Here is a 56,490-nt window from a genome sequence, read left to right on the forward strand (position 1 = left end):
GGAGCGGCCACGTTCGCCGCCTTCCCCGAGTGGTACGCCTCGCTCTTCAGCGCGTTCTACCTGCCGCTCCTGGTGATCCTGGTGGCGCTGATCGTGCGCGGGGTGGCCTTCGAGTACCGCGGCAAGCGCGACTCCCTGACCTGGCGGCGGCGCTGGGACGCGGGCATCGTGGTGGGCTCGTTCGTGCCCGCGCTGCTGTGGGGGGTGGCCTTCGCGAACATCGTGCGGGGCATCCGGCTCGACTCCCGCCACGAGTACGTGGGCACGCTGCCGGACCTGCTCAACCCGTACGCGCTGCTCGGCGGGCTGACGACGCTGACGCTGTTCGCCACGCACGGCGCCGTGTTCCTGGCGCTGAAGAGCGCCGGGGAGCTCAGCCGGCGCGCGGTCGCGGTGGCGGTGCGGACGGGCGTCGTCGCGGCGGTGCTGGCGGTGGTCTTCCTGGCCTGGACGCAGCTCCGGGGCGGGAGCACCGCCACGGTCGTCCTGTCGGCCCTCGCCGTCCTCGCCTTCGTCTCCGCGCTGGTCGTCGTGGGCCGGGGCCGCCAGGGCTGGGCGTTCCTCCTGTCGGCGGTCGCCATCGGCCTGACCGTGATCAGCCTGTTCGCGCTCCTCTATCCCGATGTCCTGCCGTCGACGATCGACCCGGCCTACAGCCTGACCGTCGTCAACGCGGCCGCGACCCCGAAGACGCTCGGCCTCATGACCTGGGTCGCGGTGATCTTCCTGCCGCTGGTGCTGCTCTACCAGGGCTGGACGTACTGGGTCTTCCGCCACCGGATCAGCGTCGGCTGACGTACATCACCTGGGGGGCGTCCCACTCCACGAAGCCGCCGACCAGGCTCATGCCGATCGCCTCCAGCAGCCGCCGCGAGCGGCTGTTGGCCTCCTGGGTGACCGCGACGACGGACGGGTCGGGGGAGGGCACGTGGTCGAAGGCCCAGCCGACCGCGGCCGCCACGGCCTCGCGGGCGTATCCCCGCCCCCAGTGCTCCGGCAGGAAGGAATAGGACACCTCCCGGCGGCCCTCGAACCTGGAGGCCGGATCGATCGCCACGGTGCCCAGCACGGTCGCCTCGCCCTGCGCGACCACGGCGAAAACGCCGGGGAGGCCCGCGAAGTGCCGCTGGTAAGTGGCCAGCCGCTCCTCGGCGACCGGGCCGCCGAGGAAGCGCCGCACGTCGGGGTCGGCCCACAGCCGGGTGAATGCGGACACGTCGTCGGGCTCGGCGAGACGCAGGAGCAGCCTGGGCGTGCTGATGACCGGTGACTCCGGGGCGGGCGACGGCATGAGGCCGATCATCGCACGGCCGCCGCCGGCCCCGGCATCGCCCGCTGCGGCAGCGGGTGCACGGGGTCGGCGAGGGTCACCCGGAGCCCTGGGCGCGGTCACATCATGGGTGCTTCCGGGGGTCGCGTGACCTTCGAGCCCAGCCAGGACACGAATCTGGGCGGCGCCGAGATCGCCTGGCTGACGGCGTAGTACAGCCGCGGCGGCAGGTGCGGGAGCAGCGCCGAATGCCGCTGGCCGAGCAGCTCGAACATCTGCCGCGGCGGCAGGTCGATGTAGCGCTCCAGGTTCTCGTACCACTGGGCGCTGAGGCGGGCCGACTTCTGGGTGGTCACGATCGCGACTTTGCGGTCGCGGTCGTAGCGGGCCAGGGCGGCCGCGAGCTCCTTCTCCTCGTACAGCGCGTTGACCAGGCCCGCGGCGTCGCCGAGCGCGAGGGCGGTGCCCGCGCCGACGGAGTAGTGCGTGGTGTGCGCGGCGTCCCCCATCAGGGCGACGTTGCCGCGGTGCCACGTCCGGTTGGTCAGGGTGCGGAAGTTCAGCCAGTGTGAGCTGCCGTCGGCGTGGGCCCGGCCGATCAGCGGGTGCCCGCCCAGGATCTCGGAGAAGAGCTTCTCCAGGAGGGCCAGGCTGTCGGCCTCGTCGGCCTCGTGGAGCCCGAGCCCCCGCCAGGTCGCGGGGGCGCACTCGACGACGCAGGTGCTGTGGGTCTCGCCGAATCCGTAGCCGTAGCACCAGATCCAGCCGTGCGGGGTCTGCGAGAAGGCGAAGGTGAAGGACTTGAAGATCTGGGTGGTGCCGAGCCAGGTGTAGTAGTTGTCGCCGACCGCGAACTCGGGGCCGTAGTGGTCGGCGTGGCGCTGGCGCAGCACGCTGTTGACGCCGTCGCCGGCGACGATGAGATCGGCGTCGGACAGCTCGTCCTCGCTCGCGATCTCGTGCTCGAACTCGATGCGTACGCCGAGCGCGCGGGCCCGTTCGACGAGGATGTCGAGCAGCAGGTGCCGGCCGATGCCGAAGCCCTCCTCCCCGTGGTCCACCGTCACCGTCGCGCGGTTGTGGACGTAGGCGACCCAGCTTTCCCAGCGCACCGAGTTCGCGCGGATGGCGCGCGCGGACTCGGGGTCGGCGGCGTGGAGGTAGCCGAGCAGCTCGTCCCAGTACGTCACGCCCCAGCCGTACGTCGATCCGGCCGGGTTCCGCTCGTAGACGGTGAGGTCGTGGGACGGGTCCACCCGCTTCATCAGGATGGAGAAGTACAGGCTGGCGGGTCCGCCGCCGACGCAGGCGACCTTCACAAGAGCCCCCGAATGACACAAGGTAATCGTTATGTTGCATAGAGTAACAGATGTGATGTGAACGGCAGGTCAGGGGCCCTTGTCCCGCCGGTCACCGGACGGCGCCCGCAGCGGACGGGTCAGCGCAGGATCAGCTCGTACTCGAGCTGCTCGACCGGGTTGCCGTCGCCGAAGTCGTGGCCGCGGACCGCGCCGGACTCCGTGAAGCCGCTCTTGGTGTAGAAGCGGCGGGACTGCGGCGTGTCACGCAGCGTCCACAGATGGACCCGCCCGAAGCCCTCCTCGCGGATCCGCTCCAGGGACGCGGTCATCAGGGCACCCGCGATGCCGGTGCCCCAGCCGTCCGGGTGGCCGTAGAAGCCGAACAGCTCCGCCGACCCCTGGTGCTCCGGCGAGGAGCCGAAGTAGGAGAAGGCCAGCGGCCGCCCGTCCAGCGCGGCGAGCATGAGGGTGTCCTTGCCCTCTGCGAGCACGCCGTGCCACTTGCCACGCCGATGGCTCACCGCCCCGTCGAAGAACTCCGGGGAGAAGAAACCGGCGTAGGCGGCCTTCCAGGACTCCGCGTGGATCTCGCCCACCGCGTCCCCGTCGTCGGGAGAGGCATGGAAAACCGTGAAGATTCCAGTCATGGGAAGAAACGGTAGGTCATGACCGGATGGCGGCGGCTCAGGGGGCGATGAGCCGCTCGCCGCGGGCGATCCTGCGGATGGCGTCGATTACCGACACGATTCCCTGCTATTCGGACAACCGGCCGGTGTCCGCTTGCCCGGATTCCCGCCGCCGGGCTGAACTGGCACTGGTCAGCCAGCGCGCCACACCCCCCCGCCACGACCTTGAGGAGTCCGGCAATGACTGTTCACGAGCCACGGACCGGCAGGGCGCGCCTGGCCGGGCGATTCATCTGGCACTACATCGAGATGGTCGTCGCGATGAGCCTGGGGATGCTGCTGCTCGGCCTGGTGTGGGACGCGGTCCTGCCGGGGAGCACCCGGTTCGACGTCAGCACGCTGATCATGGCCGCCGACATGACCGTCGGCATGGCCGTCTGGATGCGGGTGCGCCGCCATGGCTGGGCCGCCGTCGGCGAGATGAGCCTGGCGATGTTCGCGCCGTTCCTGGTGCTGCTCGTCCCGTACTGGCTCGGCATGTTGCCCGGGCACCTGGTGATGTCGATCGGGCACCCGCTCATGTTCGTCCTCATGGCCGTGGCCATGCTGCGGCGGCGCGAGGAGTACCTGCACCACCACCATCGCCTGAACCTCCCGTGGAAGTGGGTCAGGCGGGCGGCCGTCGTGCTGGCCGTGCTGCTGATCCCCGCCGGGGTCTCCGCGGTGAACACCGTCGGCAAGTTCGGCGACCAGTACCGGGCGCGCCCGGACGCCGTGTCGGTCCGGCCGGTGGCCAAGGCCCACGATCCGGCCAAGCCCACGGTCGCCTTCCTGGTCGGCGGCAAGGGCGCCAACGCGGCCGACCTGCTGGGGCCGTACGAGGTGCTGGCGGGCACCGGCCGGGTGAACACCTACGTCGTGTCGGCCGGACCCCGGCTGGTGCCCCTGACCGGGGGCCTGGACATCGTTCCGGACCTGACGTTCGACGAGCTGACGCGGCTGATGGCCGACCGGCACGACACCCTCGACGCCGTGGTGGTCCCGGCCCTGCAGCCGCCCGACCCGGCCGAGTCCGGCTCGATCGGCGCCTGGCTGCGGCAGCAGTCGGCGGCCGGCGCGCTGACCGTCAGCGTCTGCGTGGGGGCGCGCACGCTCGCCGCGAGCGGGCTGCTGGACGGCAGGCCCGCGACCTCCCACTGGTTGCGGCTGTCCGGGCTGCGCAAGGACTTCGGCGACGTCAGGTGGACGAACGGCACGCGGTACGTCGACGACGGGAACGTGATCACCGCCGCCGGCGTGCTGTCCGGAATCGACGGCGCCCTCCGGATCATCGAGCGGCTGTTCGACCCGGCCACCGCGCGCGAGGCGGCACAGCGGGTCCACTGGCGCCACTACCTGCCCGGCGCCTCCGCGCAGATCCCCAAGTCCGCCCTGGAGCCGTCGGACGTGGTCGTCGCGCTCAACGCCTCCTACCAGACCGGGCCGTCGACCATCGGCATCCAGCTCACCGAGGGTGTGGGGGAGCTGGAGCTCGCCTCCGCGTTCGTCTCCTACACCGAGTACTCCATGGTCGGGCGCACCGTCGCGGTCGGCGACGGCGCGGTCCGCTCCAAGCACGGCCTGACGTTCGTCCCGCGCTCGACGGTGGCGGCGGCCGGCCTCGACCGCCTCCTCGTGCCCGGGGTGGACGCCGCCCGGCGCCGGGTGGCGTCCACCGCGGGGCTGCGGCCCGAGTACCTGCACGTCAACCCGGAGTTCGCGTTCGACCCGGTGCTGCGCGACATCGCCCACACTTATGACGTGCAGACCGCCCGGTTCGCCGCCAAGACGCTGGAGTACCCGGTGCTCGACGTCAAGCTGACCGGCGACGCCTGGCCGTGGTCCGCCACCCTCGTCCCGGTGCTGCTCGGCCTGCTGGGCGGCGCCGCCGCCGCGGGGATCGGCCTGGCGGCCCGCCGACTCCGCCCCGGCCGCCGTCGCTCGGAAGCCCAGGAAGCTCCGGCCGCTCCGGCTTCCGCCGGGCAACCTGCCATGATGGCTCCGACCGCACCCGAGCACTGACCTTCGTCCGCCCTGGCCGCCTCCGGCCCTCGCCCGGCGGCGGCCGGGGTGACGCGCTCAAGGGCATGATCAGCGCCGCCCTGGCAACCTAGGAAACATGATCTCCAAGCACGCGCAGTTGCCGCCGGACGTCGCGGCCTTCTACGCCACCCACAGCGCCTTCTCGGCACCGGGCGCCCACGCCGCGCTCTACGCGGGTCTGCCGGCCGATCCGGCCCGGCTCGCCCGCGTCGCCCGTGACCTGATGATCCATCGATGGGAGGGCGGCGACTTCGGCTACGACCTCCCGCGCGAGCGGCTCCACAACGACGCCGAGACCCGCTACGTCGACGACATCCTGGCCATCGTCGCCGAACGCGACGACGCCCCGTTGACGCGGCCCCGCGCCCTCGACGACCGCTTCGTCGGCACGTGCCGCGACTTCGCGCTGCTGCTCTGCTCCTTCCTGCGCCACCAGGGGGTCCCCGCCCGGGTCCGGTACGGGTACGCCGACTATTTCGGCCGGGACGGCTTCCACTACGACCACATGATCACCGAGTACTGGGACGAGCGGCGCGGCTGGCTCCTCGCCGACGCCCAGCTCACCGATCCGGTCATCGCCGGCCCGCTGGAGCTGGACTTCGACCCCGTCGACATCCCCCGCGACCGCTTCCTGGTCGCCGGCACGGCCTGGCGGCTGGTCCGTACGGGTGCCGCGGATCCGGGCACGTTCGGGCTCAAGCTGCCCGACGGGATCGCCTCCGGGGAGAACTTCGTGGCCGGAAACCTGCTCTTCGACCTCGCCACCCTGAACAAGGCGGAGCCGCTCGTGTGGGACGTCTGGGGCGCGATAGCCGACATCGACCACGGGATCACCGAGGCCGGCCGCGAGCTCTACGACCGCGTCGCGAAGGTGACGGCCGGGGTGGGGGACTTCGAGGCGGCCCGGACGATGTACCTGCGGGACGCCCGGCTGCGGATGCCGCGAACGGTGCTATCACTGGCCCCGTACAACGGCCCTCGCGAAGTGACCCTCCGCCAACCGTGACGCTCGCCGCCAGGTCACCGGCGAGACGCCCCTGGAAACGGGGTCGGTGGCGGCGGGCGCGTTCGGCGGAAGCGGAGGTCAGGTCGTGACGATGGCGACCGACACGCGCGAGGTATGCGCCGACTTCGAGGTCGAACTGCGCGAGTTCAACGGCGAGCACGACCACGTCCACCTGCTGGTCCACTACCCGCCCAAGGTCGCCCTGTCCAGACTCGTCAACTCGCTGAAGGGGGTCTCGGCTCGGATGCTTCGGAAGGAATACAGCGCACACGTCCGCAAATACCTCTGGGGCGGACGTTTCTGGTCTGGTTCCTACTTCGCCGGGTCGGTCGGCGGGGCACCGCTCACCGTGCTCAAGCACTACATCGAGCAGCAGAAACGACCTGTGTGAGTGAAGCCGCCGACAAATCCGAAAGGTCAGGGCATGCTCGCGCCCTAGCGGGCACTCCCACGTGGGCCTTCACCCCCGGCGTGAACGCCGGAGCACTGGCCCACATTCTGGTAGACCCGGCTGTCGCTGCAGGTCCGGTTCGCCGGGGACGGGTATTCGTGCCAGATCCCCGCCTGCGCGGGGAGCGCGGGGGAGATGACGACCGCGAGCGCCGCACCCGCCAGGACCGCGACCAGGGCTCTGATCATTCTTCGCACGGGCATGCTTCCTTCGAAAATATCGGTTCAGGCCGAAATAGGATCAGGGGCGGGGAACGGCGAGCCGGAACAACCGCTCGTTGATCTTGTAATAGAGGTTGCCGAAGTCGTCGGCGGTCAGCCCCTCCATCCCCGGGACCGTCAGCAGCACGGTCAGGGCCTTCGTCGACCTGTCGATCGCGAAGATCTGGTCGCCGGCCGTGCCGTACACCCGCAGGGGATCCTGGGGCACGGTCAGCAGCACCCCGTCACGCCAGGCCAGGCTGGGCTTGGCCGGGTAGTCGGGGTCGGCGAACAGCCGCTTGACGGCGATCGCGTCGGGCCGCGCCGGATCGAGGGTGAACAGCGAGCCGCCCGCCAGCCCCCAGAGCTCGCCGTCCACCGCCGTCAGGGCCGTGACGGCCTTCGGCGCCGTCAGCGGGAGCGGGTGCGGGCGCACGGCGCCGGTGGCGGGGTCGTAGGAGAACAGCGTGGCCGAGGCCCCCGGCGCGTAGACGGGGTCGACGCCCAGCGCGCCGCGCGTGGAGGTGCCGCCGAACAGCTTGCCGCCCGCGTAGGCCAGCGAGACGACGGACTGGTCGGGCACCACGCACAGGGTCCGCCCGGCCGTGCCCGGCTTCCAGACGGTGAGGGCGCCGCTGCGCTTGCCGTATTTCGGCACCGTGCCCATGTAGACGGTGCCGTCCGGCCCGCCGGCCAGCGCGTACGGCCGGTCCTGCGGCGGCGGGCCCGCACCGGGCTCGCAGTCGTCGGCCTTGTCGCCCGCCTCGCCGCCGGTGTACCTGAGCGTGGGCGGCCATGGGGCCCCGGGCTCGTAGCTGTAGAGCCGGGCCGAGGGGTAGACGCCGATGTAGAGCAGGCCGTCGTGGGCCAGCAGGCTGTCGGTCTGGTTGAGCCCGTTGAGGGTCGGCCGGTCCGGCCGGCTGTCGTCGGCGTCGCTCCGCAGCGGGTCGTGGACGCCGGTGCCGCCGGTCAGGTAGCCGCCGGTGTAGACGCGGCCGTCGGGTCCCGTGCCGAGCGCGTTGATCGCGGCGGGCAGGACGGGGGTGCCGGTCACGAGGGTGCTGCTCCAGCCGCCGCCGGCGGGCTCGTACCTGAAGATCCTGGTGCCGTCCGTGGCCGCGCCCAGGCCGACCAGTGTGCTGCCGGACCAGGTGTAGCCGGTGACGTCGAGTCCGGGCCGGACGGAGGTCGCCCGCACGGTCCTGGTGTCGATGTCGTAGGAGTGCAGCAGGCCGTCCTTGACGAACCAGATCGCGCCGTCGCGGGCGGGGGAGTGCTGCAGGTCCACGTCGGTGATCGCGGCGTCGGTGGCGGCCGCGTACGAGCCGTCGGCGTTGCGCGTGACGCGCAGGACGAGCAGAGTACGGTCGATCCAGGCGAACAGCCGGTCGCCCGTCCAGGTGAGCCCGCCCACCATGGAGTTGTGGGCGTAGGCCGCGGGAAGCAGGCTGTCCACCCGCCCCGTGACGTTGTCGTACCTGACCAGGGCGGCGTTCGTGCCGGTGCCGAGGTAGGTGGCGTTGGCGGCCGGGTCGTGGGCGAGGCTGCGCACGTATTGGGCGCCGGCCACGATGGGCACGGTGCCGATCGTGGTGAAGGCGCCGTTGTCGTACTTGAAGTAGCGGCCGTCGTTGTAGGTGCCGCCGTACACCTTCCCGCCCGCGCCCGGCTCCAGGTCCCAGATGAAGGAGTAGCCGCCCTCCGCCCGGCCCAGGTCGGTGACCGTGGACTGGCCGGGGACGTGCCGGTAGAGCTTGGAGTTGGGATAGGTGCCGAGGTAGACGCTGCCGTCGGTGGAGGTGGCCGCCGCCCAGCCGCCGACGGTGGGCGTGGCCGCGCTGTCGGGGATGGTGATCTTCTTGGTCACCTTCCCGGTGGTCAGGTCGATCACGGCCAGCTGCGGGTTGACGTCCGCGGTGCCGGTGTAGACGGCGTACGCGCTGCCGCCCGAGAAGGTGGTGGCGTTGGGCACGCTGCTGTCGATCTGCACGCCCAGATCGGTCACGTCCCTGGTGATCAGCACCTCGTCCCAGTAGGTGGTGGCCACGTCGGCCACGCCCGAGTAGATGAGGGCCGAGACGGTGGCCGTGCCGGCGGGTGCGACGCCCGAGGCCGAGACGCGGTTCCAGCGCCTGCCCGTCGCCGGGGCGCTCGCGCCGCCGGTCAGCAGGTTGCCGGAGGCGTCCCGGAAGCGTAGGTACAGGTACGCGGTGCCGGTTTCCGCCCAGACCTGGGCGTACAGGGTGTAGCGCGTGCCCGCCGTGGCGGGCAGGCCCGGCATGCTCTCCCTGCCGTAGGCGGCGCCCGGGTCGGCGTCGGTGACGCGCGCCGTGGTGCGCCCCTCCCAGGACACGGCCTCGACGCCGCCCTGGCTGTGCGAGCCGCTCCACCCGGCCAGCCCGTCGTCGAAACTCTCGTTGGCGAACCGCAGGTCGGCCGCGGTCGCCGCGGTGGACGGCACGGTGAGCAGCGCCGCCAGGAACGCGGTCGCCACCGCCCCGCGAAGTGCCCGCCTACGCGTGAACCAGGGCCGTGTTAAGGGGCCCTCCAGAGGAATCCGCACGTGCCACCTCCGGGGGGTCGTGTTCGTTTGCGCTCGATTCCGGTCCCGACCGTAACCATATGAGCGGGGTCCGTCAATGGCGTCCGGGCATCCCCCGTGAGAGCTACCTGAATCGTCCGCTCACTGGTGATTCGCCGGGCATCGCCGCGCTCGTAGCGTCTTCCCCAGGTCGCCGATCGCGCGACCGACGTCAACGGAGGTCACCATGAGCACACCAGCCACACTCCCCGGCGACGGCCGGATGCGCAGGATCGCCCGATTCCCCCTCACCTGGATGGTGATCGGGCTGCTCGGCATCGGCGTGGTGTCGGCGCTGACCGGGGCAGGATCGCCGGTGCTCGCCCTGGTGGGCGCGGCCGCCGCGGTGGTCGTCTACCGGCTGGTCATGCGCTTCGTCGCGGGGCGGAGCGCGCCGGAGATCGCCCGGGCCCGGGCCGGGAGGGAGGCGCTGTCCGGAGCCGGGATCGGCCTGGGGTTCGTGCTCGGCTCCGCGCTCCTGATCGCGCTGTTCGGCGGCTATTCGTTCACCTGGTCGTCCGGGGCCGGGCTGTCGGTCGTCCTGGCGGTGGCCGCGACGGCGGTCGGCGCGGCGGTCACCGAGGAGCTGATGTTCCGCGGCCTGGCGTTGCAGGCCCTGGAGCGGCTCTGGGGCAGCCGGGCGGCCCTGGCGATCACCGCGCTGCTGTTCGGCGGCATGCACCTGGCCAACCCGGGGGCCACCGTGTGGAGCTCGCTGGCGATCGCGATCGAGGCGGGCGTCCTGCTCGGCGCCGCCTATCTCTGGCGGCGCAGCATCTGGTTCGTCGCCGGGCTCCACTTCGCCTGGAACGCCGCCGAGGGGCTGCTGGGCATCCCGGTCTCCGGCCACGTGTCTCCCGGGCTGCTGACCGCCGAGGTCTCGGGGCCGGCGCTGCTGACCGGGGGCGAGTTCGGGCTGGAGGCCTCGATCGTGCCCGTCACCGTGAGCCTGCTGATCGCCGTCCCGATGCTCGTCCGCGCGCACCGGAGCGGCGGATTGCTCCCGGCGCGCGGTGGGGATCGTTAAGCTTGGCCGGTGTTCGCGAACGTCGCCCGTTCCGTCCGTTCCTGGCCAGACCGGTGGCGAGCCCGCCCCACGCCCGCGAAGGACGGCGCGCTCGCGGCGGCACTCACGCTGATGGGATTCGTGCCGACGCTGAACGACATCGGGGCGCAGCTCGGCAACCTGCCCCAGCGCCCGCCGGACGCGCTGACCGTGGTGCTGGCCGCCGTGCTGACCGTGGCCCAGTCCGCGCCGCTGGCGATCCGCAGCCGATGGCCGGCGGCCTGCCTCGCGATCATCGGCGCCGCCTTCGCCCTTCATCAGGCGCTGGGCTGTCCGCCGACGTTCGCCAGCATCGGGCTCTACCTGTCCCTCTACGCCGCCGGAGCCCATCAGGCCCGGTTCCGCCGGGGCCTCGCGGCGGTGTCGACCGCGGGCTACACCCTGCTGGTCGTCGTGCTGCACGGCCTGGGTTCGCCCAACGGGGTCCAGGTGTTCCTCGCGTTCTATCTGACGTTGGCGGTGATCTGGTTGGCTGGTGCCGGAGTGCGCCGGTGGCGGGCGGACGCGGCCGAGCGACGGCGCCTGAGCGCGCAGGCGGCCAAGGGCGCCGAACGGGCACGGATCGCCCGCGAACTTCATGACGTGGTCACCCATCATGTGACCGCCATGGTGATCCAGGCCGACGCGGCGCAGTTCCTGGTCGGCAGCGCCCCGGAGCGTGCGGGGGACGGGCTGGCCGCCATCAGCGACACCGGCCGGCGGGCGCTGACGGAGTTACGGCACCTGCTCGGAGTGCTGGAGGCGACCGGCGATTCGGCCGCCGCGGACCGCGCGCCGGCCCTCGGCAAGGTCGGCGACCTGGTCGAACAGGCCCGGTTGTCGGGCCAGCCCATCGAGCTGACCGAGCACGGCGACCAGCGTCCGCAGGCCGTCGACGTGGAGCTGGCCGCCTACCGGGTCGTGCAGGAGGCGCTCACCAACGCGCTCAAGTACGCGCAGGGACGGCCCACCGCGGTCACGGTCCACCACCGCGACGATCGCCTCGAGATCGAGGTGACGAACGAGGCTCCCACCGGCGCCGCACCCGCCGTGCCGTCGGGCGGACGAGGTCTGGACGGGCTGCGGGAGCGAGTGCACATGCTCGACGGCGAACTGGTGGCCGGCCCTCGCCCCGGTGGCGGGTTCGGCGTCCGAGCCCTCATCCCGTACAGGAGCGAGCCATGACCGACCCGCCGATCCGAGTGCTCATCTGCGAGGACCAGGCACTGGTGCGCGCCGGATACATCACCATCTTCTCCGCCCAGCCCGACATGGAGGTCGTCGGGGAGGCCGCGGACGGCCGCGAGGCCGTCGAGGCCGCCCGGCGGCTGCGCCCGGACGTCATCGTGATGGACATCCGGATGCCCATCGTGGACGGCATCGAGGCCACCCGGCAGCTGGCCGGCCCCTCCGCCGAGGCCGCCGCGAAAGTGCTGGTCGTCACCACCTTCAACGTCGACGAGTACGTCTACGAAGCGCTCAGGGCCGGAGCCAGCGGCTTCCTGCTCAAAGACGCGCCACCGGCGGAGCTGGTCAACGGCGTGCGGACCATCGCCCGCGGCGAATCCCTGCTGGCGCCCGCCGTCACCCGCACGCTCATCGGCCACTTCGCCGAACGGCTCCGCCCCGCCGGCACCTCCCGTCCGGCCAGGGACGAGATCGTGCGCACGCTGACCCCCCGCGAGCTCGAAGTCCTCGAACAGATCGCGGGCGGCCTGTCGAACGCGGAGATCGCCGAGGAGCTGTTCATCACCGCCGAGACCGTGAAGACCTACGTGTCACGGATCCTGGCCAAACTCGGTCTGCGCGACCGCGTGCAGGCGGTCGTCCTCAGCTACCGGGTCGGGCTGGTGTCCGGCACGGACTGAGCCGCGGTCTCAGCAAGCCTTAACCGGAGCGCGCCGCAGTCTCAGTGAGGCTTAATGGCCGCCTCAGCCCCATCCCATGGCGGCCCTCGATCGTCTCTGTCATGAGCATGATGACGGTGACGGCGCCTCGGGTTGAGGCGGCAACGGGGACCCGCCTGGTCGAGGTCGTGGTCCCCGTCCACAACGAGCAGCGGGTCCTGGCGGAGAGCGTGCGCCGGCTGCACTCCTACCTGGCCCGCACCTTTCCCTACGGTTTCCGGATCACGATCGCGGACAACGCCAGCACCGACGGCACCTGGGGGATCGCCGCCGAGCTGGAGCGGGAGCTGCCCTGCGTGCGGGCGGTGCGCCTCGACAGGAAGGGGCGGGGCAGGGCACTGCGGAAGGTCTGGTCGGAGAGCGACGCCGACGTCGTCAGCTACATGGACGTCGACCTGTCCACCGACCTGGACGCGTTCTTCCCGCTGGTGGCGCCGCTGCTGTCCGGGCACAGCGACCTGGCCATCGGCAGCCGGCTGTCCAGGAGCTCGAACGTAACCCGCGGGCCCAAGCGGGAGCTGATCTCCCGCGCCTACAACCTGCTGCTCCGCTCCCTCATGGGTGCCCGGTTCTCCGACGCCCAGTGCGGGTTCAAGGCGGCGCGGACGCAGGTCGCGCAGGCGCTGCTGCCCGTCGTGGAGGACCAGGAGTGGTTCTTCGACACCGAGCTGCTCCTGCTGGCCGAGAGCCGCGGGCTGCGGATCCACGAGGTCCCCGTGGACTGGGTGGATACCGGTGGCTGGTCGTTCGTGGTGCTCAGCCGTACCGACTTCGTGCCGTGGCTGCCCTGGGTGGTCCTGGGCCTGACCGCGGTGGCGGTGCCGGGGCTGCTGGCGGGCGCGTCCGGCCGCAAGCCCGGTGGTGGGCAGGTGGGCACCGGGATGATCGAGTACCTGAAGTCCCACCAGGGCGGCGCGACGTGGCTGGTGGCCGTCGACAGCGCGCAGAGCGCGTCCTCGATCATCCTCTCCACGGGTGAGGCGGTCATCGCCATGGGCGGCTTCACCGGGAGCGACCCCGCCATGACCGTCGCCGAACTGGAGGAGTACGTCTCCGGCGGTCAGCTGAAGTACATCCTGATCGGCGGCGGCGACGGCCCGAGAGGCACCGACTCCTCGGTGACGGAGTGGGTGAAGGCCAACGGCACTCTCGTGGACGCCTCGGACTACGGTGGCACCGACAGCGGCGGCCAATCCCTCTACCGGCTCGGCTGATCGCTTTCTGTACCGAAATGATTGCGGAGAGTTATTTTCGCAGCTCGGGCGGGCACAACGTCAGGAGTGCCCGCCTGGAGGAGCCCAATGCCGACCCTCGACCGGATCACCGCCGCCGCTCTGCTGGTCGTTCTCGCCGCCGCCTGCGCCGACTCGCGTACCACGTCGTCGACGCCGCTGTCGGCGGTGACGGACCCGGGGCCGCCCACGCCGACCGCCTCCGCCAGGCCCTCGCCCGCCCTGCCGCAGGCGGCTGACGGGAGCAGGCTGGCGTCCTGCAGGGACGCCGACTGCGAGGTCGAGGTCCGGGTGGGCGACCGGCTCCGGATCAACGAGCGGTTCGGGGTGCAGCGGCTCACCATCAGCGAGCTCCAGCCGGACGAGGTCACGATCGCGCTCCTGGGCTTCACCGGCGGGATGCGGGTCGAGGGGACGAACGTCAGCATCAGCGACACCTGCGTCAACGGGAGCTGCCGCGACGAGGGCAAGCTGTCCCTGACGCCCGGCAGGCCCGCCCGCATCAACAACCTGCGGCTGGAGGTGCCCTTCCTCTCCGGCGACCACGCCATCCTGCGCCTCAGCCCCAGGTGAGCGGGCTTTTACTCTTTTCTCCTTCCCGGCTTTAAGCGGCGAAGCGCCTAATGGGAGGCGTAGGCCTTTCGAAGGCGCGCCCGCGCCGGGAAAGGACGGGAAACGATGATGGACATTCTGCGGAAGGCTCGCCTGGGCGCAGTGCTCGCGGCAGTGGCAGTCGCCGCCGTCACCAGCGCCACCACCGGCGAAATCGCCAAGGCCCCGATGTCCTGGCATTCGGGCTGGTTCGTCAAGAACATGTGTTACAAAGACGCGCGCTCGTTCGCCAAGACCGCGCTGAGCCGCAACGGCTACAACACCGTTTTCACGCCGCCCAACGCCGTCCTGGGGAGCAATGGCAGCACCATTGTGGAGGTTTCCTACGCGCCGGCGCAGACCAGTTACAACCCGGGCCAGTTCGCCAAGGTCCACTTCACCGTGACCGCCACGTCCAATGATTCGAAGTCGGCCGAGAACGCCCGCAACCGCGTCCGCGAGAACATCGTCAGGGCGCAGTACATCGACACCTGCTGACCGTCAGCCCAGGGCGCGATTGACGGCGGCGACGTAGTTGTAGAACGCCTTCGTGCGGTTGGCCGGGTTCTCGATCCAGGCGCGGTTCAGCTTTCCTTCGTCGTAGAACCGCTCCCGCTGACCCCGGCTGATCTCCAGCTGCACTCCCATGCCTCTGCGGTTCTTGTTCGCGATGTTCTGGGGGCTGTCGCCGCCGATCTCGTCCGGCACGGACGTCGCCACCGGGAACCCGGCGGCGCGCAGCTCGGCGGTCACCTTCTTGATCAATGTCGTGTCGCGCCCGCCGACGTAGGTGGTGGCGGCGTCGCCCGCCGCGGCGTGCCAGGAGACGGTGTAGTCGACCGCCGCCACCACCGCAAGCGCCTTGGGCTCGTCGAAGTGCGTGGAAGTGATGTGCAGTGCGCTGTTGCCGGAGGCCTTGATGCCCTCGAACGCGTAGTAGGCGTGCGTGCGTCCCGCGGCCTCGTCGGCGAGCTGGGAGGTCGGCGCCTCGATCGCGCCGCCGTGGATGGCGATGTGCGCCACCTTCGCCCCGCCGGGGGCGCGTACGACGCGGCGGTAGTCCTCGCCTTCGACCTCATGGGCGGAGAGCTCCGCATAGTCGGCGTAGACGTCGCTCGCGGTCCGTGCGGCGTGAGCGGCCGGCGCGAGGCCGACCACGAGCAGCGACCCGGTGACGACGGACACGATTTTCTCCACGTGACACCTTTCGACGATCTTCTTGACTGCCATCATGCCGTCTCGCGGCGTCCCAGCGGGCTCGACCTGTCGGTGCTGGTGCAGTGCTACAAGCTCGGCGGCACCCCCGTGTCCGTGACGTTCCCGGGCGTGGGGAACGGCACCGCCTTCGTGAAACAGCGCACGTTCGTCACCTACACCTCGACCACCTGAGACCTCGTCACGAGCCTGCGGCGCCCGCGTCGGGGCCGCGGGCGAGGTCGCGTTCCAGCGTGCGGGCGTAGGACTCGACGCCGGCCACGATGTCGATCGTGCCGGGGTCGAGCAGCCACTGGGTCTGCAGGCCGTCGAGGGTCGCGATGATCTCGGCCGCCTTGGCCGCCGGGTCGATGTCCTGGCGGGCCAGGCCGGCGGCCTGGGCGGAGCGGATGCTGTCGGCGACGATGGCGCGCATCGCGCGGTAGCGCTCGACGAAGTGCCGGTGGCCGGGCGCGTCGGGTTCGAGGCTCTCGGCGACCAGGACGGTGAACAGCTTGGCCAGCCCCGCCCGCTCCTTGTTGCGGCGCGCGAACTCCGGCATGGCCCGCAGCCGCCCCGAGGGCTCCATGCCCAGGAGCTCCATCGCGAACGCCTCGCTGTCGAGGTCACGCCGTTCGATCACGGCCAGGAGCAGGTTGGCCTTGTTGCCGAAGTGGTGCAGGAGGCCGGGCTCGCTGATGCCGGCCCGGGCCGCGACCTCCGAGAGGGCGGTGCCGCGGTAGCCGTCGCGGGCGAACATCTCCGCGGCCGCGGCGATGATCTCCTCCCGCCGGCGCTGAACGAGTTCCTGTCTGCTGGGGCCTTGTCTACGCCGGGGCACGGTGCTAAATCTAGCGCATCACTTACCGAGTGTTCTGTAAGTGAATGTACCTAGGGATAGCGAGGTGTGACTCATGTCATCGAGGCGCCGCCGCATCGGAGGACTCGTCGTCGCGGGAACCCTGCTGGCCGGGCTGGGAGCCGGCCAGCAGGTGCAGGCCGCGCAGCCAGAGCCGGTCATCCTGATCCACGGCTGGAACGGGTCGCCCACCGAGTTCGCTCAGATGGAGGCGGCACTGGAGCAGGCCGGCCATCCCGCGTACACGATCGACCTGCCAGGAGAGGAGAACGTCGCCAACGCCGGAGCCATCAGGGACCTGGTGGCGCAGGTGCGGCAGGAGAACGGGGGAGGGAAGGTCAGCCTCGTCGGGCACAGCATGGGAGGGCTGTCGGCGCGCTACTACCTGAAGTCTCTCGGCGGCGCCGACGCGACGCTGAGCTACGTCTCGATGGGCACCGGCCAGCGCGGCTACTGGCCGGCCTGCCTCCTGGCGCAGGACCAGGGCGGGCAGATGTGCCCCACCAGCAGCTTCATGAGCCAGCTCAACAGCGGCGACCCGACGCCCGGCGCCGTCCGGTACACGCTGCTGGTGAGCTCCCTCGACGAGACGCGCAACGACGTCATCGACGGGGTGTGGTGCAAGAAGGAGTTCCCGGGGGTGGCGCACGCCGACGAACCGAAGTCGCAGGTGTTCATCAACGGGGTCATCAGCGCTCTGGCCGGGACCTGCCCGTCCTGACCATCCGCTACGGCGAGCGGCCGCGGACGCCTTCAGGTACAGCTGGCTGTACCTGAAGGCTCCAGCGCATGGGATCGATCAAGGATGCCCTTCGCCGACATTCTTGGTGATGTCCGGAACGGACGACCCCCACCAAGAATTCAGGAGCGTTTCCCATGTCGCGTACCCCTTCCGAGTCCAAGTCCTCCCGGCGCGTGCGGGTCCTCGCGGCGGCCGCGCTGACGGCGCTGTCGGGGCTGGTCGTGGCAGGTACGCCGGCCGCCGCGGCCACCGGGCTCGACCGCACCGCGAGCGTCGTCCGGCAGAGCCCGGACGAGGGTCTGTCCGCCGAGCTGGCCGAGGTGCGCGACGAGCTGAAGCGCAATCACCGGCCCGACGCTGTGCAGAGGAAGCTCGACGAGCTGGTGAAGAAGGACAGGTTCCCGGCGGCGCTGGCCGCGGTGCAGGACAGGAAGGGCCGGACCCGCCACTACACCGCCGGCGTCGCGGACCTGACGACCAAGGCGGAGGTGCCGGTCGACGGCCGGGTGCGGATCGCGAGCAACACCAAGATGTTCACCGCGGTGGCGGTGCTGCAGCTGGTCGGCGAGGGCAAGGTCGACCTGGACGAGCCGATCGAGACGTATCTGCCGAAGGTGGTGCGCGGCAAGGGCATCGACGGCCGGAAGATCACCGTGCGGCAGTTGCTGCAGCACACCAGCGGCCTGCCGAACTACACCCGCTGGCTGCCGAGCATGTTCGAGACCCGTGACGTCTACCGCTCGCCCCAGGGCCTCCTGGACATGGCCTTCGCGCACAAGGCGTCGTTCGCGCCGGGCAAGAGCTGGGAGTACAGCAACACCAACTACGTCCTGCTCGGCCTGCTGATCGAGAAGGTCACCGGGCGTCCGGTGGCCAAGGAGATCACGGACCGGATCATCAAGCCGATCGGGCTGCGTGACACGTACTGGCCGGCTCAGGGGGACAAGACGATCCGGGGGCGCCACCCGCACGGGTACGGGTCCGAGAAGCCCGGTGGCAAGCTGAAGGACATCACGAACCTGGACCCGTCGTGGGGCTGGGCGGCCGGGCAGCTGATCGGCACGCCGAGCGACCTCAACCGCTTCATGAGCGCCCTCATGGACGGCAGGCTGCTCAAGCCGGAGCAGCTCGCGGCCATGAAGCACACGATCAAGGCGCCCGGCTTCCCGGCAGGCTGGGAGTACGGGCTGGGCCTGGTGAAGATGCCGCTGAGCTGCGGCGGTGTCACCTGGGGCCACGGCGGTGACATCGACGGTTACGAGACCCGCAACGGGGTGACCGAGGACGGCCGGGCCGCCACCGTCGCCGTCACGTCGCTGCCCGCCGACGAGGACGCCCACCAGAACGTGATCGAGGCCATGGACACCGCGCTGTGCGCCAAGAGGTAACCGATCCTCGCGAAAGCCGCCCGGAGCCCGCTCCGGGCGGCTTTCGTATGCCGGGATTTACCGTGGCCCAGCCATTCGTGTCAAGTTTCGCGCCGAGTTTTGCCGGAAGACCCCGCGCGCTGATGAAAATTTCACGAATGCGAAACTTTATGGACGGGACGTCCGGGCAGTTTGTCGCCTATGCAGCGCATTTTGGACCGATCTTGTAAGTGGTGCGGCATTGACAGGCGCGGCCGATCTCAAGAATCTGTTTGGGAGCGCTCCCATACTTTTCAACAGCAAGAAAGGGCATTTGCCGTGGACCTGTTGAACAAGAATAAGGATCTGTTCCTGGCCCTGTACCGGTTCGTGCTGGGCCTGCTGTTCGCCTGCCACGGCGCGGCGACACTCTTCGACGTGCTGGGCGGGTCGCAGGGCCCGGCGCCCGGCTTCGGACAATGGCCCGGATGGTGGGCCGCCGTCATCGAGCTGATCGGCGGCGCCCTCGTCCTGCTCGGGCTGGGTGCCCGAGCCGCCGCCGTCCTCTGCTCGGGCACCATGGCCTACGCCTACTTCATCGTCCACCAGCCGCAGGCGTTGTTCCCGATCGAGAACGGCGGCGAGAAGGCCGCGCTCTTCTGCTGGGGCTTCCTGCTCATCGCCGTCCTCGGCCCCGGCCGCTGGGCGCTGTCCACGCTGCTGACGCCGTCGCGAGCCCTCGCGGACGACAGGGTCAGCTGAGGAACAGCTCGACCACGGGTACGGCGACGTCGGGACGTTGCACGGGCAGGTCGAGGGTCAGGACGTCGGGAGCCTGCGCGCCCATCGTCGTGAGGCCGGCCTTCTGGCCGGGGTCGATGACGCGGGTGCGGATCTCCGACGCGTCGTGCAGGAACTGGGCGTACTTCACCCGCCCGGCCAGCCCCGGCAGGTGGAGGTGGCCGAACGGCCACTGGAACACGTGCAGGTAGAGCCGATCGCCGCGCTGGGTGTAGCGGCAGTCGGGCGGCGGGGTGAAGTCGCTGGGCCCGCAGCCGTAGACCGAGCGGGAGTTCAGCCGCATCCAGGCGCCGATGTCGCCGAGGATCGACCGCGCGCGCGGGTCGACCTGGCCGCGTCCGTCCGGGCCCACGTTGAGCAGCAGGTTGCCGCCCTTGGCGACGCTGTCGACGAGCATCCGTACGAGTAGGTCCGGCGACTTGTAGTCGAGGTTGTCCCGGTCGTACCCCCAGCTGCCGTTGAGGGTCTGGCACGCCTCCCACGGCACCTCGCGGCCGTCGACGGTCATCGGCCCGGCGGGCTGGTACTGCTCGGGGGTGACGAAGTCGCCCGGGATGTCGAGCCGGTCGTTCACGATGATCTCCGGCTGGAGCTCTCTGACCGTCGCGAGCAGTTCGTGCGCCCGCCAGTCGTCGGCGCCCTTGCCGCCCCAGTGCCCCGGCCGGCCCCGGTAGGAGAAGTCGAAGAACAGGTAGTCGATCCGGCCGTAGCCGGTGAGCAGCTCGCGTACCTGGGCGTGCAGGTATTCGGTGTACTTGGAGACGTCGCGGCCCGCGGCGGCGGCCTTGTACGCCTCGTCGTCGCGCTGGGGGTGCAGCGAGTCGACCGGGAACTCAGGATGGTGCCAGTCGATCAGCGAGTGGTAGAACCCGACCTTCAGCCCCTCGGCGCGGACGGCCTCCACGAACGGCGCGATCAGGTCCTTTCCCCAGGGCGTGCGCGTCGCCTTGTAGTCGGTCTGCGCCGAGTCCCACAGGCAGAAGCCGTCGTGGTGCTTGGTCGTGAGGACGACGTAGCGCATGCCGGCCTCCTTGGCCAGCCGCGCCCATTGCGCCGGGTCGTACAGGTCGGGGTCGAAGTGGTCGAAGTACCGCTGGTAGTCCTCGTCGGTCAGGCGTTCGCGGTTCTTCACCCACTCGTGCCGGGCGGCCAGGGCGTACAGGCCCCAGTGCACGAACATGCCGAACCGGGATTCGGAGAACCAGGCGTGGTGCTGCACTGCGTTCCTTTCCTCAAGAGGTTTAGCGGCCGCCGAGACCGCTGGTCGCGATCCCGCGTACGAGATGCTTCTGCAGGATGATGAGCAGCGCCGTGGTGGGAGCCATGGAGATCACGGCCGCGGCCATGACGAGGTTCCATTGGGTGCCCTGCTGTCCGAAGAAGAGCTGCAGGCCCAGCGGGACCGTGGCCTTCTCGTCCACCGAGTTGATGATGATCAGCGGCCACAGGAAGCTGTTCCAGTAGTTGATGAACGTGAAGACCGCCAGCACCGCGAGCGCGGGCTTGACCAGCGGCAACATGATGCTGGTGAAGACGCGCACCGCTCCCGCGCCGTCGAGGCGGGCGCTCTCGGCGATCTCCTCGGGGATGGTCAGGAAGAACTGACGCAGCATGAACGTCCCGAAGGCGGTGAACGCCCAGGGGAAGATCAGCGCCTGGAACGAGTCCACCCACCCGAACCAGCGCATCAGCATGAACATCGGCACGACCAGCACTTCCTGGGGGATCATCAGGGTGGAAAGGAAGACCAGGAAGACTCCGTTGCGACCGCGCCAGCGCAGCCGTGAGAAAGCGTACGCGGACATGCTCGACGCCACCAGCACCACGAGGGTGCCGCAGACGGCGACGGCGAGTCCGTTGATCACAAATCGCCCGAACGGCAGGAACTCGAACGCCTCGCTGTAGTTCTCCCACCGGATCACCGAGCCGATCAGGCTCGGCGGCGACCCGAACACCTCGTCGGCGCGCTTCAGCGACGTGGCCACCATGTACACCAGCGGCGACACGAACGCGGCGGCCACCAGGTAGAGGGCGACATGCGAGACGACCAGCCTGATCCGGTGGCCCCAGGGGGCGACCGGGGCGGCGTGCACGTGTTCAGACATCGTAGGTCACCCATCTGCGCTGGCCGGCGAACTGCACCGCGGTCACGCCCAGGATCAGCACGAACAGGATCCAGGCCGCGGCGGACGCGAGTCCGAACTGGTAGACGGAGAAGCCCTGGTTGTAGACGAACATCATGAGCGTCTCGGTGTCGATGCCGGGCCCGCCGCCGGTCATCAGGAACGGCTGGGTGAAGACCTGGAACGACGTGATGAGCGTCATGGTCGTGGCGAAGAACATCGCCGGGGAGATCATCGGCAGCGTGACGTGGAAGAACTGCCGCCACGGCCCCGCCCCGTCGATCTGCGCCGCCTCCACGAGCTGGCGCGGGATGGCGTCCAGCGCGGCCGAGAAGACCAGCATGTTGTACCCGAACCCCTGCCACACGCTCATCGCGACGACGGCGAACATGGCCCAGCCCTGCTCGCCGAGGAAGTTCGGCGCGTGCACGCCGGTGACGGCGTGCAGCGAGCCGTCGATGAACCCGTTGGGCTGGTAGATCATCCGCCACACGATCGCGTTGGCCACCATCGGCGTGACCACGGGCAGGAAGAACACCACCCGCAGCGCCTGGCGGCCCTTGATCCGCGGCGAGATCCACACCGCCAGCCCCACCGACACGATGAGGTTGAGCGGCAGGTAGAGCACCACGAACAGCAAGGTGTTGAACAGCGTCCGCCGGAAGACGGGGTCGCCGAACAGCGTCGCGAAGTTCTCCAGCCCGGTGAAGACGTGCTCGCCCACCGCAGGCCACTGGAAGAAGGAGATCACCAGGGACATCACGATCGGGAAGAGCGTGAACAGCGTCAACCCGACCAGGCTGGGCGCGGCGAACAGGGCGGCGGCTTTGCCGTCGCGGCGCAGGTGGCGCGAACGCCGCCCACCCGCGGCCGCCGCCCGCCGGGGTACGGCTTCGATGGTGGAGCCCGGCACGTGTTCCCCTTCCCTACGCCGGTGCCTGCTGTTGCACCTGCTTGAGGACGTCCGCCGCCGTGGCCTGCCCGTTGAAGACCGGCACGCCGTACTGGGCCAGCAGCTTGGACACCTGGTCCCAGTTGGCGGTCGCCCGGAACGGCCTCGCCGAGGAGTTGGCGGCGTCGAGGACTTCCTTCGCGCCCTCGAAGGCGTTCTCGTACCACGTGTTCTGGACGGACTTGCGCGCCGGATAGGCGCGCCCGATCTTGCCGAGCTGCCCGAGCACGTCGGCGCTGGTCATCACGCCGATCGCCTTGAACGCCTCGTCCGGGTACGGGCACGACTGGGAGATGCCGAAGCCGGACCCGGCCGAGTAGGTCTTGGACCCGTCGGGACCGGCGGGCATGGTGGCCAGGCCCACGCCGAACTTGGCCTGCTCCTTGAGCGACAGGACGGCCCACGGCCCGTTGACCTGCATCGCCACGTTGCCGTTGAGGAACTGGGTGTCGGCGAAGTTGTTGTCCACGCCGGGCACCTTGGGCGCGATCCCGGCCTTGGCGGCCAGGTCCGCGTACCACTGGAAGCCGGTCGTCATCGGCTCGGTGTCGAGGGTGAGCTTGCCGGCGGCGTCCACCGGCTCCGCGCCGGTCCGCGACAGGATCATCGAGAACATGGGCAGGTCACTGGGGTAGGCCACGAAGCCGTGCTTGCCGCCGGTGGTCAGCTTCTTGGCGGCGGCCTCGAAGTCCGCCATGCTCCAGCCGACCTTCGGCGCCTCCACACCGGCCGCCTTGAACAGGTCCTTGTTGTAGGTGATGATCAGCGAGCCGACGTCGTACGGCAGCGCGTACTGCTTGCCGCCCGAGGCCAGCCCGGCCATGATCGAGGAGTCGAAGTCGCCGGTGTCGAAGGCGTTCTTCTTGATCAGGTCGTCCAGCGGGAGCATCCCGCTGACATAGCCGCCCGTGCGCAGGCTCTGCATGGAGACGACACACGGTGCGCTGCCACCGGCCAGACGGGTGCCGAGCTTGGTGAAGTAGTCGTTGAACGGAGAGGTCTCGAGAGTGATCTTGATGTTCGGGTACTTCTTGGTGACCTCGTCGGCCACCTTCTGCCAAGCGTCACGGTCCTCCGTGCCGGAGGCCCACATCGACCAGGTGAGCGTCACCGCACCGTTGCTCGCCTTGCTGCCGCCTGATGATTGTTGTCCGCCGTTGTCCCCGCAACCGGCGGTGAATCCCCCCGCGATGACCACCGCTACGGCGACTGCCAATGATCGCCGACCGCCATGCATCTGCCTGCCCATCGCAGCTCCACTCAATAAGCTCGGGGCCGAGTTAATAATTGTGAAACATAGGCGTCGCGCTCTGTAGTGTCAATGAGATCGAGGTGGAAATATCCGATGACTGCTCGTCGAATCACCCCTCGTGGCGATCTGACCCGCGTCGAGATCCTGGCGCTGCTCGGCACCGCCGGCGCCCTGGACCGGCGCCAGATCGCGGCCCGGCTCCGGCTCGGCGACGCGACCGTGCACGAGCACACGCGACGCCTGCTGGACTACGGCTACCTGCGCACACTCGCCCCGCAGGCGGGGGCCGTCGGCAGGCCCCGGATCCCGCTCCAGGTCGTCCCGGAGGCGGCCGCGACCCTCGGCGTACGGGTCGCCACCGACCACCTCGTCACCGTGGTCGCGGGCCTCGACGGTCGCGTGATCACATCCGATGTATCAGCCTTCGACTGCCACTCCGATCCCATCCCCCAACTGCTCGCCGTGATCAACCGCCGGCTGGCCGACCCCGCTCTGGGGCCCAGGTTGAAGGCCGTGGGCGTGGCCACTCCTTCCTCCGTCGATCCGGCCACCGGTTATATCCGGGTGTGCCCCCGATTCGGGTGGACAGACCTCCCTCTCGGTGAACAGTTGCGCGCCGAGCTGCCGATCCCGGTGCAGGTCGACAACGACCTCAGGGCGAGCATCACCGCGGAGCTCCTGTACCGGACGGGACGCGAGCACGACGACTTCCTGGTGCTCGGCATCGGCGACGGGGTGGGGCTCGGCGCCGTACTGCAGCGACGGGTGCACCGCGGCCCGACCGGGCTGTCCGGCGAGTTCGGCCACACGCCGGTCGCCGCCACCGGACCGAGCTGCGCCTGCGGCGCCCGGGGCTGCCTGGAGACGTTCACCAGCGACGACGGCATCCTGCGTGCGGCCCGCCGCAGGGGGCTCGCTGACGCGGCCACCACCATCGAGGAGCTCCGCGCGCGCTGGGCCGCCCGCGAGCCGGAGCTGGCGGACCTGCTCGCCGGGATCGGCGCCATCCTCGGGCGGGCGGTCGTCGGCGTCGTCAACCTGCTCGGCACGCCCACCATCGCGGTCATCGGCGAGAACCACGTCCTCTGGTCGGGTCTGGAGCCGGGGTTCTCCGCCGTGATGCGGACCAGCCAGGTCACCGCCGCGTACGGCGTTCACGTGATCGTCCGTCCGTGGAGCGACGCCCAGCACGCCCTCGGCGCCGCGAGCCTGGCCCTCGCCGCCCCGGAGACCCTCGCCTGACGGGCGCGTCACCGGCCGAACCGGTCAGGAATGGAGAAGCGCCGGTCATCGGGCCGCAACTAGCGTGACCGCCATGGACATCACCATTCACCAGACCTTCCTCCCGGCCGACGACCCGGAGGCCTCGCTGGCCTTCTACCGCGACATCCTCGGGTTCGAGGTCCGCAACGACGTCGGAGGCGGCGCGATGCGCTGGATCACGGTCGGCCCCGCCGGCCGGTCCGGCACGTCCGTCGTCCTGCACCCGCCGGCCGCCGACCCCGGCATCACCGACGACGAGCGCCGCACCATCCTCGAGATGATGGCCAAGGGCACCTACGCCTCCATGATCCTGGCCACCTCCGACCTCGACGGCGCCTTCGCGCGGATGAAGGCCGGCGGCGCGGAGGTCATCCAGGAGCCGACCGAGCAGCCGTGGGGGGTCCGCGACTGCGCCTTCCGCGACCCCGCGGGCAACATGATCCGCCTCAACCAGGTGAGCTGAGCCCGGACGGCACACCCGCGGTGACCCCAGGGTTGCAATTCAATTCTTGAAGAAGTTAATTAGGGTGCATCTTCAGCCTTTCGGGAGGCACCCGTTGCACTGGTTACTGACCGGCGCTCTGCTGGCCGGACTGCTCACCACCCCCACGGCCCCCACCCCCACCGGAACCTGGACCGTCGGCGCGCCCGCGGGCGGGCCCGTCGCCACCGTGCGCCTGGACGAGCAGGGCCGCCCGTCCGTGGCCGTGTCGCGCGGCGGAGCGGCCGTGCTCGACCCCAGCCCGCTCGGCGTCACCACGGAGCAGGCCGACCTCACCACCGGCCTGCGCCTGAGCGGTCGCTCCAGCCGCGCGGTCGTCGAGAAGTACACGACCACGGCGGGCAAGCGCCTCCAGCGCCTGTCCGTGATGAACGAGACCCGCTTCCGCTTCGCCCGCGGTGACGCCGAGCTCGACCTGGTCGTCAGGGCGGCCCGCGACGGCGTCGCCTACCGCTACGAGCTGCCGGGCGCGGGCGCCGTCCTCGGCGAGGCCTCGGCGTTCGACGTCCCGGCCGGGTCCACCGCCTGGCTCGCCGGGCACCGCCGCGACTACGAGAACCCGTTCATCCAGTACGCCGAAGTCCCCGCGGCCGAATACCAGCTGCCCGCCCTGTTCGGGGTCGGCCGGAACTACCTCCTGCTGGCCGAGTCGGCGTTGGACGGCTCCTACACCGGCCCGCGCCTGGTACGCGACCAGGACGCGTACCGGATCGCCCTCTGGGACGCGCGGGTCCCCTACACCGGCGGCCTGACCACGCCCTGGCGGGTCATGGTCACGGGCGACCTCGCGACCGTCACGGAGTCCACCCTCGTCGACGACCTCGCGCCCGGCTCCCGGCTGGCCGACACCTCGTGGGTCAAGCCGGGCAAGGTGCTGTGGAGCTGGCTGGCCGGCGGCCGGAGCGTGCAGCAGAGCCTGGAGCGGCAGAAGGAGTTCGTGGACTACGCCGCGCAGCACCGCTGGCCGTACGTGCTGGTCGACGCCGGCTGGTACGACGATCCGGTCACCGGCGAACGGGCCTGGACGGATCGCACACCCGAGTTCACCTGGATGCCGCAGCTCGTCGAGTACGGACGGGCTCGCGGGGTCGGCATCATGGCGTGGCTGCGCTTCTCCGACTTCGACACCCACGACAAGCGCGTCGAGCGCTTCGGGCTGCTGCACCAGTGGGGAGTCAAGGGCGTGAAGCTCGACTTCATCGACTCCGAGGCCCAGGAGCGGCTGCGGTGGTACGACGAGACGCTGCGGGACCTGGCCGACAACCAGCTCATGGTCAACTTCCACGGCTCGACGGTGCCCAAGGGGATCAACCGGACCTGGCCCCACGTGATGACCATGGAAGGGGTGCACGGCGCCGAGAAGTCCTCGAACCTGACCACCAGCCACCTGGCGGCCCTGCCGTACACCAGGAATGAGATCGGCTCGATGGACTACACGCCGATGGCCTTCCAGCGGGCCGGCCGGCCCACGTCCGACGCGCACGAGCTGGCGCTGTCGGTGGTGTTCGAGTCGGGGCTGGAGAACCTGGCCGGGTCGCTGGACGCCTACCGGGCGCGGCCCGAGGCCGAGCGCTTCCTCGATCAGGTGCCCACCGTGTGGGACGACACCCGGTTGCTGTCCGGGAGGCCCGCCGACCACACGGTGCTGGCCAGGCGCAGCGGCGATCGCTGGTTCGTCGGCGCCGGTGTCTCGGGGGCGGCCAGGACGCTCCAGGTGCCGCTGGGCTTCCTGCCGGGGCGGTGGCTGGTGGAGGTGACGCGGGACGGCGCCGACGGCCTCGTTCGCGAGGCGCACGTGCTCCGGGGCGGCACGCTGGCGGTGGAGGTGCGGGCCGAGGGCGGGTTCGCCGCCATCGCCTGCCGCTGGCGGCCCGGCCTGACGACCTGCGCCCGCTGAGGAGGTCTCCGGTGCCGGCGGACGCCCGCCGGCACCGGAGCCCGGTCAGCCCTTGAGGCCGGTGGTCGAGATGCCCTCGGTGATGCGGCGCTGGAAGATCAGGAAGAAGCCCAGGATGGGGATCAGCGACAGCACCGCCATCGCGAGCATCGGCCCCCAGGTGGAGCCGCCGCTGGAGTCGAGGAACGCCCGGAGCGCCAGCGGCACCGTGTACGTGGACACGTCGCTCAGATAGACGAGCTGGCTGAAGAAGTCGTCCCACGTCCAGATGAAGGTGAAGATGGCGGTCGTGATCAGCGCGGGCCGAGACAGCGGCAGGATGATCCGCCAGTACACCAGGACGGGCCCGCACCCGTCGATGCGGGCCGCGTCGTCCAGCTCGCGCGGCAGCGACCGGATGAACTGCACCATCAGGAAGATGAAGAAGCCGTCCACGGCCAGGAACTTCGGCACGACGAGCGGCAGGAACGTGTCCACCCAGCCCAGATACTTGAACAGCGTGTACTGCGGCACGATCAGCACGTGGATCGGCAGCATGATCGACACCAGCATGATCGCGAACCAGAGCTTCCTGAACCGGAAGCTCAGCCGGGCGAAGGCGTAGGCCGCCATCGAGCACGAGATCACGTTCCCGGCCACGGCCGCCATGGCGATGATGAACGAGTTCGCGAAGAACCCGCTGAACGGCACGCCCAGCGCGGTCCACCCGGTGGCGTAGTTGTCCGCGACCACGGTCTGGGGCACCAGCCCGGGCTCGGCGAAGATCTCGTCGTTGGGCTTGAACGAGGCGCTGATCAGCCAGAACAGCGGATAGAGCATGACGAGCGCGCCCACCACGACCAGCAGGTGGAGGGCCCAGCGGCGGCTAGTCGGCATAGTGCACCCAGTACTTCGAGGAGCGGAAGGCCAGCGCGGTGAAGGCCCCGGTCACCAGGAGCAGCACCCAGGCCAGCGCGGAGGCGTAGCCCATCCGGAAATTTCCGAACCCCTCCTGATAGATGAAGAGCGTGTAGAAGAGCGTGGAGTCGGCCGGTCCGCCGGTGCCGCCGCTGATGATGAAGGCGGGGGTGAAGGCCTTGAAGGCGTTCACGGTCTGCAGGACGAGGTTGAAGAAGATGATCGGGCTGAGCATGGGCAGCGTGACGCGGAAGAACGCGCGTACCCGCCCGGCGCCGTCCACCGCGGCGGCGTCGTAGAGCTCGGCGGGGATCTGCTTCAGGCCGGCCAGGAAGATCAGCATGGGGGAGCCGAACTGCCAGATGTGCAGCACGACCAGCGTGTAGATCGCGTACTCGGGCGTGGAGATCCAGCTCGGCCCCACGATCCCGAAATATCGCAGGGCGTCGTTGATCAGGCCGTCCGCCCCGAAGATCTGCCGCCAGAGGATCGCCACCGCGACGCTGCCGCCGAGCAGCGACGGCAGGTAGTACGCGGCGCGGTACACACCGACGCCGCGCATGGGCCTGTTCAGCAGCACGGCGACGAGGAGCGCGAACGCGCCGGACAACGGCACGGAGAACACGACGTAGATCAGCGTGACCCGCACGGCGTTGACGAAGTGCGGGTCCTCGGTGAGCATCCGGGCGTAGTTGTCCAGCCCCACGAAGGACGGGGCGGTGAGCAGGTCGAAGTCGGTGAACGAGAGGGCCAGCGAGGCCAGGATCGGCCCGCCGGTCAGCAGGAGCAGCCCGGCGAACCACGGCAGCAGGAACAGGTAGGCCGCGCGTCCCTCTACTTGAGCACTCGTCGAGCTTCTTCGAAGAATCGGGACACCCCCTGGTCGATCGTGAGCTTGCCGAAGCCGATCTGCTGGTTGACGTTGGTGAGCACCTTGTTGTGCAGCTCCCCGGCGCCGAGCGGCTGCGGCGGCGGGAGCGGGCCGACCTTGTCCTTGATGGAGTCGATGTAGTCGTAGACCTGCTGCTCCGAGGGGGACGCCTTGGGCCGCAGCGCGGTGCGGATCGCGGCCGCGGGCGGGATGCCGCGCTCCGATCCGAGCTGGCCGGCCACGTCCGGGTCCGTGACGAGCGCGTTGACCAGGGCCACCGCGTCGTCCTTGGCCTTGCTCCCGGAGCTGACGGTCAGCAGCATGGACGGCTTGTAGTACTGGCCGGGCTTGTCGCCGGTCGGGAAGGCGTGGATGCCGATCTCGTCCTTGGTGAGCGACATGTAGGCGGTGAGCTGGTTGGACCAGGCGAAGTCCAGGACCGCCTTGCGGGTGGCGACCAGGCTGTTCTGCACGTCGCCCAGCGCGGTGGCCTGGACGTCCGGCGGCGTGGCCGCGCCAGCCTTGCGCAGGCCGTCCCAGAAGGTGAACCACTCCTTGAGGTCGTCCTCGTCGTAGGCCAGCTTGCCGTCGGCGGTGAAGAACATCTTGCCCCGCTCCAGCAGCCAGTTCTCCAGCGCGCCGCCGTCCTGGGCGCCGTCCTCGGTGCCGAAGACGCCCTTGCCCGCCAGCTTCTTGACCAGCTCGCCGTACTCGGGCCAGGTGAAGGTCTCGGGGATCTCCACGCCGCGCTCGGCCGCCAGGGTCTTGTTGACGATGAGGGCCATGGAGTTGATGCCGAAGTTCACGGCGTACTGCTTGCCGCCGATCTTGCCGGCGTCCACCACGTCGGGGGCGAAGCCGGACAGGTCCAGGCCCTTGCCGACGTACGGGCCCAGGTCCAGCAGGCTGCCGCGCCGGGCGTACTCGCCGAGGTAGGAGTAGTCCATCTGGATCACGTCGGGGGCGTTGCCGCCCGCGGTCTGGGTGGCCAGCTTCTCCCAGTAGCCTTCCCAACCGGAGAACTGGGTCTTGATCTGGACGCCGGGCTTCTTCTTCTTGAACGCGTCGATGGCCTTCTGCGTCGCGGTATGCCGAGTCGTGCTGCCCCACCAGGCGAACTGGAGGCCGGCACCCGAGCTTCCACCTCCGGCGCAACCGGCCAGGGCCAGGGTGGCGGCGGCCGCGCCGGCCTGGAGGAATCCTCGTCTGCTGAGATCTCTCATTGCGGGTCTCCGTCCATAGAACCCGGAGCCAAATAGTTAACTCGGGACGTTAATTGGCCCGTAACAAGACGTCAACGTCATACGACAAACGGTTGCGGCTTCGAGACGATCCGATCTATGGGAGGTCTTGACCGTGATCACGGCCGGAAATACCGTCATGGGTGCCTGACACATCCGATCTATTCACCCGCGGAGGGGCACCATGAGCGAGCCGTCCAGGCGCGAACTCCTCGGCGCCGCGCTGGTCGCCCCCGCACTCGGGAGCGGTGGCGGCGGCGGCCCGCTGCTCCACGACGAGATCGACTGGGAACGGTTCCTGGCCGACGCCGACCTGGTGTGGAAGCGGATGCCGCAGACCTGGTACGAGGGGCCGTTCCTGGGCAACGGCTTCCTCGGCTCCGGCGTCTACGCGCGGCAGGGCGCCAACGCCGTGCGCTTCAACGTGCAGCACAGCGAGGTCCAGGACCACCGCCCCGAGTACGGCGCGCTGTTCGGCCTCGCCCGGCTGCCCATCGGCCACCTCGCGCTGGAGCCCGTCGGCGCGATCACCGGCGTCGACTGGCGGCTCGACCTGTGGAACGCCGAGCTGACCGGCGCCATCACCACCTCCTCCGGCAGCCTGGAGCTCAGGGCGCTGATCCACAACGACCGCTCCGTGCTGGCCGTCGAGGTCGTCCCCAGCGACGGCGAGCGCGACTTCCGCTGGACCTTCCACCCCGCGCAGGCCGTCAGCCCCCGAGCCGACCCGATCTTCAACCGGCCGCCTCCGCCCGGCTACACCGCCAACCCCGCCCCGTCCGTGACCCGGCACGGCGACCTGGAGCTGATCACCCAGCCGCTGGTGGCCGGCGGCGGCCACGCGACGGCCTGGCAGGAGGTGCGGCGCGGCGCGCGGCGCACCCTCTACGCCGCGGTCGCCTGGTCGTTCCCGCAGGACACGGCGGGCGACAAGGCGGTCGGATCGGTACGCGCGGCGGCCCGGCTGCCCATCGACGCGTTGGCCGCCGGCCACCGGCGCTGGTGGCACGGCTACTACCGCAAGAGCTTCCTGTCGCTGCCCGACCAGCGGACGCAGAGCTTCTACTGGATCCAGCTCTACAAGGTCGCCGCCGCCGCGCGCGCGGACGCGCCGCCGATGGCGACCACCGGCCCGTGGCTGGAGCCGACGCCGTGGCCGGCGACCTGGTGGAACCTCAACGTGCAGCTCGAATACTGGCTGATCCACGGGTCGAACCACCTGGAGCTGGACGCCGTCACCAGGAGCCTGTCGCAGTACCGGCAGAACCTCGTCGACCAGGTGACGTTCCCCGAGGACTCCGCGGGCATCCCGCGTACCACGGACATGACGCTCGACAACGGGGCCGGCATCGGCAACAGCGGCTACCCGGTAGGTGTCCCCGGCCAGGCCACCCCCGTGCCCGAGGTCGGCAACCTGACCTGGGCGCTGCACAACGTCTGGCTGTCCTACCGGCACACGATGGACACCCGGATCGTGCGCGACGTGCTGTTCCCGCTGCTGCGCCGGGCGATCAACTACTACCTGCACTTCCTGGAGCCGGGCGCCGACGGGAGGCTGCACCTGCCCGCCACGTTCTCCCCCGAGTACGGGGTCAACGCCCCGGACACGAACTACGACCTCGCGCTGCTCCGCTGGGGCTGCCGGACGCTGGTCGAGTCGGCGCGCCTGCTGCGCGTACGCGATCTGCTGCTGCCGAAGTGGCAGGAGGTGCTGGCGACGCTGGCCCCGTACCCGGTCGACGAGAACGGCTTCATGATCGGCGCGGGCGCGCCCTTCGCCAAGTCGCACCGGCACTACTCCCACCTGCTGATGGTCTACCCCCTGTACCAGGTCACCTGGGAGCAGGAGGACCAGCGCGCGCTCATCGAGAGGTCGCTCAAGCACTGGATCAGCTTCGAGGGCGCCCTGCAGGGCTACAGCTTCACCGGCGCGGCCTCGATCTCCGCGCAGCTGCTGCGCGGCGACGACGCCCGCCTCTACCTCGACGAGCTGCTGCGCCGCTTCGTCCAGCCGAACACGATGTACCAGGAGAGCGGGCCCGTCATCGAGACGCCGCTGTCGGCCGCCCAGTCCCTGCACGACATGGTCTGCCAGAGCTGGGACGGCGTCATCAGGGTCCTGCCCGCCATGCCGGCCGCCTGGCCCGACGTGACCGTGCACGACTTCCTGACGCAGGGGGCGTTCCTGCTGTCGGCCGCCCGCCGCGGCGGGCGCACCGACTTCGTCCGGCTCGCCTCGCTGGCCGGGGCGCCGTGCCGCGTCCGCACCGGCATCGACGGCCCCTTCACCGTACGGAGCAACGGCCGCAAGGTGCCGTGGCGCACGCTGCCCGGCGGGGACATCGAGCTTGACCTGCGCCGTGGCGAGGAGGTGCTGATCCAGGCCCGGGGCGACGCGGTCATCCGCCCGGTGCCCTCGACCGGTCAGGCCCGCTGGGGCTTGCCGGCATAGGGGCCATTCCGGGGGGTTCGCCCGTACAATCCCCATCGGGGGTAGGCGATGGCGACACGTTCCAGGGGCACCACCGCGTTACTCGCCGTCGCGGCGGGAGGGGCATGGCTGGTGGCCGTCAACGCCCTGGGGGCCAGCCCGGGCGCCATCTGGCGGCACGGTCCGATCTTCGTGCTCGGCGCGCTGGTCGGCGTCTCCTTTCTCGCGGCCGGGATCGTGGCCTGGCGGGAGCATCCGCGTAACCAGGTCGGCCCGCTCATGGCCGTGCTCGGGGTCGCCTGGATTCCCCAGCAGGTGCTGTTCTTCCCCGGACGGGAGCTGTGGGCGCTGTCGCTGTGCGGCATGTGGGCGGGGATAGCCTGCCACCTGTTCCTCTCCTTCCCCACCGGCAGGCTGGCCCTGGTGTCGTACAAGGTCGTGGTCGGCCTGGCGTACTGTGCGGCCTTCGTGCTGCCCACGGCCATGGCCCTCAAGCAATTCTCGCTGCCCCAGCCGCTCCGCCACTTCGCCGACGCGCTCGACGCCTCGGCCTGGCAGGTGACCGTCCTTCTCGCCGGCGTGGTGCTCGCTTTCACGGTCAAGCGCTGGCGTCAGGCCAGCGTGGCGCAGCGCCGGGCGGTGGCGCCGGTCACCGGCGCCTCGATGGTCGCCACGGTCGCGTTCGTCGCGGACCGCATGGCCAACCTCTTCGGTCCGAACCCGCTGCGGGTTCCCCTCGGGTTCATCATGCTGACGGCCTTCATGGCGATTCCGCTGGCGTACCTGGTCGGGCTCATGCGAAGCCGGATGGACCACGGGCGCGTGGCCGACCTCGTCGTACGCCTGAGCAGGCGCGAACGCCCGGACACGCTGCGCGACGAGCTGGCCGCCACCCTGCGGGACCCGGGGCTGACCGTGGGCTACTGGACCGCCGAGCAGGACAGGTACGTGGACGCCGACGGCCGGCCGGTCGACCTGGACCCGGGGCCGAGCAGGGTCGTCACCCGCGTCGACCAGGGTGAGGCGCCGCTCGCCGTACTCGTGCACGACGCCGCCCTCCTGGAGCAGCCCCTGCTAGTCGAGGCCGCGTGCGCCGCGGCGGCGCTCGCCCTGGAGAACGCGCGGCTCACCGCGGACCTGCGGGCCCGGCTGCGGCAGCTCGCGGCCTCGCGGCGGCGGATGTTGCAGTGGGGCGAGGCCGAGCGCCGCAGGATCGAACGCGACCTGCACGACGGCGTGCAGCAGCGGCTGCTGTCGGTGGCGATGACGCTCGGGCTGGCCGAGGCCGGCACCGACCCCGGGCGGGTCGCGCCGCTGATCGGCGAGGCCAAGACGGCGGTGCTGGCCGCGCTGGACGACCTGCGCGCGGTCAGCCACGGCATCCACCCGCCGGTGCTGACCGAGCGCGGCCTGTCGGGCGCGGTCAAGGAGCTGGCCGTGGTCGCCCCCATGCCCGTCGCCTGCGACCTGGCGCTGGACGCGCCGCTGCCGCAGGCCGTGGAGAGCGCGGCCTACTACATCGTCAACGAGGCCCTGGCCAACGTGACCAAGCACGCCGCCGCGTCGAAGGCGTGGGTGCGGCTCGTCCACAACGGCCGCCGCCTGCTGGTCGAGGTGGGCGACGACGGCTCGGGCGGGGCCGATCCCGCGCTCGGCTCCGGGCTCGCCGGGCTCGCCGACCGCGCCGAGGCCAACGGCGGCAAACTCACGATCGACAGCCCACCGGGGAAGGGAACCGTGCTGAAGGTGATCCTGCCGTGCGCGTAGCGATCTGCGAGGACTCCACGCTGTTCCGCGAGGGCCTGGCCCGGCTGCTGACCGAGTCCGGGTTCACGGTGGCGGCGAGCGTCGAGCACGCCGACGAGCTGCTCGCTCACGTGGGCGAGGACCCGCCCGACGTGGCCGTGCTCGACATCCGGCTGCCGCCCACGCACACCGACGAGGGGCTGCGCGCCGCGGTCACGCTGCGGGAGCGGCATCCGGAGGTGGGGGTGCTGGTGCTGTCCCAGTACGTACGGGTGAGCTACGCGGTCGAGCTGCTCGGCGGCCGTACGGAGGGCGTGGGCTACCTGCTGAAGGACCGGGTGTCGGACCTGGCCGAGTTCGCCGCGGCCATCCGCCGGGTGGGGTCGGGCGGGTCCGCGCTGGACCCGGTCGTCGTCGAGCAGCTCGTCGGCCGCCACCGGCAGCCCGGTGACCCGCTGGTCCGCCTCACCGAGCGCGAGCGCGCCGTGCTGCGGCTGATGGCCGAGGGGCGGACGAACATGGCGATCGCCGAGCGGCTGGTCATCGCCGAGCGCACCGTGGAGAAGCACTGCACCAGCATCTTCGCCAAGCTCGGCCTGGAGGCGAGCGCGCACGACCACCGCCGGGTCCTCGCGGTGCTGCGGTACCTCAACGCCTGAGGGGTGCGGCTAGCCGTACCTCTGGTTGAGTGCCAGCCGGGTTCCCCTTCCGGCGGCCATCGCGAAGGATCGGATCAACTGGAAGGAGCGTGCTGATGGCGACGGTGGATGCTGGGGTGCGGCGGCTGATCGCGGACTCGGGGGAGGCGCGCACATGGGTGAGCCCGAAGACTGACCTGGTCATGGCGTTGCTCGGCGTCTGGTTCGGCGTCGGGCTGATGATCGACGCCTGGGCGCACAGCAACCTGGCACAGCTGGAGACGTTCTTCACGCCGTGGCACGCGGCGTTCTACTCGGGGTTCGCGGCGGTGTCGGCGTGGATCATCTGGCAGGTCTACCGCAACGTGCGCGTCGGCCGGAGCGGGCCGGCCGCGGTGCCGAACGGGTACCTCGCGGGCCTGCTGGCCATCCCCGCGTTCGCCGCGTTCGGGTTCGCCGACCTGATGTGGCACACGTTGCTGGGCATCGAGCAGAACATCGACATCCTGTTCAGCCCGTCCCACCTGGGGCTGATCGTGACGATGATGCTCATCATCACCACCCCGCTGCGCTCGGCCTGGAACGCCCCGGACGTGGGGGAGCGGCCCCGGCTGTCGCGGCTGATGCCCGCGCTGATCGGGCTCGGCTTCGGCGTCACGCTGGTGTCGCTGTTCGTGTCGTACGGCAACGCCATGCAGTGGAGCGCGAACGGCATCGTCAGGGCCTTCTCCACCGCGGGCGACGAAGCCAATCCGGGCCATCTGGCCGCATCGATGATCATCACGAACGTGGTGGTGCTCGCGCCCGTGCTGTTCCTCCTGCGGCGGTGGCGCCTGCCGTTCGGGAGCGTGACCGTGCTGTCCGTGGTGGGCATCCTGATGCCGGGCGCGCAGACGGCCTTCCGGAACCTGCCGATCCTGCTGACGTTCGTCGTGGCGGGGCTGGTGAGCGACCTGCTGATCCAGTGGCTGCGTCCCTCGCGGGAGCGCAGGGCCGCGTACTGGGCCTTCGCCGGGCTGTCGGCGTTCGCCACCTGGTCCCTCTACATCGCGGTCGCCTCCCTGATGGCCGGGCAGCTGCCCACCGTGCCCGAGCTCTGGACCGGCGCCCCGGTCGTGGCAGGTCTCGTGGGATTCGCCCTCGGCGCCCTGTTCCTCCCGAACGCGGCGCCCGCGGAGGCAGTCGAATCCGGCGCCCGGCAGGCATGATCCGGCTGGTGTGCCTGGTCGGCCTGCTGGTGCTGATGCTGGCGTCGCCCGCGGCGGCGCACGACGTCAAGGCGGGGGCGGACCTGCGGATCGCGCAGACGATCGCGGGCGCGGAGCTGACCCTTGTGGTCAAGGCCACGACCCGGGTGCCGGGGCCGCTGCGCGTCGAGGTGATCGGGTTCCCGTCCGCCCCGGCGCTGGACCTGCGGCTCCGGTCGGTGGCCGACGGGCGGGTCGTGAACGGCACGGTGGCGCAGGGCCGCCCCGCCCAGCTGCGGGTCGAGGAGACCGGTCCGCACGAGCTGACCGTCAGCGCCGGGGGCGAGAACGCGGTGATCCCGTTCCGGGTCCTGGTGGACCGCGGCTCCGGGTGGGAGTTCCTGATCTACGGCGGCCTGTTCGTGGCCGGCCTGCTGCTGGTGGGCGGCCTGCTCACCGGCGCGTACAACCGGCGCGGCCGGTCGGCGTTCGTGGTGACCGGGGTCGCCGCCGCGGGGGTCGCGGTGGCCGCACTGATCGTGATCCTCGATCCCTGGCTGCCCGCCGGGTCGCCGGACGGCGCCGAGCCGCGCCCCACGGGCTCGGCACTCGGCCGGCCGTACGTGCAGCGCGTGGTCACCACCGTCCCCGCCGGTCCGCTCGCGGGCGAGGAGTTCGTGGCGCGGGTGGACCTGTTCGACGGGTCCACCGGGCGTCCCGTCGACGACCTCACCATCCACCACGAGGCCATGGCCCACCTGGTGGTCACCAGCGAGGACGGCCGCTACTTCCGCCACGTCCACCCGCTGCGCACCGCGCCCGGCCGCCTGGAGGTGCGGCTGCGCGCCGACCGGCCAGGGCGCTATCTCACCTATGTCGAGCTCGAACGCACCGACTCCGGCGGCCAGCTCCTCACCGGCGCGTTCACGGTCACCGGATCGGCGCCGGCGGATCCGGCGACCTCGGCGAAGTCGGTGGCCCCGGCCGACCCGGGGGCCCCGGACGGCGCGGCCGGGGTGGTCACGGTGACGCCCGCCGTGCCGCAGGCGGGGCGGGCGGCCACCGTCGAGGTGCCCACGAGCGGCACCTTGCGGCCCTGGCTCGGGATGGCGGGCCACCTCATCGTGCGCGGCGCGGACGGCCAGTTCCTCGGCCACGTCCACGAGATGGGAACGCCCGGCAACCGGTTGCGCTTCACGTTCAGCTTCCCCGTGCCGGGCCGCTACTTCGCGTGGGCGCAGTACGCCACGGACCGCGGCATCACCACCGTGCCCTTCACCGTGGAGGTCCCCCGATGAGGCAGATCAAGGGACGGCTGCTGGTGCTCGCCGGGCTCGTGGCGGTCGTGGTGGCCGCGTTCATCGTCGCCCGCACCTCGGGCGTGGACCCGGTGAGCGTGTCAGGAGCCCGCTACGCCGTCACCGTCACAGCCGACCGGAAGGCGGTCGACGTACGGGTGGACAGGGGCGAGGCCGACACGGTCACCGTCGCCGCCGTGATGACCACCATGGGGCACACGATGCCCGAGGTCAGCGCCGGGAAGGCCGGCCCAGGCCACTTCGTCGCCGAGGGCGACCTGTTCACCATGACCGGCGCATGGGAACTGTCCGTCCGCCTCACCGGCCGCGCCGGCGAGGAGACCCTCACCCTCAACACGCTCATCACCGACTAGGGGGCGTTCACCCGCAGACGCCGGGCAGCCCGCACACCTTGACGGCCATCTTCCTGGCGGCCTTGGTGGCCAGCAGCATGGAGAGCGTCACTGATCATGTGGCGTTGGACGCCGATGGGGATGGCTTTGTTCGCATATCCCCGGGTGTCACCAGGGGTCGACGTCGACGCCGGTGGTGACGATCAGCAGGGTCGTGTAGGCGACCCACGGCCGGTCGTGCGAGCTGATGCCGCCGTAGGACGGCATCTGCAGCTCGGGCAGCAGGGTCAGCACCGCGCTCAGGTGGCGGCATTTGGCGGCTTTGACGGCGAGTTCGACGGTCGGGACCTGGCGGCGGCCCGGAGGCGTACGGAGCAATTCGGCCCGCGCCTGGGCGAGGGCCTCGACGTCCGCGCCGCTGGGCTCGGCCGGATGGCCGTGGGCGGCGTTGCGCTCGGCGATGGGCACAGCGTCCTCCACCCAGCAGCGGTAACGCTCACCCCAGTCCACGAGCGTTCGAGGCAGGCCGTGCCTGACGAGGAGCCGCTGCGCGCCCCAGTCCCGGAACCAGCCGGCACCGGACCGGAGCAGCTCCTCGGCCAGGTCCACCTTGCCCGTGCGCAGCAGGTAGCCCAGGAACGGGACGCCGACGTTGTCGCCGGCCGCGCCGGTCCCCTCGGCGAGCAGCGCCCGCGCCTCGTCCGCACGGCCGCATTCCATCAGCGCCCGGACGACCGGGAGACTGTGATCCCAGCCGCCGCCGTTCTCGCGGATCTTCTCCCGTGCCCGGCCGAACCAGGCTTCGGCGCGTCCACCGTCACCCAGCAGCGCGCAGGCGGCGGCCACGGATCCCGCCGTCGGGGCGGATCCGTCCCACATGCGCTCGTACGCCTCGTCGTACCGGCTGAAGACGGAACGCGCGTCGTCCGCCAGCCCCGAGGACGCGAGGAGCATCGCCACCTCGGCGGCGACGTACGGCTGGTGACGTCGCAGACACGTCCCGATCAGCTCCAGCGCCCCGGCGGTCTCCCTGCGCAGCGCCCTGACCACGGCCGCGCCCTGGAGCGCCCCGTCGGCCCAGAAGTTGGAGTGGTCGACCCCGTACGCCACGACCGCCTCCCGGAAGGCGCGGAAAAGGTCTTCCACGGTGCCGGTGTCGGGCGGCGGCCATTCCCGGGGAACCGGGTCCGGCACCGTCCGGTCCCGGAAGGGCTCAAGGTAGGCGTACAGCGGCTCGGGCACGCGTTCGGCCGCGGCGGGCGCGTCGGGTACGACCTCCAGCCCGCCCCAGTGCACCGGCCAGGCGAAGCGCCGGTCGACCGCCCACGCGAGGGTCGCGGCCAGGTCGTCCTCCCGCCCCGGAGGGGCGATCACGACTCCGGGCAGCAGGGCGACAGCCCAGGTCTCGTCGTCCAGCGCGAACGTGGGGTTGGGCTCGGGATACATGTCCGCCCCGAAATCCTCGTCCTCCAGCACGAGGGGACGCGGCCCGGGCGGCTGCCGCAGTAACGTGAAGTCGCCGATCACCTCGCCGGAGTCCGCACGCAGGAACCGCAGCACCGCCGCGCCCAGCACCACGAGCACGTCGTCGGCGCCCCAGTGCACGCCGGTGGCCTCGGCGGGCGCGTCGAAGGAGCGCAGCCGTTCGCCGCCGTCGTCACCGAGCGACCAGATCTCCACGCGGCCCTCGACGGTCAGGCACGCGGCCCGGTCTCCGTCCGGCGCCCAGGCCCAGGGCCGTACGTCCAGCTCGTAGTTCGGCGAGCACGGTACGAGGTTGAGGTCATGGCGGTGCTGTCCGGTCGGGTCCACGATTGTGACGCGGGAGTCGCATTCCACGATCGCCAGGCGAGTGCCCCACGACATGAACGTCACCTTGGCGTACCCGGGCCCCTCCGACACCCGCCGGCCGGTCAGCGCGTCCGCGATCACCAGGTCGCCGTCGCGGTGGAAGGCGAGGAGGCTCTCGTCCCGGCTCCATTCGGCGGACGGCCACCTGTGGTTCCGGTCGCCCTCGGTCATCCACGCGACGCGCCCCGACTCGGCGTCGATCGAGCACACGCGCCCGTCATGCAGGTGCCCGTAGAGCCGCCGGCCATCCCGCGACCAGACCACCCTGTCGAGAACAAACTGCCCCTCATCCTGTGCAGACAACACCTTGATCCGGGAATCCCCCGACCAGACCTCCCCGCCGTCCAGCGGGACGACGGCGCCGTGAGCCCCCATGTCTGCCTCTTGCAGCACATAGGCACGCACGCCGTCGGGCGCGAACGCGTACGGATCCGGCCGCCCCGAGTAGGTGAGACGAGCGGTCCCGACGGGGTCGTTGTTCTCGCCGAACGGATCCCAGACGCCCACGTTGTTCGACCTGTAGGCCACGGCGAGCCGCGACTCGTCCGCCGACCACTGGATGACCTCGCCGTAGCCCGGCCACCCGATCCCGCCCTCGATCCAGTCGATGACGTTGACGCACCGCCCGGTGGTCACCTCCCAGATCTGCAGGGTGGCGCCACGCTCGTAGTCGTCCCCGCCGAAGTCACCGACCGCCAGATACCGACCGGACGGGCTGAGCGCCTGCGCGGTGATCTCCACCTGGTGGACGTCCGGATGCCGCAGCAGCGCGCCGTACTCCCGGATCCGCTCGGTCGCGTACCGGTGCGCGTCGACGACGCCGTGACGCCGCTCCAGCCCGACGAGCGCGGCCCGCAGCGGCACGAGGTCACGTTCCGGGACGAACGTACTCCAGTCCGCCGCCCGCAGCTCCGCCTCGCACTCTTCCGGTCCGGTCTCGGGCGAATCGGTGATTTTCATGACCAGTGATCGTACGAGGAGTCATGGACGCCCGGACACCACTTCACGATCACGAGCCGATCGGCGCCGGAGCTCTCATCCGATCTCGCGGTGGAAGTGCTCGACGAGTTCCTGGACTCGGAGCCCGGCGGCGAAATCCGCCAATGTGGTGTCCTCACCCCGTACGGCGCGGGCGAACTCGCTGAGCCGGGTGTGCTCGCTGCCATGCGGCCCGTCCACGTCGACCGGGGTCCACCCCTGGTCGTCGCCGGCCCACAGACGTGCCCAATCGGTGATCCGGTACGAGCGGTCGGTCCCGAGCAGGGTCCATTCGTACGTCTCCGGACCCGCGGCGACCTGGCCGGAGAGCGTGACGGGCACGTCGCCCGCCAGGAACAGGCCGTACGCCGCGTCCTCCGCCGTCGCGCCGTACGTGACGTGGGTGTGCACCGGTTCGAGCGGCCCCAGCAACCGGTCGGTCAGGAAGAGATAGTGCGAGGCGACCTCGCGGAGGAACCCGCCCTGCGCCCGCCCCGCCACCCATCGGGCGCTCTCCTGGAAGGCCCTCGGCCACTGCGGAAAGGTGAACCGCATCTCGACCCCGCGTATCGTGCCGAGCTCGCCCGTCCGGATCGCGTTGCCCACGGCCACTGCGGCGCCGCGGTCGGACATGACGAAGTTCAGGGCGTTCGCTGCTCCCGTCGCCGCGGCTACTCGTACCATCTCGCGGCCCTCGGCCACGTCCACGGAGAGTGGCTTCTCCGCGAAGACCGCCAGCCCCGCTTCCATGGCGCGGATCGCGTAGCGCGCGTGGGTGGTCGGTGGTGAGGCGATGTAGACGGCATCGAGCGCGTGGCGGCCGAGCAGCTCGTCCGCGTCATCGAGATAGGCCGGCCCCGGGTGGACGGCCCGAGCCGACGCGACCGCCCGCGGGCCGGGATCCGCGGCCGCCACCACCTCGAACCGCGGGTGCCGCTGAGCGACGTCGAGCATTTCGGCACCCATCACGCCCAGGCCGATGATGCCGAGGCGGATCCTGCTTGCGTCTTCCATGCACAGATCTTCGAGTACCTCGATATTTCAGCACAAGCGATGATTTCTTAATAATCATGAAGCAAGACTGTATGATTCGCGCGTGCTCGACGTTCACCGCCTGGCCGTGTTGCGCGCCGTCGTGGAGACCGGCTCGATCCAGGCCGCCGCCACCAACCTCGGCTACACCCCGTCCGCGATCAGCCAGCACATCGCCGCGCTGCAGCGCGAAACGGGCACGCTGCTCATGCAGCGACACGGCCGCGGCCTGCGCCCCACCGAGGCGGGGCGGCTGCTGGCCGACCACGCCGGGCAGATCCAGACCCAGATCGCCCGCGCGGAGACCGCCCTCGCCGACCTGCACGCGGGCAAGACCCGCCGGCTGACCGTCCGCTACTTCGCCACCGCCGGCGCGGTCCTCATTCCGCCCGTCATCGCGACGTTCAGCCGCCTTTTCCCGGAGATCAGGCTGGAGCTACGGCTGGGCAAGGGGCTGACCGGCGAAGCCGCCGACGCCGAGATCATGGTCCTGAACGACACCGTTCACATCCCGGCCGGGCTGCGGCCCGTCCACCTGCTCGATGACCCCTACCTGGCGATCCTGCCGCCAGGCCACCCCCTCGCCGGGCAGGACGAGGTCGAGCTCGGCAGGCTGCGGGGCGAACCGTGGGTCGACAACGAGTGGCCGAACACCCTCTGCCGGCAGACCATACTCGACGCCTGCGGGGCGGCCGGCTTCAACCCCAACTTCGTGGTGGAAGCCCACGACTACGCCACCGCGGTCGCTTTCGTCTCCGCCGGACTGGGCGTGACCATGGTGCCCCGGCTCGCCCTCGGCACCCTGCCCGCCACGTCGTTCGCCTGCCTGCCGGTCACCCGGCCCGTTCCCGCCCGTTCCATCTTCGTCGTCGTCAGGGAGACGATCGAAGATCATCCCGCCCTTTCGGCGTTCCTCGGCCTGCTCCGCGAAACCGCCACCTCACATGCCGGCCAGGCCGATTGACCGGCCGGTCCTGGACCACGGGCAAGCTTGGGCCGTTTTTATCGGCTCATATCATGACATTCATGGCAAATGACCAGCGTCGTGCGGAGCTACGCGACTTCCTGCGATCGCGACGCGCCCGGCTGGCTCCGGCAGACGTGGGAATGCCGGAGGCCGGCCGGCGCCGCACTCCGGGCCTGCGCCGCGAGGAGGTCGCGGTGCTGGCGGGGGTTGGAGTGTCCTGGTACACCTGGCTTGAGCAGGGCCGCGACATCACCGTCTCCGGCGAGGTGCTCGACGCGATCAGCGGAGCGCTGCGGCTGGACGAGACCGAACGGCGGCACCTGTACCTGCTGGCCGGCCTGAACCCCCCGCCGAGCACCGCGGCGGCGGCCGAATCGGTGACGGAGGAGCTGCGACGGGTGATCGACGCCTGGTCGCCCCGCCCGGCCTACATCATGGACCGGCACTGGAACTTCGTGGCCGTCAACGACGCCGCCCGCACGGTCTTCGGGTACGGCCCGACCGACCACAACTGCCTGGTCGCCTACTTCACCAACGAACGTTTCCGCGCCATGAGCCTGGACTGGGCCCAGCACGCCGCCGACGTGGCGGGCAGGTTCCGCGCGGACGCCGCGCAGTATCCCGGCGACCCGGAGTTCGAACGCATCGCCGGTGAGCTCGTCGCGGCCAGTCCCGAGTTCACCGGCATCTGGGCCCGGCACGATGTCACCGCCGGCAACTCCGCGGTCAAGTCGATCCGCCACCCTGACGTGGGCGACCTCAGCTTCGAAGCCCTGAAGATGCCGCTGAACGACCACCCCGGTCTGCACCTCGTGCTGCACAATCCGCGGCCCGGCACCGAAACCGAGGCCAGGCTCGCCAAACTGGTGGTGTCAGACCCACGATAACAGGAGTCTGGGTATCGCCCCTGGCAGGCGGCACGATCGTGGGCATGAGAGCTATCACGATCCCCGAGTTCGGCGGTGCGGACGTCCTCAGGGCCGCCGAGGTGAAGAGTCCCGAGCCCGGCCCAGGCCAGGTCGCCATCGACGTCGCGTACGCGGGCGCCAACTTCGCCGAGATCCTCTACCGGCAGGGCCTTGCGCCGGTGCCGCTCCCCTTCGTCCCCGGCATCGAGGTCTCCGGCCACGTCCGCGCCCTCGGCCCCGGGGTGACGGGCCTGCGCGTCGGCCAGCCCGTGGCGGCACTGACCATCGTCGACAGCGGCGGCTATGCCGAGGTGGTCACCACCTCCGCGGAACTGGTCGCCCCGCTCGACGGTTCGGGCCTCGGCCTGGACGTCGCCGCGGCGATCCCGTCCAACAGCACCACCGCCTTCCTCGTACTGGACCGGGTGGCCCGCATCGCGCCGGGCGAAAGCGTCCTGGCGCACGCCGCGGCCGGCGGAGTGGGCAGCCAACTGGGCCAGGCCGCCAGGCTGCTCGGCGCCGGCCGGGTGGTCGGCGCGGTCGGCCGCACCAGCAAGATCGAGGTCGCCAAGAGCTTCGGTTACCAGGAGGTGGTGCTCCGCGATCAGCATCCCTCCGGCTTCGACATCGTGGTGGACATGGTGGGCGGTACGGCGCGCCGTACCTCGCTCGACGCCCTCAACCCGATGGGCCGCCTGATCGTCATGGGCAACGCGAGCGGCGCCGACGACGTCGGCATCCCGGCCAACGAGCTGTGGCTCTCCAACAAGACCGTGTCGGGGTTCAACCTGGCCGCCTTCTCCGCCGCCTACCCCGAGGAGACCGGGCGGGCGCTGCGCCGGGCCGTCGCCGCCGTGGCGGCAGGCGACCTGCGGCTGAGCGTGGAGGAGTTGCCGCTGGCGGAGGCGGCGGAGGCGCACCGGCGCATCGAGTCCGGCACGACCACGGGCAAGCTCGTCCTCAGGGTCGCCTGATCCATACCTGCCATGGCGTCGGCCGCGTACAGCACCGGCGGTGCTGGTCAGGCGGTGACGCGCTCGCCGCCGGTGGGCAGCCGTAGCAGCACCACCCCGTACATCCGGTCCGCCGGGCACAGGCCCCACTGCGCGGAGTCCTCCGAATGGGGGTGCTCTCCTCGCAGCACCAGCATGCCCGGCGGTACGCGGCCGGGTTGCTCACCCGGCACCCAAGCCGGCATCGGATCTCCCGCCGCTGCGACGACCCGTTTGACGTACCATCCGGCGGCTCCGGAGAGGTCGGCGGGGCCGTCCCACCCCGTGTCGCGGTCAGGACGCTGGACGACCACGATCCGGCCGGTCCGGGGCCGTCGGCGGTGGCGCAGCACCAGCAGTACGTCGCCGTGCCGCAGTGTCGGGGCCATGCTGCCGCCTCGTACGGTGACGGTGGACAGCAGCAGCCGGGCGGCCACCATGGTCCCGATCACCATCGCGGCCACGCCGGCCCAGCCCAGGGCGCTCACTCGGCGGCCACCGTGGTCGGGTCTTCCCGGTAGCCCTCCGCCTGGGTGTGGAAGAGGCGGGCGTAGATGCCGTCCGGGGACGCGATGAGGGAGGCGTGGTCGCCGCTCTCCACGATCCGGCCGTCCTGTACGACGATGATCCGGTCGGCCCGGCGGACGGCACTGAGCCGGTGGGAGACCAACACGCTGGTGGAGCCCGCCCGCAGCTCCCGTAGCCGGTCGTGGACCTCCTGCTCGGCCACCGCGTCGAGCCCCGAGCTGGGCTCGTCGAGGATCATCAGCTCGCGGCCCTGACGCATCAGCCCGCGGGCCAACGCCAGGCGCTGCCACTGCCCGCCGGAGAGGTGGACGCCACTCACCGGCGCGTCCTCCTCCTCGTCACCCGCGTGGAACACCCTGCTCAGCATCGTCCGGTACCCGGACGGCAGCCGCTCGACAGTCTCGTGTACCCCGGCGCGCTCGGCGGCGGCCCGGACCCTGCCGGGATCGTCGATCGCCGCCAGGTCCCCGAGTCCGATGTTCTCGGAGGCGGTGAGGTCGTAGTCCATGTAGTCCTGGAACACCGCCCCGATCCGCTGACGCAGCTGCGCCACCGGAACGTCGCGGATGTCCACCCCGTCCCACAGCACCGAGCCGCGCTGCGGATCGTAGAACCGGCAGAGCAGCTTGATGAGGGTGCTCTTGCCGGCGCCGTTGAGCCCGACCACGGCCAGGCTGGTGCCGTAGGGGATGGTCAGGCTCAGCCCGCGCAGCACCCACGGGAAGTCCTCGCCGTAGCGGAACCACACATCCTTCAGTTCGATCGCGTGGGCCAGCGGGGCGAGCTCCCGGGACCGCGTGGGCTCGACCAGGTCGTCCCGGACCCCGACCACCGTCAGATAGTGGTGGAAGACCAGAGCGGACCCGTGTCCCATGGCGATCCCCTGTACCAGGACACCGAGCCCGGACTGGAGTCCGGCCAGGGAGGCGATGAAGACCGACACGTCGCCGATGCTGATCGTCCTGGCGGCCGCGGCGTGCACGGCCCACACCAGCCCCCCGGCCGACAGCAGCGCCCCGAGAACGGCGAGGAACACCTGAACGCGCACCACGCCCCGCTCCAGCCGATCCTCGGCGCTGTTGGCCGCGCGCAGTTCGGTGAGCATCCGGCCCTTCAAGAAGGGCCCCAGCCCGAACAGGCGGACCTCCTTGGCGGCCTGCAGATCCGTCAGCAGCATCTGGTAGAAGAACTTGCGCCGCATGCCGGGGCTGGTGCGCCACACCAGCCCCGCTCGTCGCCGGCTCAACGCCAGATGGGCGATCATCGTGGGTACGGCGGCCACCAGCGCCACGCCCGCCATGACCGGGCTGATCATCACAAGGGTGCCCAGGAACCCGGCAATGCCCAGGACCCCCTGGACGGTCGACAGGCCCATCTGCACCAGCTGGTCCGGGGCGTGTTCCGCGGACTGCTGGGCCAGCCGCAGCCGGTCGTGAAAGCGCGGCTCCTCCAGGCGTGCCAGCCCGTTCATCCGGTTGACGGCGTCGAACAGCCGGTCCTGTGCGTACAGGCCGATGGCGCGCCGGGCACGTCCCTGCGCGTAGTTGGTGACGGCCGAGGTGGCGGCCAGCACGATGCCCAGGGCGCCGATGCCGGCCGCCATCCACACCAGCGCCCCGATGCGGGGGGCGGGGGCGACGATCTCGTCGAGTGCGACCTTGGTCAGCCAGGCGGTGCCCACCGGCGCCACGCCACCGGTCACCGCCATCACGCACTGGAGAACCAGCATGCCGGGGCAGGCGCGCCAGGCGAGCGCGTAGGCCGCGTACGTCCCGCGGATGACGGAGCTCATGGCACCAGGGGTTGCGCGGTTTCGCCCAGGCCCTGCAAGCCGATGCTGGTAGCGGTGGCGATCCCGTCGGGGTCGTAGTAGGCGAATCCTGGATAGAACCGAACCCCGAAGAGAGCACCGACCGGGGAGTCGAGGAATTCGGGCACCACATGGTCCACGAGGTCCACGAGCCGCGCGACCAGTTCGCTTTCGGCCGCGTCGACGCCGACCACCGTGGCCAGCACCAGGCCTCCCGCGTCACGTACCCGGCGGGCGCGCTCGCCGAACTCGGGCACACTGCTGTCGCAGGCCTCGCAGTCCAGCGACAGGAAGGCGATCAGCACCGGCCGACCGGCAAGCTCGTCGCGGGTGACCGTCGTGCCGTCGGCGGTGATCGCGGTGAAGCCGGGCATCCGGTCTCCGGGCGCGATGCCCAGCTCCGGGCTGTGGTGGTGGGCGTCCGGCGGGCCGCTCATCCGGGCCCGCCAGCGATGTACCAGGGCCAGGGTCAGTACGACGTTCAGCACGGTGACCGCAGCGACCAGAGCGAGTCCCGCGACGAGGTATTCCACGGATGTCCTTTCCGGCTCCGGCGCCGTCTCACCGGCCGGAGCTTTTGGCCGCGACCGGGGACTCGAAGAGCGCGGCGATGTCATCGACGGAGACGATCAAAGTGGTGAGCACGCTGGCCGCGACCACGGCCAGCACGATCCCCGGTATCTGGGCGGGAACGCCGTCGCCGGGGGACATCGCCACGAACGAGCCCAGACCCGCCACCGCGAGCAGCACGGCGTTGCGGGCGATGTGCCAGCCGCTCATGCGCACCTCACTGACGCCGAAGCAGGCGCACCGCATCCTCTTCCCGCGGGCTACGACGAGGATCGGGACGGCCGTCAGGCCGCAGCAGAACAGCGTCGCGGCGAGGAGACCGGTCGTCGCGGTGACCGGCAGGGCCAGCAGCAGGGCGATGAGCACCTCGGCGGCCGGGATCAGCACGGCCAGCGGGCGGTGCGACCGCGAGGGGATGAAGTCGAAGTCTTCGAGCGAGGCGGCGAAGGCACCTGAGGAGCGCAGCTTGGCCACTGCCGCGAGCGTCATCACCGCCGCCAGAGTGAGGCGGCAGGCGAACAATACGTACAGGAGAGGCTCCTTGGAGGGGTGGTGCGTGCCCGCGTACAGAAGCACGTCGGGCGCGGCGTGGCCGCCCTCGGCGAGAGCGGCCACGCCGCGCGTCAGGCACGCCGACAGCGGGCGGGCATCAGCAGTAGTTCATGCTGTAGCTGTACCAGGCGCCGCAGTGCTTCACGCAGGCGCCGTTGAGCGAGCAGGTGCGGCCGAAACACACGCCGCCCATGATCTTGTACTCCATCCACGACTCGGGGGTGCAACCGGCGTCGGCATTGGCCTTGGGCAGCAGCACTTCGACGGCACGGGTGAGCTTCTGGAACATGGCATCTCCTTTAGGTGGGTGGATCTGTTTCCGCATACGGGCCGTACGCCGCCGAGAAAGGGCTGAACGCGGTCCGCGCGGGCATTTGGGGGCCTTCGGGACGGGCTAAGGGGAGACCAGCTCGGTCCGCAGGGCGGCGACGCCCGCGCCCGCCGTGGTCACCACGCCGTCGGGGCCGTACCAGGCGTAGGTCGGGTAGTGCTTGACTCCGAACCGCTTCGACAGCTCGGCCGCCGAATCCTCGGCGATCACGATGTCCATCGCCTCGCTGAGCATCGCGGCCAGCTCGCTGTTCGCCGAGTCGTCTCCGTGGACGATCGCCAAGGAGGTCCCTCCGGCGGTCCGCAGCCGCTCCGCGTGTCCGGCGAAGAGGGGTACGGCCGCGACACAGGCACTGCAGGTGAGCGAGAAGAACCCGACCAGGGTCTCAGTCCCGAGCAGCGTGCGCTCGCTCACCGTGGTGCCGTCGAGGGCGCGGGTGGAGAAGCCGGGGATCCGATCGATCATCCGAACGTTGGATGCGCCTCCGCCCGTGGCCTCCAGCTCTCGCCATCGACGGAGCACGACCAGGAGGATCGCCAGATTCAGTGCGCTGACGACGCCGACCAGCCCGAGCCCCAGCCCGATCAATATCACCACATGCGGCCTCTCGTAGGACCTAACGGCACCGGTACGCATGTGCTCGCCGCCTGTCCTGCCGGCGAAAATCGCACCAATGGCTCCTGTCTTCGACAGGCGGCCATCTGGAGAAAGATCCAAACCTCGGCCGCCACATTTTGGCCATACGACTGCTACATGTCGGATGCGCTGAGCCAAGGGGCGAATGCGGGCTTGGTCCGGTCATCAGGCGTGGCCAGCGGATTCAAGGGTTGCCGAAGGTTCGCGGAAGGCAGGCCCCGCAAGCTGACGACCACACATCCCCCAATGGAGGTACGTCAGTGAAACAACGAATTCTCGGGCCGGCCGCCCTCCTGGTCTCGGTGGCGCTGCTGCTGACCGGATCGCCTGTCTCAGCCGCCGCCGAGGCCGGGTTACCGGATCCGCCGCCCGTTCAGACGCCGGCGGAGGCGCTGCAGCAGGATCTGACGCTGGTCGCCCAGGCCAAGGGCTGGACCCTGGCGCAGGCCAAGGCGGACCACCGAGCGGCGGAGACCATCGGTGAGCTCGCCGGCAAGGTCGCGCGCGAGCGGCCGGAGATCTTCATCGGCTCGGCCGTCAACCCGCAGCCCGGTGGGGCGCCGACGCTCTACGTCAAGGGACCCGCCGATGCGTTCGTCGACCGGCTGGTGGCCGGTGCGGGCATCGACGTCGTCGTCAAGGACGGGCAGCCGTACTCGTTCAGCGAACTGGAGGAGCGCCAGCTGGCCGTGCACAAGGCGCTGGTGGCCTACGGCTTCAAGTCCGTGGCCACCTCCGTCGACATCGCCGGGGCGGGGAGGATCCCGGCCGAGGTCACCAAGGAGGCGGGCGTCGACTCGCGGCCGGGCGCCGTGCTGGCCGCGCTGCCGCAGAATCTGCGCTCGTACGTCGATCTCGCCGTGAGTGACCAGCCTGTCACCAGCCTGGAGTACGGCTACGGCGGGGAACGCATGCGCGGTGCAGCCGTGGAGTGCACCAGCGGCTGGCCGATCCTCGCCAGCGGCGGCCTGCTGCCCGGCATCACCACCGCCGGCCACTGCGACGGCATCAACGAGATCGACTGGACCGCCGCCGGGCAGTCGTATCCGACCACGCCCCAGTTCCAGCACCGCCGGGCCTGGGGCGACATCGAGTACCACTTCGGCCCCACCATCCAGGCGGGGGTCTTCTACGCCAGCAGCACCGACGTGCGGGCCGCCACGTCGGTCGAGGCGGTGTCCAACATCTCCATCGGTGAGTCCGTTTGCCAGTACGGCCGCTCCTCCAACGTCCGGCACTGCAGCCCCGACGTCGACAGCGTCTCGGTGACCTGCACGTTCTCCCCCTTCCCTTACGCGACCGAGCGGTTGGTGGGAACCGACAACGACGTCGGCATCGGCGGCGACAGCGGCGGCGGCTGGTCCTTCGGCGACGTCGCCTACGGCTCGCACGTGGGCAACTGCGACAACGGCGAGGTGTTCAGCGCCGCCGACTACTACGACGAGGCGCTCGGCATCTCCGTATGGCTGGCGCCATGACCTCGGCGATCACCTGATTCCACCGGCCCTCGCGGCGCCCGCCGGCCGCGAGGGCTCCGGCATGGCGGCGGGTGGGCCGAGCCGCTGGAGCTTGGCGCGGACCACCTCGGCGTGCTGGTGTCCGAGCTGGTCGAGGATGCCGAACGCGTCCTGCCACGCGCGGCGGGCGGCATCGGGATCTCCGGCGTCATGGTGGGTGTCGCCGAGCGAGTGGAGCGCCCCGCCTTCGAAGGTCCTGGCCCCGAGCTCGCGGAACAGCCCCAGCGCCCGCTCGTAGCACGTGACGGCCTGGACGAAGCGGCCGAGGCGGCGGTGGATGTAGCCGAGACTGTCCCAGGTCGTCGCCTGCCCCTGCCGGTCGGCGATCTCCTCGTAGAGAGTCAGGGCCTGGCGGCAATGAACGAGGGCCTGCCGAGCCTCGCCCAGGTGGGCGCGGTGCCAGCCGATGGCGTTGAGCCCGGCGGCCTGCCCACGTCGGTTCTTCGCGGCGAGGAACAGTTCGTAGGCCTGCTCGTCATGCGGCAGCGCCTGCCGGTGGTCACCCTGCTGGGCGAACAGCCGGGCCACGCAGCGGTGCGCCTGGGCCTGCCCGATCTGGTCCCGGAGCTCGCGGAAGAGGTCCAGGGCCTGCTGGAGGTGGGCGCTCGCGTCGTCGTACCGGCGCAGGGAGATGTACGCGCGCGCGAGGCCGCAGTGGGCGTGAGCCTGTGCGGGACGGTCGGCCAGCCGCCGGGCGGCGTCCATGGCGGCGCGTTGCGTGGCGGCCTGGTCGTGCCAGAGCCCCCGGCGGTCGCAGAAGGTCATGAGCGCCCACGCCAGCCGGCAGACGTACATGTCGAACTCGGCGCCGGCCTCGTCGATGGCGGCCCGCAGCGCCGGATACTCCACGGTGAACCAGGCCAGCGCCACCCGGTGGTGGGTGACGTCCTCGGGGACGACCCCCGGCTGCGGCGGGGGCAGCGTGAGCGGATCGCGGTACGGGCTGAGCGCCTGGTCCGCCCGGTGCGCGGTGTGCAGGTAGTGGTCGAGCAGCCGCCGCAGCGCGGTCCTCCCGGTGTCCAGGCCGGCGGACAGTTCGGCCGCGTAGAGCAGGACCAGGTCATGCATCCGGTAGCGGTCCGGGACCGGCTCGTCCACCAGATGCGCGTCGGCGAGCTCGCGCAGGAGGGCGCGGGTCCGGGCGACGGGCAGGGCGGTGAGGCTGGCCGCGGCGGCGAGGCTGATCTCCGGTCCCGTCGTACGGCCCAGGAGGGCGAAGGCGTGCGCCGCGTCGGCGGTCAGGGCCCGGCGGGAACAGGACAGGACCGCGCGCAGGTTGACGGCGAGTTCGCCGCCGTCGAGGGCGTCCAGCCGGGTGGTGGCCTGCCGCAGCTCCCCGGCGAGCACGTCGAGGGGAAAATCGGGGTGTACGGCGGCGCGGGCGGCGATGACGCCGAGCGCCAGCGGCAGGCCCCCGCAGTGGCGGATCAGGGCGGTGACGGCCTGGGGTTCGGCCTCCGTCCGGCGGACGCCGAACTCGCCGGTGAGCAACTGGCGCGACTCGGTGTCGGTCAGGACGTCCAGGACCAGGGGCCGGGCGCCGTGGGCGGTGATCAGGCCGGTCAGCGTCCGGCGGCTGGTGACGAGGACGGCGCCGGTGGGGGTGGCGGGCAGCAGCGGCGTCACGTGGTTGGTGTCGCGGGCGTTGTCCAGCACGATCAGCATGCGCCGGCCGGCGGTCAGGCTTCGGTACATCGCGGCCTGCGCCTCGGGATCCGGCGGGATGGCGGCGGGTGGCACGCCGAGCGCGTCGAGGAAGGAGCGCACCGCGACCGCCGGGTGAACCGGATCGGCGGCCGGGTCGAACCCCTGGAGGTTGACGTACAGCTGCCCGTCGGGGAACCGTTCTGTGTTCTCGTGGGCCCACCGCAGGGCCAGCCAGGTCTTCCCGAGACCGCCGGCACCGCTGATCACCACGGTGCCGCCCGGGTCGTGCATGGCCTCGCTGAGCGCGGCGAGCTGGCGGGCCCGGCCGGTGAACGATCGCGGCGGCGCGGGCAGCAGGTGCGGAGTCACCGGTTGCGCGAACTGCCCGGCCGCCGCGGGAGCGGGCGCCGCCAAGGCCGGATCGGCGGTCAGGATCCGCAGGTGCAACTCCCGCAGCGCCTGGGCAGGGGACGCGCCCAGCTCCTCGGCGAGTTGCCGCCGCAGCCGGTCGTAGAAGTCGAGGGCGTCCCCCTGCCTGCCACAGCGGTAGAGGACGAGCATGAGCTGAGCGGCCACGCGTTCGTCCAGGGGGTGTGCTGCCGCGCGGGCGGTCAGCTCGGTCAGCAGCTCGGCATGCCTGCCGCGGGCGAGCGCGAGATCGTTACGGTCCAGCTCGGCGACCAGGTGCTCCATGGCGAGGCCATGGCGGATGCCGTTCAGCCACGGTGAGTCGAGTCCCGCCAGCGGTTCTCCGCGCCACAGCCCCAGAGCCCGGTCGAACAGGGCCAGCGCGGTCCCGCCCTCCTCCGCCGCGCGGGCCTCGGCGATCAACCGGCGGAACCGGAGCAGGTCCACGGCCATCGGGTCGACTGTGAGCACGTATCCGCCCGGGCGCCGGACGAGGCCGACGGCGTCCACGGCGGTCAGGGCCCGGCGCAGCCTGCACAGGTAGCCGTGGACGGCCGAGCGGGCGCGCTGCGGCGGCAGGTCGCCCCACACCCGGTCCAGGATCTGGTCGGCCGACACGGTGCGGTTGGCCTCGATCAGCAGCAGCGCCAGCACGCATCGCTGCCGGGCGTGGCCGAGCTCCACGAGCCGACCGCCGACCGCCGCCTCGACCTCGCCCAGCAGGCGGAACTCCACCACCGGCTCAACCATCGCCCGGATTCCACTTCATGGTCGCGGGAACGCCATCCCTGGTTCCCCTGACCATCCCTCCCGGGCCAGCATCACACTATGCTCATTTACCCGTCGGCTCGTGCTCCTTGACACAGCACATCACCGCCGAGAGTGGTACCGCCCCTCCTGGAGGGACCGGCCTGCGCGACCGACTCTCACGCCACCGCAACGCGGCCCGTTACTCGGCAACGACCCGAGCGGTGTCCTGGACCGACGGCACGATCTTCAAACGTCCTTCGTAACCGTCCAGCGGGCCGGCAGACACGGACAACCATCGTGCCGGCCCTTCATGACAGCTGCCCGCGAGCGTGCGCCGGCCGAGTCTCTTCGGGGACGGGGGACGATCGTAGATCATCGCGACACGCTGACGACCGCCACCGCCACCGCCACCGCCGCCACCGGCACCGCGCGTCGGGTTCGGTGGCTCAGGCCTGTCGGGGGGAGCGGATCAACAGGGTGGCCAGTGCTTCGTCCGGGCCGACAGTGCTGTAGATGTGCGGGACGTCGGCCTGCCAGGAGATGTGCTCGCCCGGCGCGGCCAGCAGGGGCGCGTCGGCCGGGCCGGCGCGCAGCACGCCCGCGTAGACTGTGATGTGTTCGGTCACGCCGGGGGCGTGGGGTGGCGAGTGTTGCACGATGCCGGGGCGGACGCGCATGCGCAGCAACTCGAACGTCGCGGTCGGCTCCTCGAAGACCTCCAGCAGCGTGGCCGTCACGGCGGCGCCGGGCACGCGGACGGCCTCCGCGGGCGGTGCGCCGGGCTCCAGAACCAGGGCCGTCAACGGCACGCCCAAGGCTCCTGCCACCGCGTAGAGCGTCTCCAGCGTCGGGTTGCGGGTGCCCAGTTCCAGGCCGGACAGGGTGGCCTTGCCGATGCCGGCGCTGCGGGCCAGCGCCGACAGGGAGATGCCGCGGGCCTCGCGCAATCGCCGCAGCCGACTCCCGATATCCGTCTCACGGCCGTCCACCCGGCAATCCTTGCATTCCGTTGCCGGGCTTGTCCCGCGGTGGCCGTCTGGCTATGGTTCGTTCCGTAAACGGAACGATTGGGAGTCTGGCGAACACTGAGGAGTGGACGTGCGGGTGCAGGCCGTCATGGCGGGGCTGGTCAGCGCGGTGGTCGGCTACGCCAGTTCGTTCACCGTGGTGCTCGCCGGGCTGCGCGCCGTCGGGGCGACGCCGGGGCAGGCCGCGTCCGGGCTGCTCGCCCTGTGCTGCGGCATCGGGGCAGCGGCGATCTTCCTCGGGCTGCGGTACCGCATGCCGATCAGCGTCGCCTGGTCCACCCCCGGTGCGGCGCTGCTGGTGGCGACGGGTCCCGTGCCCGGCGGCTTCCCCGCCGCGGTCGGCGCGTTCATCGTCTGCGCCGGGCTCATCGTCCTCGCCGGCCTGTCGCCCTGGCCGGCCCGGGCGGTAGCCGCCATCCCGCGTCCGATCGCCGGTGCCATGCTGGCGGGCGTCATCCTCAGCCTGTGCACCGCACCGGTCCGCGCCGTCGTCGACATCCCGCTGCTGGCCGTGCCCGTCGTCCTGACCTGGGCGGTGTTACAGCGGTACCTGCGGCAGTGGGCCGTTCCCGGCGCGCTCGTCGTGGCGGTCATCGCCATCGCGGTGCACGGACCCGGCACCGGCCTGTCCGGCGCGGCGCTGCGCCCCGCGGTCGAGCTGACCACCCCGACGCTGAACCCGTCCGTAGTGGTGAGCATCGCCATCCCGCTGTTCCTCGTCACCATGGCCGCGCAGAACGTCCCCGGCATGGCGGTCATGGCGACATACGGGTACAAGCCGCCCCTGCGCCCGGTCCTCGTCGCGACCGGCCTGGCGAGCGCGGCGGCAGCGCCGTTCGGCGGTCACGCCGTCAACCTGGCCGCGATCACCGCGGCGCTGACCGCCGGCCCGGACACCCACCCCGACCCCGGCCGCCGATGGATCGCGACGGTGGCCCTCGGCGCCGGACAACTGACGCTCGGCCTCGGCGCCGGCCTCGCCATGGCTCTGGTGCTGCTGTCCCCACCCGTACTGGTCACCGCGGTGGCCGGCCTGGCGTTGCTGTCGGCACTCGGCTCGTCGCTGGCCGGCGCGGTAACCGAGCCCGAGGGCCGGGAGGCCGCGGTGGTCACTTTCGTGGTCACCGCGTCGGGGATGACGATCCTGAGCATCGGCGCCGCGTTCTGGGGCCTGGTAGCGGGCAGCCTGACCGCACTCCTGCTGCACAAGCGACCACCGTCGAAACAGCAACCGTCATCCCCTTCGGAAGCCGATGCGGAACGTCCCGAGGACCGGGCGGCCGGCATACCGGCTGATCAGTCGTCGTAGTGGAAGCGGTGGTGCCCGCCAAGGCGGCCGAGCACCCGCTTTAGGAGTCAGGCGAGCGTCCCCTATGTTTTCCCAGGTCAGACGGATAGGGCGGGAGCCAGCAGAGCGAGGTTACGCACGTATTTGGCACAGCCAACCTGTTCGGGCTGTTGCTGCCTCATAGGCAGTCAACTTGGGTTGTCCAAACTGGAACCGTCCTGTGCGTGCGGGACCATGCGATCATCGCGCCGACCCGGAGCGGCAAGATGAGGCCATCCCCGCGTGCGCGGGGAGCACATCTCCTGGCACATGCGGGATCAGCTCGACAAGGGACCATCCCCGCGTGCGCGCGGGGAGCACATCGGCCTGCGCCAGGACATCACGTTCAAGGTGGGACCATCCCCGCGTGCGCGGGGAGCACAGGGTGGAGGGGACGCGCCCTAGGCCCAGCGGGGGACCATCCCCGCGTGCGCGGGGAGGACGGGAGAACTCCGGCATAGAACGCCTGCTTCGCGGGACCATCCCCGCGTGCGCGGGGAGCACGTCGCTCCGCGATCCCCTTTGAAGATCTACATGGGACCATCCCCGCGTGCGCGGGGAGCACTCTCTTTGACCTGCGTGTTTAGCGGCGAAAGGGGCCGTTCTGAAGCACTTTCGTGGAATCGGACATTGCGGACTCCCGTGATGGCTTGCGGAAGCGTGATGATCACGCGTGGTTGGTGGAGGGGCTCAGCAAGAGTGTTGCATGCCGTCAGCCGTGCGCACGTATTTGGCACGATCATCCGCAAGCGATCACCCACAGCCGCACACCG

Annotated in this window: 51 protein-coding genes, 1 pseudogene and 1 CRISPR repeat array (1 of these 53 cut by a window edge); of the genes and pseudogenes, 28 read left to right on the top strand and 24 right to left on the bottom strand. The window is 70.8% G+C overall.

Translation table 11 applies throughout. The features are described from left to right. On the top strand, positions 1–795 hold the 3' portion of the coding sequence (gene cydB, locus ABZS69_RS26545; RefSeq protein ID WP_355377219.1) for a cytochrome d ubiquinol oxidase subunit II. The gene continues 189 nt to the left of window position 1, outside the view; 795 of the gene's 984 nt are visible here — the last part of the coding sequence; its start codon lies beyond the left edge, outside the window; it ends in the stop codon at positions 793–795. Here cydB and ABZS69_RS26550 read toward each other — a convergent pair. From ABZS69_RS26550 to ABZS69_RS26560, 3 genes are all read right to left on the bottom strand, one after another. After that, positions 782–1,291 (bottom strand): GNAT family N-acetyltransferase, encoded by a 510-nt coding sequence (locus ABZS69_RS26550; protein ID WP_355377221.1) that lies wholly within the window; start codon positions 1,289–1,291, stop codon positions 782–784. The two genes, cydB and ABZS69_RS26550, sit on opposite strands and share 14 nt — an antisense overlap. Before the next feature lie 98 nt (positions 1,292–1,389). Next, the gene (locus ABZS69_RS26555) at positions 1,390–2,589 is read right to left on the bottom strand and encodes an FAD-dependent monooxygenase (protein ID WP_355377223.1); all 1,200 of its coding nucleotides are present in this window, start codon (positions 2,587–2,589) and stop codon (positions 1,390–1,392) included. A 119-nt stretch (positions 2,590–2,708) separates the two neighbouring features. Then, positions 2,709–3,218 carry a GNAT family N-acetyltransferase gene (locus tag ABZS69_RS26560; RefSeq protein WP_355377225.1) on the bottom strand — a complete coding sequence of 170 codons (510 nt, stop codon included), beginning with the start codon at positions 3,216–3,218 and terminating at the stop codon, positions 2,709–2,711. A 219-nt stretch (positions 3,219–3,437) separates the two neighbouring features. On the opposite strand from ABZS69_RS26560, the gene ABZS69_RS26565 reads away from it, so the two are divergent. From ABZS69_RS26565 to tnpA, 3 genes and pseudogenes are all read left to right on the top strand, one after another. Next, positions 3,438–5,258, top strand: a complete 1,821-nt coding sequence (locus tag ABZS69_RS26565; protein ID WP_355377226.1) for a DJ-1/PfpI family protein — start codon at positions 3,438–3,440, stop codon at positions 5,256–5,258. Positions 5,259–5,355: 97 nt separating this feature from the next. Beyond that, positions 5,356–6,285, top strand: coding sequence for a transglutaminase-like domain-containing protein (locus ABZS69_RS26570; RefSeq protein ID WP_355377228.1), 930 nt, complete (start codon positions 5,356–5,358; stop codon positions 6,283–6,285). Between the two features lie 109 nt (positions 6,286–6,394). Beyond that, positions 6,395–6,676 (top strand): annotated as a pseudogene (tnpA, locus tag ABZS69_RS26575) (IS200/IS605 family transposase); the annotation flags it as partial. Positions 6,677–6,720: 44 nt separating this feature from the next. On the opposite strand, the gene ABZS69_RS26580 reads toward tnpA, so the two are convergent. Both ABZS69_RS26580 and ABZS69_RS26585 read right to left on the bottom strand, forming a co-directional pair. Further along, complete coding sequence (locus ABZS69_RS26580; RefSeq protein ID WP_355377230.1) at positions 6,721–6,939, bottom strand: hypothetical protein; 219 nt, start codon at positions 6,937–6,939, stop codon at positions 6,721–6,723. Positions 6,940–6,976: 37 nt separating this feature from the next. Continuing rightward, positions 6,977–9,430, bottom strand: coding sequence for a hypothetical protein (locus tag ABZS69_RS26585; RefSeq protein ID WP_355377232.1), 2,454 nt, complete (start codon positions 9,428–9,430; stop codon positions 6,977–6,979). A gap of 274 nt (positions 9,431–9,704) precedes the next feature. On the opposite strand from ABZS69_RS26585, the gene ABZS69_RS26590 reads away from it, so the two are divergent. The 6 genes from ABZS69_RS26590 (at position 9,705) to ABZS69_RS26615 (ending at position 14,790) form a co-directional block, all read left to right on the top strand. Then, entirely contained in the window at positions 9,705–10,544 is an 840-nt protein-coding gene (locus tag ABZS69_RS26590; protein WP_355377234.1) for a CPBP family intramembrane glutamic endopeptidase, read from the top strand. Between the two features lie 9 nt (positions 10,545–10,553). Next, the gene (locus ABZS69_RS26595; RefSeq protein WP_355377236.1) at positions 10,554–11,747 is read left to right on the top strand and encodes a histidine kinase; all 1,194 of its coding nucleotides are present in this window, start codon (positions 10,554–10,556) and stop codon (positions 11,745–11,747) included. Continuing rightward, entirely contained in the window at positions 11,744–12,430 is a 687-nt protein-coding gene (locus tag ABZS69_RS26600; protein ID WP_355377237.1) for a response regulator transcription factor, read from the top strand. The genes ABZS69_RS26595 and ABZS69_RS26600 overlap by 4 nt, the downstream gene beginning before the upstream one ends. Positions 12,431–12,531: 101 nt before the next feature. Next, a complete protein-coding gene (locus tag ABZS69_RS26605) occupies positions 12,532–13,683 on the top strand; it encodes a dolichyl-phosphate beta-glucosyltransferase (protein WP_355377239.1) in 1,152 nt (383 codons plus the stop codon). 87 nt (positions 13,684–13,770) lie between these two features. After that, complete coding sequence (locus tag ABZS69_RS26610; protein WP_355377240.1) at positions 13,771–14,274, top strand: hypothetical protein; 504 nt, start codon at positions 13,771–13,773, stop codon at positions 14,272–14,274. A 105-nt stretch (positions 14,275–14,379) separates the two neighbouring features. Then, positions 14,380–14,790, top strand: a complete 411-nt coding sequence (locus ABZS69_RS26615; protein WP_355377242.1) for a hypothetical protein — start codon at positions 14,380–14,382, stop codon at positions 14,788–14,790. Between the two features lie 3 nt (positions 14,791–14,793). Here the strand turns inward: ABZS69_RS26615 and ABZS69_RS26620 are convergent, their stop codons facing one another. Next, the gene (locus ABZS69_RS26620) at positions 14,794–15,489 is read right to left on the bottom strand and encodes a poly-gamma-glutamate hydrolase family protein (RefSeq protein ID WP_355377244.1); all 696 of its coding nucleotides are present in this window, start codon (positions 15,487–15,489) and stop codon (positions 14,794–14,796) included. Between ABZS69_RS26620 and ABZS69_RS26625 the strand changes: the two genes are divergently transcribed. Continuing rightward, positions 15,490–15,681, top strand: a complete 192-nt coding sequence (locus ABZS69_RS26625) for a hypothetical protein (RefSeq protein WP_355377246.1) — start codon at positions 15,490–15,492, stop codon at positions 15,679–15,681. Positions 15,682–15,688: 7 nt separating this feature from the next. Here ABZS69_RS26625 and ABZS69_RS26630 read toward each other — a convergent pair whose 3' ends face one another. After that, a complete protein-coding gene (locus ABZS69_RS26630; protein WP_355377248.1) occupies positions 15,689–16,327 on the bottom strand; it encodes a TetR/AcrR family transcriptional regulator in 639 nt (212 codons plus the stop codon). 73 nt (positions 16,328–16,400) lie between these two features. Here ABZS69_RS26630 and ABZS69_RS26635 point away from each other — a divergent pair, with 73 nt between their 5' ends. The 3 genes from ABZS69_RS26635 to ABZS69_RS26645 all read left to right on the top strand — a co-directional run bounded on the left by ABZS69_RS26635 (position 16,401) and on the right by ABZS69_RS26645 (position 19,195). Next, complete coding sequence (locus ABZS69_RS26635) at positions 16,401–17,066, top strand: alpha/beta fold hydrolase (protein WP_355377249.1); 666 nt, start codon at positions 16,401–16,403, stop codon at positions 17,064–17,066. A 155-nt stretch (positions 17,067–17,221) separates the two neighbouring features. Further along, on the top strand, positions 17,222–18,475 hold the full coding sequence (locus ABZS69_RS26640) for a serine hydrolase domain-containing protein (RefSeq protein WP_355377251.1): 1,254 nt from the start codon (positions 17,222–17,224) through the stop codon (positions 18,473–18,475). Positions 18,476–18,772: 297 nt separating this feature from the next. Next, complete coding sequence (locus ABZS69_RS26645; RefSeq protein WP_355377253.1) at positions 18,773–19,195, top strand: DoxX family protein; 423 nt, start codon at positions 18,773–18,775, stop codon at positions 19,193–19,195. Here the strand turns inward: ABZS69_RS26645 and ABZS69_RS26650 are convergent. From ABZS69_RS26650 to ABZS69_RS26665, 4 genes are read right to left on the bottom strand one after another with little or no spacing between them, the layout of a single operon-like run. Further along, on the bottom strand, positions 19,188–20,519 hold the full coding sequence (locus ABZS69_RS26650) for an alpha-L-fucosidase (protein ID WP_355377341.1): 1,332 nt from the start codon (positions 20,517–20,519) through the stop codon (positions 19,188–19,190). The two genes, ABZS69_RS26645 and ABZS69_RS26650, sit on opposite strands and share 8 nt — an antisense overlap. Further along, complete coding sequence (locus tag ABZS69_RS26655) at positions 20,476–21,339, bottom strand: carbohydrate ABC transporter permease (protein ID WP_355377255.1); 864 nt, start codon at positions 21,337–21,339, stop codon at positions 20,476–20,478. Before ABZS69_RS26655 ends, ABZS69_RS26650 begins: the two co-directional genes overlap by 44 nt. Then, positions 21,332–22,270 carry a sugar ABC transporter permease gene (locus tag ABZS69_RS26660; RefSeq protein ID WP_355377257.1) on the bottom strand — a complete coding sequence of 313 codons (939 nt, stop codon included), beginning with the start codon at positions 22,268–22,270 and terminating at the stop codon, positions 21,332–21,334. Before ABZS69_RS26660 ends, ABZS69_RS26655 begins: the two co-directional genes overlap by 8 nt. A 13-nt stretch (positions 22,271–22,283) precedes the next feature. Then, entirely contained in the window at positions 22,284–23,420 is a 1,137-nt protein-coding gene (locus ABZS69_RS26665; protein WP_355377258.1) for a sugar ABC transporter substrate-binding protein, read from the bottom strand. Between the two features lie 234 nt (positions 23,421–23,654). Here ABZS69_RS26665 and ABZS69_RS26670 point away from each other — a divergent pair, with 234 nt between their 5' ends. The 3 genes from ABZS69_RS26670 to ABZS69_RS26680 all read left to right on the top strand — a co-directional run bounded on the left by ABZS69_RS26670 (position 23,655) and on the right by ABZS69_RS26680 (position 27,223). Next, positions 23,655–24,803, top strand: coding sequence for an ROK family protein (locus ABZS69_RS26670; protein ID WP_355377260.1), 1,149 nt, complete (start codon positions 23,655–23,657; stop codon positions 24,801–24,803). A 73-nt stretch (positions 24,804–24,876) separates the two neighbouring features. Then, positions 24,877–25,287, top strand: a complete 411-nt coding sequence (locus ABZS69_RS26675; protein WP_355377262.1) for a VOC family protein — start codon at positions 24,877–24,879, stop codon at positions 25,285–25,287. A gap of 94 nt (positions 25,288–25,381) precedes the next feature. Then, positions 25,382–27,223: a glycoside hydrolase family 97 catalytic domain-containing protein gene (locus ABZS69_RS26680; RefSeq protein WP_355377263.1), complete on the top strand. Its 1,842-nt coding sequence runs from the start codon at positions 25,382–25,384 to the stop codon at positions 27,221–27,223. A gap of 45 nt (positions 27,224–27,268) precedes the next feature. Here ABZS69_RS26680 and ABZS69_RS26685 read toward each other — a convergent pair whose 3' ends face one another. The 3 genes from ABZS69_RS26685 to ABZS69_RS26695 are packed head-to-tail and all read right to left on the bottom strand — an operon-like array spanning position 27,269 to position 30,214. Further along, positions 27,269–28,099 carry a carbohydrate ABC transporter permease gene (locus tag ABZS69_RS26685; RefSeq protein WP_355377265.1) on the bottom strand — a complete coding sequence of 277 codons (831 nt, stop codon included), beginning with the start codon at positions 28,097–28,099 and terminating at the stop codon, positions 27,269–27,271. Continuing rightward, complete coding sequence (locus tag ABZS69_RS26690; RefSeq protein WP_355377343.1) at positions 28,089–28,988, bottom strand: sugar ABC transporter permease; 900 nt, start codon at positions 28,986–28,988, stop codon at positions 28,089–28,091. The genes ABZS69_RS26685 and ABZS69_RS26690 overlap by 11 nt, the downstream gene beginning before the upstream one ends. Continuing rightward, a complete protein-coding gene (locus ABZS69_RS26695) occupies positions 28,955–30,214 on the bottom strand; it encodes an extracellular solute-binding protein (RefSeq protein WP_355377267.1) in 1,260 nt (419 codons plus the stop codon). The genes ABZS69_RS26690 and ABZS69_RS26695 overlap by 34 nt, the downstream gene beginning before the upstream one ends. A gap of 202 nt (positions 30,215–30,416) precedes the next feature. On the opposite strand from ABZS69_RS26695, the gene ABZS69_RS26700 reads away from it, so the two are divergent. The 6 genes from ABZS69_RS26700 to ABZS69_RS26725 all read left to right on the top strand — a co-directional run bounded on the left by ABZS69_RS26700 (position 30,417) and on the right by ABZS69_RS26725 (position 37,906). Continuing rightward, positions 30,417–32,684, top strand: a complete 2,268-nt coding sequence (locus ABZS69_RS26700; protein WP_355377269.1) for a glycoside hydrolase family 95-like protein — start codon at positions 30,417–30,419, stop codon at positions 32,682–32,684. A gap of 48 nt (positions 32,685–32,732) precedes the next feature. Beyond that, complete coding sequence (locus ABZS69_RS26705) at positions 32,733–34,430, top strand: sensor histidine kinase (protein WP_355377271.1); 1,698 nt, start codon at positions 32,733–32,735, stop codon at positions 34,428–34,430. Continuing rightward, on the top strand, positions 34,421–35,068 hold the full coding sequence (locus ABZS69_RS26710; RefSeq protein WP_355377273.1) for a response regulator transcription factor: 648 nt from the start codon (positions 34,421–34,423) through the stop codon (positions 35,066–35,068). The genes ABZS69_RS26705 and ABZS69_RS26710 overlap by 10 nt, the downstream gene beginning before the upstream one ends. 95 nt (positions 35,069–35,163) lie before the next feature. After that, positions 35,164–36,255, top strand: a complete 1,092-nt coding sequence (locus tag ABZS69_RS26715; protein ID WP_355377274.1) for a hypothetical protein — start codon at positions 35,164–35,166, stop codon at positions 36,253–36,255. Further along, positions 36,252–37,532, top strand: coding sequence for a hypothetical protein (locus ABZS69_RS26720; RefSeq protein WP_355377276.1), 1,281 nt, complete (start codon positions 36,252–36,254; stop codon positions 37,530–37,532). The genes ABZS69_RS26715 and ABZS69_RS26720 overlap by 4 nt, the downstream gene beginning before the upstream one ends. Beyond that, a complete protein-coding gene (locus tag ABZS69_RS26725) occupies positions 37,529–37,906 on the top strand; it encodes a hypothetical protein (protein WP_355377277.1) in 378 nt (125 codons plus the stop codon). The genes ABZS69_RS26720 and ABZS69_RS26725 overlap by 4 nt, the downstream gene beginning before the upstream one ends. Positions 37,907–38,053: 147 nt before the next feature. Here the strand turns inward: ABZS69_RS26725 and ABZS69_RS26730 are convergent, their stop codons facing one another. Together ABZS69_RS26730 and ABZS69_RS26735 are read right to left on the bottom strand one after the other, a co-directional pair. Then, the gene (locus ABZS69_RS26730) at positions 38,054–40,696 is read right to left on the bottom strand and encodes a WD40 repeat domain-containing protein (protein ID WP_355377279.1); all 2,643 of its coding nucleotides are present in this window, start codon (positions 40,694–40,696) and stop codon (positions 38,054–38,056) included. 75 nt (positions 40,697–40,771) lie between these two features. Beyond that, positions 40,772–41,728: a Gfo/Idh/MocA family oxidoreductase gene (locus tag ABZS69_RS26735; protein WP_355377281.1), complete on the bottom strand. Its 957-nt coding sequence runs from the start codon at positions 41,726–41,728 to the stop codon at positions 40,772–40,774. A gap of 82 nt (positions 41,729–41,810) precedes the next feature. On the opposite strand from ABZS69_RS26735, the gene ABZS69_RS26740 reads away from it, so the two are divergent. The 3 genes from ABZS69_RS26740 (at position 41,811) to ABZS69_RS26750 (ending at position 44,595) form a co-directional block, all read left to right on the top strand. Beyond that, on the top strand, positions 41,811–42,710 hold the full coding sequence (locus ABZS69_RS26740; protein WP_355377283.1) for a LysR family transcriptional regulator: 900 nt from the start codon (positions 41,811–41,813) through the stop codon (positions 42,708–42,710). A 62-nt stretch (positions 42,711–42,772) separates the two neighbouring features. Next, positions 42,773–43,600: a helix-turn-helix transcriptional regulator gene (locus ABZS69_RS26745; protein WP_355377285.1), complete on the top strand. Its 828-nt coding sequence runs from the start codon at positions 42,773–42,775 to the stop codon at positions 43,598–43,600. A gap of 44 nt (positions 43,601–43,644) precedes the next feature. Further along, positions 43,645–44,595, top strand: a complete 951-nt coding sequence (locus ABZS69_RS26750; protein WP_355377287.1) for a zinc-binding dehydrogenase — start codon at positions 43,645–43,647, stop codon at positions 44,593–44,595. A gap of 47 nt (positions 44,596–44,642) precedes the next feature. Here ABZS69_RS26750 and ABZS69_RS26755 read toward each other — a convergent pair whose 3' ends face one another. From ABZS69_RS26755 to ABZS69_RS26780, 6 genes are all read right to left on the bottom strand, one after another. After that, a complete protein-coding gene (locus ABZS69_RS26755; RefSeq protein WP_355377289.1) occupies positions 44,643–45,101 on the bottom strand; it encodes a S24/S26 family peptidase in 459 nt (152 codons plus the stop codon). Continuing rightward, the gene (locus ABZS69_RS26760; RefSeq protein WP_355377291.1) at positions 45,098–46,933 is read right to left on the bottom strand and encodes an ABC transporter ATP-binding protein; all 1,836 of its coding nucleotides are present in this window, start codon (positions 46,931–46,933) and stop codon (positions 45,098–45,100) included. Before ABZS69_RS26760 ends, ABZS69_RS26755 begins: the two co-directional genes overlap by 4 nt. Further along, positions 46,930–47,484 carry a redoxin domain-containing protein gene (locus ABZS69_RS26765; RefSeq protein ID WP_355377293.1) on the bottom strand — a complete coding sequence of 185 codons (555 nt, stop codon included), beginning with the start codon at positions 47,482–47,484 and terminating at the stop codon, positions 46,930–46,932. The genes ABZS69_RS26760 and ABZS69_RS26765 overlap by 4 nt, the downstream gene beginning before the upstream one ends. Before the next feature lie 28 nt (positions 47,485–47,512). Continuing rightward, positions 47,513–48,136: a MauE/DoxX family redox-associated membrane protein gene (locus ABZS69_RS26770; RefSeq protein ID WP_355377295.1), complete on the bottom strand. Its 624-nt coding sequence runs from the start codon at positions 48,134–48,136 to the stop codon at positions 47,513–47,515. A 34-nt stretch (positions 48,137–48,170) separates the two neighbouring features. Further along, entirely contained in the window at positions 48,171–48,362 is a 192-nt protein-coding gene (locus ABZS69_RS26775; protein WP_355377297.1) for a hypothetical protein, read from the bottom strand. A gap of 105 nt (positions 48,363–48,467) precedes the next feature. Beyond that, entirely contained in the window at positions 48,468–49,001 is a 534-nt protein-coding gene (locus tag ABZS69_RS26780) for a TlpA disulfide reductase family protein (protein WP_355377299.1), read from the bottom strand. 299 nt (positions 49,002–49,300) lie between these two features. Between ABZS69_RS26780 and ABZS69_RS26785 the strand changes: the two genes are divergently transcribed. Further along, positions 49,301–50,518 carry a hypothetical protein gene (locus ABZS69_RS26785; protein WP_355377301.1) on the top strand — a complete coding sequence of 406 codons (1,218 nt, stop codon included), beginning with the start codon at positions 49,301–49,303 and terminating at the stop codon, positions 50,516–50,518. Positions 50,519–50,527: 9 nt separating this feature from the next. Here ABZS69_RS26785 and ABZS69_RS26790 read toward each other — a convergent pair whose 3' ends face one another. Both ABZS69_RS26790 and ABZS69_RS26795 read right to left on the bottom strand, forming a co-directional pair. After that, a complete protein-coding gene (locus tag ABZS69_RS26790; RefSeq protein ID WP_355377303.1) occupies positions 50,528–53,362 on the bottom strand; it encodes a BTAD domain-containing putative transcriptional regulator in 2,835 nt (944 codons plus the stop codon). A gap of 446 nt (positions 53,363–53,808) precedes the next feature. Further along, entirely contained in the window at positions 53,809–54,351 is a 543-nt protein-coding gene (locus ABZS69_RS26795; RefSeq protein WP_355377305.1) for an XRE family transcriptional regulator, read from the bottom strand. A 109-nt stretch (positions 54,352–54,460) separates the two neighbouring features. On the opposite strand from ABZS69_RS26795, the gene ABZS69_RS26800 reads away from it, so the two are divergent. Beyond that, a complete protein-coding gene (locus ABZS69_RS26800) occupies positions 54,461–55,699 on the top strand; it encodes a benzoate/H(+) symporter BenE family transporter (protein WP_355377307.1) in 1,239 nt (412 codons plus the stop codon). Positions 55,700–55,946: 247 nt separating this feature from the next. Then, positions 55,947–56,279: direct repeats of the CRISPR family, unit length 26 nt; unit sequence GGGACCATCCCCGCGTGCGCGGGGAG. The last annotated feature ends 211 nt before the right edge of the window (positions 56,280–56,490 follow it).

Origin of the sequence: Nonomuraea sp. NPDC005650, assembly GCF_040605375.1 — a bacterium.
GTDB lineage: Bacteria > Actinomycetota > Actinomycetes > Streptosporangiales > Streptosporangiaceae > Nonomuraea.

What these genes read in the sequence shown, in the direction of transcription:
- ABZS69_RS26550 (WP_355377221.1), bottom strand. Translation starts at nt 1,291, where the DNA reads ATGCCGTCGCCCGCCCCGGAGTCACCGGTCATCAGCACGCCCAGGCTG.
- ABZS69_RS26560 (WP_355377225.1), bottom strand. Translation starts at nt 3,218, where the DNA reads ATGACTGGAATCTTCACGGTTTTCCATGCCTCTCCCGACGACGGGGAC.
- ABZS69_RS26565 (WP_355377226.1), top strand. Translation starts at nt 3,438, where the DNA reads ATGACTGTTCACGAGCCACGGACCGGCAGGGCGCGCCTGGCCGGGCGA.
- ABZS69_RS26570 (WP_355377228.1), top strand. Translation starts at nt 5,356, where the DNA reads ATGATCTCCAAGCACGCGCAGTTGCCGCCGGACGTCGCGGCCTTCTAC.
- ABZS69_RS26580 (WP_355377230.1), bottom strand. Translation starts at nt 6,939, where the DNA reads ATGCCCGTGCGAAGAATGATCAGAGCCCTGGTCGCGGTCCTGGCGGGT.
- ABZS69_RS26590 (WP_355377234.1), top strand. Translation starts at nt 9,705, where the DNA reads ATGAGCACACCAGCCACACTCCCCGGCGACGGCCGGATGCGCAGGATC.
- ABZS69_RS26600 (WP_355377237.1), top strand. Translation starts at nt 11,744, where the DNA reads ATGACCGACCCGCCGATCCGAGTGCTCATCTGCGAGGACCAGGCACTG.
- ABZS69_RS26605 (WP_355377239.1), top strand. Translation starts at nt 12,532, where the DNA reads ATGAGCATGATGACGGTGACGGCGCCTCGGGTTGAGGCGGCAACGGGG.
- ABZS69_RS26610 (WP_355377240.1), top strand. Translation starts at nt 13,771, where the DNA reads ATGCCGACCCTCGACCGGATCACCGCCGCCGCTCTGCTGGTCGTTCTC.
- ABZS69_RS26615 (WP_355377242.1), top strand. Translation starts at nt 14,380, where the DNA reads ATGATGGACATTCTGCGGAAGGCTCGCCTGGGCGCAGTGCTCGCGGCA.
- ABZS69_RS26635 (WP_355377249.1), top strand. Translation starts at nt 16,401, where the DNA reads ATGTCATCGAGGCGCCGCCGCATCGGAGGACTCGTCGTCGCGGGAACC.
- ABZS69_RS26640 (WP_355377251.1), top strand. Translation starts at nt 17,222, where the DNA reads ATGTCGCGTACCCCTTCCGAGTCCAAGTCCTCCCGGCGCGTGCGGGTC.
- ABZS69_RS26655 (WP_355377255.1), bottom strand. Translation starts at nt 21,339, where the DNA reads ATGTCTGAACACGTGCACGCCGCCCCGGTCGCCCCCTGGGGCCACCGG.
- ABZS69_RS26670 (WP_355377260.1), top strand. Translation starts at nt 23,655, where the DNA reads ATGACTGCTCGTCGAATCACCCCTCGTGGCGATCTGACCCGCGTCGAG.
- ABZS69_RS26675 (WP_355377262.1), top strand. Translation starts at nt 24,877, where the DNA reads ATGGACATCACCATTCACCAGACCTTCCTCCCGGCCGACGACCCGGAG.
- ABZS69_RS26685 (WP_355377265.1), bottom strand. Translation starts at nt 28,099, where the DNA reads ATGCCGACTAGCCGCCGCTGGGCCCTCCACCTGCTGGTCGTGGTGGGC.
- ABZS69_RS26695 (WP_355377267.1), bottom strand. Translation starts at nt 30,214, where the DNA reads ATGAGAGATCTCAGCAGACGAGGATTCCTCCAGGCCGGCGCGGCCGCC.
- ABZS69_RS26700 (WP_355377269.1), top strand. Translation starts at nt 30,417, where the DNA reads ATGAGCGAGCCGTCCAGGCGCGAACTCCTCGGCGCCGCGCTGGTCGCC.
- ABZS69_RS26705 (WP_355377271.1), top strand. Translation starts at nt 32,733, where the DNA reads ATGGCGACACGTTCCAGGGGCACCACCGCGTTACTCGCCGTCGCGGCG.
- ABZS69_RS26715 (WP_355377274.1), top strand. Translation starts at nt 35,164, where the DNA reads ATGGCGACGGTGGATGCTGGGGTGCGGCGGCTGATCGCGGACTCGGGG.
- ABZS69_RS26720 (WP_355377276.1), top strand. Translation starts at nt 36,252, where the DNA reads ATGATCCGGCTGGTGTGCCTGGTCGGCCTGCTGGTGCTGATGCTGGCG.
- ABZS69_RS26725 (WP_355377277.1), top strand. Translation starts at nt 37,529, where the DNA reads ATGAGGCAGATCAAGGGACGGCTGCTGGTGCTCGCCGGGCTCGTGGCG.
- ABZS69_RS26730 (WP_355377279.1), bottom strand. Translation starts at nt 40,696, where the DNA reads ATGAAAATCACCGATTCGCCCGAGACCGGACCGGAAGAGTGCGAGGCG.
- ABZS69_RS26735 (WP_355377281.1), bottom strand. Translation starts at nt 41,728, where the DNA reads ATGGAAGACGCAAGCAGGATCCGCCTCGGCATCATCGGCCTGGGCGTG.
- ABZS69_RS26745 (WP_355377285.1), top strand. Translation starts at nt 42,773, where the DNA reads ATGGCAAATGACCAGCGTCGTGCGGAGCTACGCGACTTCCTGCGATCG.
- ABZS69_RS26750 (WP_355377287.1), top strand. Translation starts at nt 43,645, where the DNA reads ATGAGAGCTATCACGATCCCCGAGTTCGGCGGTGCGGACGTCCTCAGG.
- ABZS69_RS26760 (WP_355377291.1), bottom strand. Translation starts at nt 46,933, where the DNA reads ATGAGCTCCGTCATCCGCGGGACGTACGCGGCCTACGCGCTCGCCTGG.
- ABZS69_RS26775 (WP_355377297.1), bottom strand. Translation starts at nt 48,362, where the DNA reads ATGTTCCAGAAGCTCACCCGTGCCGTCGAAGTGCTGCTGCCCAAGGCC.
- ABZS69_RS26790 (WP_355377303.1), bottom strand. Translation starts at nt 53,362, where the DNA reads ATGGTTGAGCCGGTGGTGGAGTTCCGCCTGCTGGGCGAGGTCGAGGCG.